Annotated in this window: 49 protein-coding genes, 7 tRNA genes and 1 other RNA gene (1 of these 57 running past the window's edge); 18 read left to right on the top strand and 39 right to left on the bottom strand. The window is 47.2% G+C overall.

Features of this window, described 5'->3' with window-relative positions; translation table 11 throughout:
- On the bottom strand, positions 1-263 hold the start of the coding sequence (locus tag MBO_RS08425; RefSeq protein ID WP_036366673.1) for an FAD-dependent oxidoreductase. Its footprint begins 1888 nt before the window's first position; only the first 263 of its 2151 coding nucleotides appear in the window; its start codon is at positions 261-263; its stop codon lies off the left edge, out of view.
- A gap of 200 nt (positions 264-463) precedes the next feature.
- Here MBO_RS08425 and MBO_RS08420 point away from each other — a divergent pair, with 200 nt between their 5' ends.
- Positions 464-814, top strand: coding sequence for a beta-lactamase hydrolase domain-containing protein (locus MBO_RS08420; protein WP_036366671.1), 351 nt, complete (start codon positions 464-466; stop codon positions 812-814).
- 87 nt (positions 815-901) lie between these two features.
- Positions 902-1693, top strand: a complete 792-nt coding sequence (gene map / locus MBO_RS08415; protein ID WP_036366669.1) for a type I methionyl aminopeptidase — start codon at positions 902-904, stop codon at positions 1691-1693.
- Between the two features lie 55 nt (positions 1694-1748).
- On the opposite strand, the gene MBO_RS08410 is transcribed toward map, so the two are convergent.
- From MBO_RS08410 to hemA, 11 genes are all read right to left on the bottom strand, one after another.
- Positions 1749-2384, bottom strand: a complete 636-nt coding sequence (locus MBO_RS08410; RefSeq protein ID WP_080702245.1) for a class I SAM-dependent methyltransferase — start codon at positions 2382-2384, stop codon at positions 1749-1751.
- Complete coding sequence (locus tag MBO_RS08405; RefSeq protein WP_036366665.1) at positions 2348-3421, bottom strand: HNH endonuclease family protein; 1074 nt, start codon at positions 3419-3421, stop codon at positions 2348-2350. The genes MBO_RS08410 and MBO_RS08405 overlap by 37 nt, the downstream gene beginning before the upstream one ends.
- 130 nt (positions 3422-3551) lie before the next feature.
- Complete coding sequence (locus MBO_RS08400) at positions 3552-3971, bottom strand: hypothetical protein (RefSeq protein WP_227712713.1); 420 nt, start codon at positions 3969-3971, stop codon at positions 3552-3554.
- A 30-nt stretch (positions 3972-4001) separates the two neighbouring features.
- Positions 4002-4148: a hypothetical protein gene (locus tag MBO_RS10105; RefSeq protein WP_227712711.1), complete on the bottom strand. Its 147-nt coding sequence runs from the start codon at positions 4146-4148 to the stop codon at positions 4002-4004.
- A 316-nt stretch (positions 4149-4464) separates the two neighbouring features.
- Positions 4465-4555, bottom strand: a tRNA-Ser gene (locus MBO_RS08395).
- A 53-nt stretch (positions 4556-4608) separates the two neighbouring features.
- Positions 4609-5229 (bottom strand): DedA family protein, encoded by a 621-nt coding sequence (locus tag MBO_RS08390; RefSeq protein ID WP_036366663.1) that lies wholly within the window; start codon positions 5227-5229, stop codon positions 4609-4611.
- A 68-nt stretch (positions 5230-5297) separates the two neighbouring features.
- Positions 5298-5656: a transfer-messenger RNA gene (gene ssrA, locus MBO_RS08385) on the bottom strand.
- An 82-nt stretch (positions 5657-5738) separates the two neighbouring features.
- Complete coding sequence (locus MBO_RS08380; RefSeq protein WP_052585405.1) at positions 5739-6512, bottom strand: WG repeat-containing protein; 774 nt, start codon at positions 6510-6512, stop codon at positions 5739-5741.
- Between the two features lie 39 nt (positions 6513-6551).
- Positions 6552-9302 carry a [protein-PII] uridylyltransferase gene (gene glnD / locus MBO_RS08375; RefSeq protein ID WP_052585404.1) on the bottom strand — a complete coding sequence of 917 codons (2751 nt, stop codon included), beginning with the start codon at positions 9300-9302 and terminating at the stop codon, positions 6552-6554.
- A 245-nt stretch (positions 9303-9547) separates the two neighbouring features.
- Positions 9548-10675 (bottom strand): aminotransferase class V-fold PLP-dependent enzyme, encoded by a 1128-nt coding sequence (locus MBO_RS08370; protein ID WP_036366693.1) that lies wholly within the window; start codon positions 10673-10675, stop codon positions 9548-9550.
- A gap of 129 nt (positions 10676-10804) precedes the next feature.
- Positions 10805-12121, bottom strand: a complete 1317-nt coding sequence (gene hemA / locus MBO_RS08365; protein ID WP_036366660.1) for a glutamyl-tRNA reductase — start codon at positions 12119-12121, stop codon at positions 10805-10807.
- A 240-nt stretch (positions 12122-12361) separates the two neighbouring features.
- On the opposite strand from hemA, the gene MBO_RS08360 reads away from it, so the two are divergent.
- The 6 genes from MBO_RS08360 to MBO_RS08335 all read left to right on the top strand — a co-directional run bounded on the left by MBO_RS08360 (position 12362) and on the right by MBO_RS08335 (position 17192).
- Positions 12362-14335, top strand: a complete 1974-nt coding sequence (locus MBO_RS08360; RefSeq protein ID WP_080702244.1) for a tetratricopeptide repeat protein — start codon at positions 12362-12364, stop codon at positions 14333-14335.
- Positions 14336-14351: 16 nt separating this feature from the next.
- Positions 14352-14915 (top strand): outer membrane lipoprotein LolB, encoded by a 564-nt coding sequence (locus MBO_RS08355; protein WP_036366658.1) that lies wholly within the window; start codon positions 14352-14354, stop codon positions 14913-14915.
- Positions 14912-15781 carry a 4-(cytidine 5'-diphospho)-2-C-methyl-D-erythritol kinase gene (gene ispE, locus MBO_RS08350; protein ID WP_036366656.1) on the top strand — a complete coding sequence of 290 codons (870 nt, stop codon included), beginning with the start codon at positions 14912-14914 and terminating at the stop codon, positions 15779-15781. The genes MBO_RS08355 and ispE overlap by 4 nt, the downstream gene beginning before the upstream one ends.
- Positions 15782-15875: 94 nt before the next feature.
- Positions 15876-15951 (top strand) — tRNA-Gln (locus tag MBO_RS08345).
- Between the two features lie 27 nt (positions 15952-15978).
- Positions 15979-16054 (top strand) — tRNA-Gln (locus tag MBO_RS08340).
- Positions 16055-16238: 184 nt separating this feature from the next.
- Positions 16239-17192: a ribose-phosphate pyrophosphokinase gene (locus MBO_RS08335; RefSeq protein WP_036366655.1), complete on the top strand. Its 954-nt coding sequence runs from the start codon at positions 16239-16241 to the stop codon at positions 17190-17192.
- Positions 17193-17306: 114 nt separating this feature from the next.
- Here MBO_RS08335 and putP read toward each other — a convergent pair whose 3' ends face one another.
- Positions 17307-18803, bottom strand: a complete 1497-nt coding sequence (putP, locus tag MBO_RS08330; protein ID WP_036366653.1) for a sodium/proline symporter PutP — start codon at positions 18801-18803, stop codon at positions 17307-17309.
- Positions 18804-19167: 364 nt separating this feature from the next.
- On the opposite strand from putP, the gene MBO_RS08325 reads away from it, so the two are divergent.
- The 4 genes from MBO_RS08325 to hemN all read left to right on the top strand — a co-directional run bounded on the left by MBO_RS08325 (position 19168) and on the right by hemN (position 23178).
- On the top strand, positions 19168-19830 hold the full coding sequence (locus MBO_RS08325) for a 50S ribosomal protein L25/general stress protein Ctc (RefSeq protein WP_152545136.1): 663 nt from the start codon (positions 19168-19170) through the stop codon (positions 19828-19830).
- Between the two features lie 119 nt (positions 19831-19949).
- Positions 19950-20528, top strand: coding sequence for an aminoacyl-tRNA hydrolase (pth, locus tag MBO_RS08320; protein ID WP_036366649.1), 579 nt, complete (start codon positions 19950-19952; stop codon positions 20526-20528).
- Between the two features lie 47 nt (positions 20529-20575).
- Positions 20576-21592, top strand: coding sequence for a calcium/sodium antiporter (locus MBO_RS08315; protein ID WP_036366647.1), 1017 nt, complete (start codon positions 20576-20578; stop codon positions 21590-21592).
- Positions 21593-21777: 185 nt separating this feature from the next.
- Complete coding sequence (gene hemN / locus MBO_RS08310; RefSeq protein WP_036366645.1) at positions 21778-23178, top strand: oxygen-independent coproporphyrinogen III oxidase; 1401 nt, start codon at positions 21778-21780, stop codon at positions 23176-23178.
- A 45-nt stretch (positions 23179-23223) separates the two neighbouring features.
- Here hemN and MBO_RS08305 read toward each other — a convergent pair whose 3' ends face one another.
- The 3 genes from MBO_RS08305 to MBO_RS08295 all read right to left on the bottom strand — a co-directional run bounded on the left by MBO_RS08305 (position 23224) and on the right by MBO_RS08295 (position 24282).
- On the bottom strand, positions 23224-23772 hold the full coding sequence (locus tag MBO_RS08305) for an RDD family protein (RefSeq protein WP_036366644.1): 549 nt from the start codon (positions 23770-23772) through the stop codon (positions 23224-23226).
- Positions 23773-23998: 226 nt separating this feature from the next.
- Positions 23999-24075 (bottom strand) — tRNA-Arg (locus MBO_RS08300).
- 117 nt (positions 24076-24192) lie between these two features.
- A tRNA-Ser gene (locus tag MBO_RS08295) sits at positions 24193-24282 on the bottom strand.
- 236 nt (positions 24283-24518) lie between these two features.
- On the opposite strand from MBO_RS08295, the gene MBO_RS08290 reads away from it, so the two are divergent.
- Positions 24519-25307, top strand: coding sequence for a hydroxymethylpyrimidine/phosphomethylpyrimidine kinase (locus tag MBO_RS08290; RefSeq protein WP_036366689.1), 789 nt, complete (start codon positions 24519-24521; stop codon positions 25305-25307).
- A 58-nt stretch (positions 25308-25365) separates the two neighbouring features.
- On the opposite strand, the gene MBO_RS08285 is transcribed toward MBO_RS08290, so the two are convergent.
- The 6 genes from MBO_RS08285 to MBO_RS08260 all read right to left on the bottom strand — a co-directional run bounded on the left by MBO_RS08285 (position 25366) and on the right by MBO_RS08260 (position 31945).
- On the bottom strand, positions 25366-25932 hold the full coding sequence (locus MBO_RS08285) for a YggT family protein (RefSeq protein WP_036366641.1): 567 nt from the start codon (positions 25930-25932) through the stop codon (positions 25366-25368).
- Between the two features lie 19 nt (positions 25933-25951).
- Positions 25952-26788: a pyrroline-5-carboxylate reductase gene (gene proC, locus MBO_RS08280; RefSeq protein WP_036366640.1), complete on the bottom strand. Its 837-nt coding sequence runs from the start codon at positions 26786-26788 to the stop codon at positions 25952-25954.
- Between the two features lie 60 nt (positions 26789-26848).
- A complete protein-coding gene (tilS, locus tag MBO_RS08275) occupies positions 26849-28177 on the bottom strand; it encodes a tRNA lysidine(34) synthetase TilS (protein ID WP_052585402.1) in 1329 nt (442 codons plus the stop codon).
- Between the two features lie 69 nt (positions 28178-28246).
- Positions 28247-29044 (bottom strand): acetyl-CoA carboxylase carboxyltransferase subunit alpha, encoded by a 798-nt coding sequence (locus tag MBO_RS08270; RefSeq protein WP_036366637.1) that lies wholly within the window; start codon positions 29042-29044, stop codon positions 28247-28249.
- Between the two features lie 118 nt (positions 29045-29162).
- Entirely contained in the window at positions 29163-30722 is a 1560-nt protein-coding gene (gene ppx, locus MBO_RS08265) for an exopolyphosphatase (RefSeq protein ID WP_080702243.1), read from the bottom strand.
- Between the two features lie 149 nt (positions 30723-30871).
- Positions 30872-31945 (bottom strand): RluA family pseudouridine synthase, encoded by a 1074-nt coding sequence (locus MBO_RS08260; protein ID WP_080702246.1) that lies wholly within the window; start codon positions 31943-31945, stop codon positions 30872-30874.
- A 705-nt stretch (positions 31946-32650) separates the two neighbouring features.
- Here MBO_RS08260 and MBO_RS08255 point away from each other — a divergent pair.
- Positions 32651-36217 (top strand): Rne/Rng family ribonuclease, encoded by a 3567-nt coding sequence (locus MBO_RS08255; protein ID WP_036366635.1) that lies wholly within the window; start codon positions 32651-32653, stop codon positions 36215-36217.
- Positions 36218-36360: 143 nt separating this feature from the next.
- On the opposite strand, the gene MBO_RS08250 is transcribed toward MBO_RS08255, so the two are convergent.
- The 9 genes from MBO_RS08250 to MBO_RS08210 all read right to left on the bottom strand — a co-directional run bounded on the left by MBO_RS08250 (position 36361) and on the right by MBO_RS08210 (position 44674).
- On the bottom strand, positions 36361-37887 hold the full coding sequence (locus MBO_RS08250; protein ID WP_036366633.1) for a fumarate hydratase: 1527 nt from the start codon (positions 37885-37887) through the stop codon (positions 36361-36363).
- Between the two features lie 122 nt (positions 37888-38009).
- Complete coding sequence (hisC, locus tag MBO_RS08245; RefSeq protein ID WP_036366630.1) at positions 38010-39095, bottom strand: histidinol-phosphate transaminase; 1086 nt, start codon at positions 39093-39095, stop codon at positions 38010-38012.
- Between the two features lie 24 nt (positions 39096-39119).
- Complete coding sequence (gene hisD / locus MBO_RS08240; RefSeq protein WP_036366628.1) at positions 39120-40439, bottom strand: histidinol dehydrogenase; 1320 nt, start codon at positions 40437-40439, stop codon at positions 39120-39122.
- A 12-nt stretch (positions 40440-40451) separates the two neighbouring features.
- On the bottom strand, positions 40452-41099 hold the full coding sequence (gene hisG / locus MBO_RS08235; RefSeq protein ID WP_118873262.1) for an ATP phosphoribosyltransferase: 648 nt from the start codon (positions 41097-41099) through the stop codon (positions 40452-40454).
- A gap of 80 nt (positions 41100-41179) precedes the next feature.
- Positions 41180-42442, bottom strand: coding sequence for a UDP-N-acetylglucosamine 1-carboxyvinyltransferase (gene murA / locus MBO_RS08230; protein WP_036366623.1), 1263 nt, complete (start codon positions 42440-42442; stop codon positions 41180-41182).
- A gap of 23 nt (positions 42443-42465) precedes the next feature.
- A complete protein-coding gene (locus MBO_RS08225) occupies positions 42466-42705 on the bottom strand; it encodes a BolA family protein (protein ID WP_036366621.1) in 240 nt (79 codons plus the stop codon).
- A gap of 153 nt (positions 42706-42858) precedes the next feature.
- Positions 42859-43677, bottom strand: a complete 819-nt coding sequence (locus tag MBO_RS08220; protein ID WP_046699591.1) for a BON domain-containing protein — start codon at positions 43675-43677, stop codon at positions 42859-42861.
- Between the two features lie 107 nt (positions 43678-43784).
- Entirely contained in the window at positions 43785-44192 is a 408-nt protein-coding gene (locus MBO_RS08215) for a YraN family protein (protein ID WP_052585399.1), read from the bottom strand.
- Positions 44193-44200: 8 nt separating this feature from the next.
- Positions 44201-44674, bottom strand: a complete 474-nt coding sequence (locus MBO_RS08210; RefSeq protein ID WP_036366618.1) for an RDD family protein — start codon at positions 44672-44674, stop codon at positions 44201-44203.
- Positions 44675-44837: 163 nt separating this feature from the next.
- Between MBO_RS08210 and rlmH the strand changes: the two genes are divergently transcribed.
- Positions 44838-45320, top strand: coding sequence for a 23S rRNA (pseudouridine(1915)-N(3))-methyltransferase RlmH (gene rlmH / locus MBO_RS08205; RefSeq protein WP_036366617.1), 483 nt, complete (start codon positions 44838-44840; stop codon positions 45318-45320).
- Between the two features lie 56 nt (positions 45321-45376).
- Here the strand turns inward: rlmH and MBO_RS08200 are convergent, their stop codons facing one another.
- From MBO_RS08200 to rsmH, 8 genes are all read right to left on the bottom strand, one after another.
- On the bottom strand, positions 45377-46603 hold the full coding sequence (locus MBO_RS08200; RefSeq protein ID WP_036366614.1) for a multidrug effflux MFS transporter: 1227 nt from the start codon (positions 46601-46603) through the stop codon (positions 45377-45379).
- Positions 46604-46788: 185 nt separating this feature from the next.
- A complete protein-coding gene (locus tag MBO_RS08195; protein WP_036366612.1) occupies positions 46789-47574 on the bottom strand; it encodes a crotonase/enoyl-CoA hydratase family protein in 786 nt (261 codons plus the stop codon).
- 35 nt (positions 47575-47609) lie between these two features.
- Complete coding sequence (gene mraY / locus MBO_RS08190; protein WP_036366610.1) at positions 47610-48707, bottom strand: phospho-N-acetylmuramoyl-pentapeptide-transferase; 1098 nt, start codon at positions 48705-48707, stop codon at positions 47610-47612.
- 56 nt (positions 48708-48763) lie between these two features.
- Positions 48764-50227 carry a UDP-N-acetylmuramoyl-tripeptide--D-alanyl-D-alanine ligase gene (locus MBO_RS08185; RefSeq protein ID WP_036366609.1) on the bottom strand — a complete coding sequence of 488 codons (1464 nt, stop codon included), beginning with the start codon at positions 50225-50227 and terminating at the stop codon, positions 48764-48766.
- A gap of 60 nt (positions 50228-50287) precedes the next feature.
- Positions 50288-51805 carry a UDP-N-acetylmuramoyl-L-alanyl-D-glutamate--2,6-diaminopimelate ligase gene (locus tag MBO_RS08180; protein WP_036366607.1) on the bottom strand — a complete coding sequence of 506 codons (1518 nt, stop codon included), beginning with the start codon at positions 51803-51805 and terminating at the stop codon, positions 50288-50290.
- Positions 51806-51844: 39 nt separating this feature from the next.
- Positions 51845-53839 (bottom strand): peptidoglycan D,D-transpeptidase FtsI family protein, encoded by a 1995-nt coding sequence (locus MBO_RS08175; protein WP_036366606.1) that lies wholly within the window; start codon positions 53837-53839, stop codon positions 51845-51847.
- On the bottom strand, positions 53839-54207 hold the full coding sequence (locus MBO_RS08170) for a cell division protein FtsL (RefSeq protein WP_052585398.1): 369 nt from the start codon (positions 54205-54207) through the stop codon (positions 53839-53841). Before MBO_RS08170 ends, MBO_RS08175 begins: the two co-directional genes overlap by 1 nt.
- Positions 54208-54255: 48 nt before the next feature.
- Positions 54256-55233 carry a 16S rRNA (cytosine(1402)-N(4))-methyltransferase RsmH gene (gene rsmH, locus MBO_RS08165; RefSeq protein WP_036366604.1) on the bottom strand — a complete coding sequence of 326 codons (978 nt, stop codon included), beginning with the start codon at positions 55231-55233 and terminating at the stop codon, positions 54256-54258.
- Positions 55234-55597: 364 nt separating this feature from the next.
- Between rsmH and gltX the strand changes: the two genes are divergently transcribed.
- The 3 genes from gltX (at position 55598) to MBO_RS08150 (ending at position 57452) form a co-directional block, all read left to right on the top strand.
- The gene (gene gltX / locus MBO_RS08160; RefSeq protein ID WP_036366602.1) at positions 55598-57112 is read left to right on the top strand and encodes a glutamate--tRNA ligase; all 1515 of its coding nucleotides are present in this window, start codon (positions 55598-55600) and stop codon (positions 57110-57112) included.
- 112 nt (positions 57113-57224) lie between these two features.
- A tRNA-Ala gene (locus MBO_RS08155) sits at positions 57225-57300 on the top strand.
- A 76-nt stretch (positions 57301-57376) separates the two neighbouring features.
- Positions 57377-57452 (top strand) — tRNA-Glu (locus tag MBO_RS08150).
- Positions 57453-57671 lie beyond the last annotated feature (219 nt).

Below are 57671 nucleotides of genomic sequence, written 5' to 3'. Positions count from 1 at the left end.
CCTGTGACCATGAGCCCCACACCACCTCGAGCGCGCGCCTCAAAGTACGCCGCCAATTTGCCATAATGATAAAATCTGTCCTCAAGACCGGTATGCATCGACCCCATGACCACGCGGTTCTTTAGACGTGTAAACCCAAGATCCAGCGGTTGAAACAGATGCGGATAAGGCGTGTCATACTCTGGTGTCTGCGGCGTTTTTTTGAATTTATCACTGACGGTTTTGACGGTCTTCGTCAAGCGCTCTTTAAAAAACGTCTTCATCCTAATTCCTTATAAGCTTGCGATGGCTTGCTGTTTTTAAATTTTATCATAAGCCTTGATATGGGGCTCAACATTTTTGACATCTTGACTGCATGGTCATTGATGCGCCAAAACCTTATATTTGACCAATTAAATTTGCCAAAAGTACAAAAACCGAGTAAGCTAGTCACACCATTATTCAATATTTTAAGGATTTATCCATGCACGACGTTGCTCCTGAATTTCGCATCACATTATCAGGTCAAATCACCCCTGCTGATGTGGCAGAGCTTGCCAAACAAGGCGTAAAAACCATCGTTAATAATCGCCCAGATGGCGAAGAGCCGGGTCAGCCGACCTCAGATGAGATCAAAGCTGCCTGCACTGAACACGGCATCATCTATAAGCAAATTGCCTTCTCATCGGGCATGCTTGACATGAATCACGTTCAAGAATTCGCTGATTTTTATAATCAAACAGAGCGCCCATTGCACATCTTTTGCCGCACTGGCAACCGCTCAAGCGTGATTTTACAAGCTGCACGCGAACAAGATCTGCTTGATGAAGAATAAAAACCGTGCGAATTTGATTGATTTTTAGTAAAATAGGTGCCATTGATTGAGCACCTATTTTTTACATAATCACAATGAAGGCATACCATGAGCAAGAATATTCCCATCCTAAACGCTAAAGACATCGAAAAAATGAAAATCGCAGGTCGCCTGGCGGCTGAAGTTCTAGAGATGCTCGATGAGCATGTTAAGGTTGGGGTTAGCACGGGCGAATTGAACGATCTGGCGCATAAATACATCACCGAAGTACAAGACGCCACGCCCGCCAGCCTAAACTATCACGGCTTTCCAAAATCCATCTGCACCTCGATCAACCATGTCGTGTGCCACGGCATTCCTGACCATGCACGCCTACTAAAAGACGGAGACATCATCAATATCGACGTAACCGTCATCAAAGACGGCTATTATGGCGACACCTCTTGCATGTGGGTCGTTGGTGAAGGTTCTGTAATGGCAAATCGCATCTGTGACGTCGCCCAAAAAGCCCTATACGCTGGCATGAAAGTCGTCAAAGACGGTGCTTATCTTGGTGACATCGGTGCCGCCATCCAAGAAGTGGTCGAGCCTGAGCGCTTTAGTATCGTGCGCGAATTCTGTGGGCACGGACTGGGCAAAGAATTCCACTGCGAACCACAGGTACTACACTACGGCAAAAAAGGCACCGGCGTTCAACTAAAAACAGGCATGGCAATCACCATCGAACCCATGATCAATCAAGGCGTCTGGCAAACCAAAATCATGAAAGACGGCTGGACTGCTATCACCAAGGATCGTAAGCTCTCCGCCCAATGGGAACACACGCTCATCGTTACTGATGATGGCTGCATCGTCACCACTCAGCGAAAAGGTGAAGATTTAAGTTTTTTAAACAGCTAACCACGATACACAAAAGGACAGATAATGACTGTCCTTTTTTATTAAATTATTGTTTTTAAATGGTTCTGCATAAAATAACATTCAGCCAAATCTCCTGCCTATCCACCCGATTATCTTTTGTCTGCCAAAGCCTAAGCATATCAAAATTATCTAGCTGATTTTCAATAATTTTCCAACGCTCTTCATTCAAGTCGCAAAAAAACCTTCCTTCTTTGATGCGCTCACTGCCTCCATATTTAAAAGATACATATAAAACCCCGCCCAACTGCAAGCATTCTATTAGCTCGTTTAATAATTTCGGCAAATCACGGAATGGCACATGAAGCAAAGAAGCACATGCCCAAATGCCTGTAAATTTATTTTGCCATGGTTGATTTTTTATATCCTTAAAATTTAACACCCGCCAATCAACCACAGCATCCACTCCCTGCGCTAAATCAATGAGTTTTTGGCTGCCATCAATGGCAGTTACATCAAACCCCAATCGCGCAAAAAACGCACTATCTCGCCCTGAGCCACAACCAACATCTAGTATTATTTGCTCTCTCTTGGGCAGATGCTCAAAAAAACATTGATAAAGATTCTGCATATCAACATCAATCGTTTGGCTGAAAAAATCCACGGCATTTGTTTGATAAAAATCCAATGTATCCATCAAAAAGCACTCAATCCTTGCTGTATAGGCTTCCATGTATGAATTAGGCGCTCTTTAGAAAATCGATAAGACTTGCTTAAAAAATATTTACGATCTTGCTCGTTTTTGCCTGTCTGCATAATCAGCGTCTCACGCAGAGGATGATGGCTGCTAATCAAATATTCATTACGTATATGCAAACGCTCCAACAAATCTAAGCTAGGTACTTTCTCAAATTTACCTTGCTCGCCGCGATTGCACTGCGCGCACGATAATACCAAATTCCAAATACCATCTACGTTTACTGAACGGCAGCAACCAGCTTCAGTCACTTGAGGCTTTAAGACATGAGGAAAAAAGTGATCAACATCTGCCAACATATCATCAAACGATGTTATGCTAATTTCTTTAAAACAATAGAAGCAACGGCTTTTTTGATAGCCGTTCAATGCACCTCGAGAACTGGTAATGCCAATTCTGCGATGTTTATCATCAAGAGTGAATAGCCGCTTAGTATCTTGATCAAATTCAACCCCGATCAGATTTCTACTAATATTTAATTCCCATGCTTTCTCAACAAGATTCCAGCGCGATTCCGTTTCTTGAGTTAAGTTTTTTGATAAATCACCCTCAGCATAAAACAAGTCAAATAAATTATCCGTTAAACGAATACCTTTATTAAATCTTCTTTCATCAATAAAAAACTCTTCATTGATAACATCAAAAAACCGCTCATTAACAGCTTTGGTATTAACAACATGAAAGGCATCAAGTACATATTTAAAGCCCTCCTTTGCTGTGATATCGATAAGTCGATCTTCGCTGATACTACCGTTATTGAACTCCAAGCAGGCGTTAATGAATTTACCACTCTTGGCAGTGGATTGTTTTGGACTGTGTTTTAAATGTTCGCACAAATGCATGGCATAAGGTAACGCCAAATCCTCAAGAGTTATCAAATCTGATTGGCGCTCTAAGCTAACATCAATCAAGCTTTTGGCAAGTGCAAATTTATAAGATGCCGTATTCTTACCAAATAAAATAATCGCACGCCAATAATTTTCCAAGGTTGGCTCAACTTCAACAAAGCTCATAATTCATAGCCTTTTGCATAATTTTAGATCTTAACTTATCGCCTTATAATTTATTGCATGCTTGCGCAAATAAATCGGTCGGATTTACTCCATCACAGGGTAGAATGGCTTTCCTAAACTATGGTTAGGATTATCCAAAATAATTTAGATAATCGGCTGGAATGATGGCCAGTAGTATCTGACAGCCATCTTGTAGTTGCTTACGGTTAACCCTGCTGTTGTACGTTGCGCCTCCGTGCACGATTTGATTTCTCAGCGTATAAAGCCTATCAAAGACAACAATAAGTATCGCGTGAGTATCGTTGTCCGCTAAGGCTTGGTAGGCTTTTTTGTTTGATTTATCAAAATCCTCAAGCCATGCCACCTCACTAATCTTACCATTATGATAATCCCAAAAAGGCTGAAAGACGTAACGGTTGTCTAGCATAACACGAATACTTTGAGGGAATTTTTGCCAGATGATATGGTAGATGCTATCCTTTAAATCCAATCTACAAATAAGGTTTAAAAATTCCAAGAAATTTGCTCTATCAGGGCTACGCTCACTCATCTTCTTAGCATAGATGGCATTAAAGCTAATCTACAGGCTGATGAATTGCATGTCTAAGTCATCTTGGGTCTCTTGTGATTTTTGCAGCCAACTTAGTGCGCGATGTAAGCGCAAATTAAGCTGATCAGGATATGTAGATTTGTTGTGAGCAAATTGGTGTTGTAGATCTTTTATCATGGATAATTCCACCTCTGTCTATTTGGCGATAGATTGCCATAAACAGCAAATCAAGCGATATAACAGTACAACCTATTAATATATAGCCAAAATACCATGAACAGCAAGCAAGTTATTAGATACAGGTGGGGATCACCACATTACGAGCGTATTTATGGCAAAATCACGCGTGATTGTCGGATTTGACGGAAATCAAGAGCCACGAAATTATGAGATTTGGAGGGGTTTTAATAATTTCTTATTAAAAATATCGGTCACTCTTAATAAATATTTGGCCAATAAAATAACCCCTTGATGATTCAAGGGGTTATTAATCTGGCGGAGACGGAGGGATTCGAACCCTCGATACGCTATTAACGTATACACACTTTCCAGGCGTGCGCTTTCGACCACTCAGCCACGTCTCCAATTTTTCTATTATAACAAAACTTTCGGATTTTGTCCTAAATTTTATTCAAAATTATTTCGCAAAAAATACCTTTTTGACGCGCATGACTATCACGATTACCGCGATCACTAGCACAACGATGACCACAATTTTACTGATGGGTTCGATGAATGTAGCCACTGCTTCATAATTGGCGCCCAGCACATAGCCAGCATACGCAAGTAGCGTCGTCCAGATTGCAGAACCTAAAGCAGTAAGCGTCAAAAATGGCAATATTGGCATGCGTGCCATGCCAGCAGGGATGGAGATGAGTGAGCGAATGCCGGGGATCATACGTCCAAAGAAAATCACAGATTTGCCATATTCATCAAACCATCGCTGTGCACTGGTAACGTCTTTGGGCTTTATCAAAAAATATTTGCCGTATTTCTCAGCAAAGTGATATAGACGTCTCTCATCCAAGATCGTGCCCAGATAATACAAAGGCAGCGCACCCAGCACCGACCCCAACGTGCCTGCGATGATGGCAGCGATGAGATGCATTTGTTCCATGGCAGCAGCAAAGCCGGCAGCAGGCATGACAAGCTCGCTAGGAATGGGTGGAAATACATTCTCCAAGAACATCATTAACGTCACACCAAACAGACCCAGCTTGTCCATCATGACGAGCACCCACTGGCTGATCGTGTCCATAATACACCCGATAAGTAAAAAACCAATCACCTAAGTGATTGGTTTTATTGAAATTTTTATAATAAAATTGGTGGAGATGGCGGGAGTTGAACCCGCGTCCGCCAGCACTACGCCCATGACTCTACACGCTTAGAGTCTGTCTTTGGCTTTAATCCGCACCGACCCGACAGTCAGGGTGGATTGGACGATTTGCTAAGAGTTTCGCACCTGTCATCGCAACGCTAACAGATGCTATCCTTTGTGCGTTCGCATCGGGGTGAGCAACCAGACCAAAGGCAATCTGTGCCGACCCAAGTAGCCCTTAGGCTGCTAGTGCGTAAGTTTCGTCGTTTGCGACTATTTTAAATGTATGTTGATTTACAAGAGGCATACGCTCTTGACGTGCATCATTAGGTTTCATCACCAGCGTCGAAGCCAGAACATCCCCTAGATGACAACATTGTAACAAATAACACCATCAACCGCAATGCATGCAATGTTATATTTTGTATCCATGTTTTGCTTGTTCATCAGTGGCGAAAGGCGACTTCTTTGCCGTTTTTGTCGATGTAATGCGCGTGGTCATCATGGATGACGTAGGCGATTCCCTCGATAAAGTTGGCAGGTGTGTCGTAGATGGCTTGGATGACCAGATCACCTCTGGGGTTGATGTAACCATATTTATAGCCGTCGTCGCCTTTGATGCCAACGGATGCTAACCCCTCAGAGAAGTCTTCAGCGACATCATAAGTTGGTCCGATGACCTGCTGACCATTCTTATCGATAAAGCCCCATTTGCCATCTACTTTTATGCGCACCAGACCACCCTCGAACCAGTCGCCTGTATCGGTATAGATGGGCTTGATGACAACTTTACCTTTTTTGTCGATGAATCCGTATTTGCCATTGCTTTCAATCTTGGCTCGACCTTCCCAAAACCCCCAAGCGCCAGTGAACTGCGGCTTAATGACGATTCTGCCCTTGGGATTGATGTAGCCGTATCGCTTGCCTTGCTTGATGAGTGCCATGCCATCATCGAAATTCTCCGCCATATCGAACGTTGGCTCGATGATGATTTTGCCGTGGGTGTTGGCATAGCCATATTTGCCATCTTTGGTGACGACGGTTAGGTTTTCGTTGTATTGACAGTCTTCGCTCTCTTTGGCGAAATGATAACCTTCTGGCAAGCTGATTCTGCTTTCACAAGAAACAAACTCTTCTGTTAGGTCGAAGGTTTTCGCGTCTTGGGCGATCGCAGCTGTGCAGCACAGCGCGATGAGACAAGGAATGTATGCTAACTTCATGATAAATTGAACAAAATAACCAAAAATCTAACTATTGTATCATGCCAAAGCTTCGATCACAGCAATTTTTAATGTATTTAATTTGTCAGCGCTTAGCGTTTGACCGTCTTTATCACTTAAATAAAACACGTCTTCGGCACGCTCTCCTAAGGTGGTGATGCGCGCGCCATGCACCTCGATGCCCAGACGGCTAAATATCAGCCCAAGGCGCGCCAATAACGCCGGTCTATCCTTGGTGATCAAGGACATCATGTGATGACCTGTGCGCGCCACCGAAGTCGCCTCGCTAAACTGCACCTGCGTGGGCACAGTGAAGTGCTTAAGCTGGCCATCTAGGGTGAAATTGCGTGCAGAGATTTGGCTCTCACCGCTCTTTAAGGCGTGCATTAGCCTGGCAGTGAGTGTCTGCCGCCTGATGTCATTGGTCAAGATGTCATCACGTTCAGCACCTTGGATGGCGTAGCGATCGATGACGACATACGAGTCTAGCGCCGCAGGCTTGCCATCGATGTCAGCGGTCAAGATGGTCGCATCCAATACGGACAGCCCCATGTGATCAAGCACGCCCACAGTCGCGGCGAACAAATCGTCTTGATCGTAGGTACAGATGAATAATTGTACAGCGTTCAGCGCAAGGTCGGAATGCGCGCGCAGAGCGATGACGGGCTTGTTATCAGCCAATGTGGACTTATTGGCGAGTATCTCAGAGGTCTGCCATGCGATGTCATGGTGTTTTTGCTTTAAGAAGAAATCATCACCAAAATCTTGCCATAACGCATCGATATCAGTAGTAGAGATAGCCGTGAGTAATTGCTTGGCTTTGTCCTTGCGATTGGCGATGACCGCATTCATTTCGGCAGCAGATGCACCCAGACTAAGAACTCGGTGCGTGCTGATGTACAGCTGCTTTAAAAGGCTGGCGCGCCACGTATTCCACAGCTGGCTGTTCGTGGCGTTCATGTCAGCGACAGTAAGCACATACAGATGGTTTAGATGTGCGATGGTGCCTGTAAATTCAGCAAAGCTTGCGATGACTTCAGGGTCATAAATATCTTGTTTTTGGGCGGTTAGCGACATGGTGAGATGTTCACGCACAAGCCACGCCACGAACTCGATATCTTCATCGCCCAACCCATGCGAACGCCCAAATTCATACACATCTTGCGCACCAAGCTGGCTATGGTCTCCACCTCGCCCTTTGGCGATGTCATGGAATAATGCCGCGATGACCAGCAAATCTTTGCGGTTGATTTTTTGATAGACTTCGCTGACCAAGTCGAATTTTTGACTGTATTCTGCATTCGTCGTATCGCCAAATCGGTGCAAAATTCGGATCAGCAGCAGCGTATGCGCATCCACCGTATAACGATGAAATAAATCGTACTGCATTAGCCCCATGATCTGCCCAAAGGCAGGTAGATAATCTCCCAATACGCCATATCTCTTCATGATGCGTAAGCGCTGATATAGGTAGTTATTTTCTTGTAAATTTGCCAAAAATAGCGCGCGATGCTTAGGGTTAGCGCGATAAGCATCATCAATCAAATGACTTGACAGATATAATGTGCGTAGAGTGCTGGCGGCAATTTTTTTGATGCCGTGCTGACCCATAATCAAGAAAATGCGTAATAAGTTTTCAGGTTTTTTGATAAAAATATCGTCGTCTTTGGCGAAGATCTGAGCATCTTGGCGAGTGATTTTACCATCTCGAATCTGAATCTCTTCTGCCACGCCGTCCACATGTAGGCTAGAATCGATGGGGGTTTCGTTTTGGGTGATTTGGAGAAAATCCTCGTCGATCTCGACCGCTTCATATTCAGGCTCAAGATAACTTTCGTTATAGTAGGCGCACAGCATCTCAGACAACGCCGCAACCTGTATCGCGTGACGATAATAGGTACGCATCATCGCCTCAAGTGCGGCGGTGAGCGTGCCTGCATCAGCATCATCTTGTATTAGGTGTAGCCGTTTGGCGATGTTTTTTTGATGGTCGAACAGTAGCCTATCCTCGCAGCGGCCTGTCAGAGCGTGCAGATGATGGCGAATACACCATAGGAATTTTTTGGCGCTTTGTAGGGCGTTAAGCTCGTCTTGACTCAAAAATCCCACACCTGATAAATCGCCTAACTCTTTGACATCATCAAAATAAAACTTCGCCAACCACACCAAAATGTGCAAGTCTCTTAATGTTCCTGGGGCGGATTTGATGTTTGGCTCTAAGTTGTATTCGGTGGCGTTATGATTAAGGTAGCGCGCCTTGGATTCTCCAGTTTTGGCGATAAAAAACGCCTTAGCACTCCATGCGTTTTTTACCGATTCGGTTGGAATATGGCGAAGTGCGTCGTTGCCTGCGATCAGGCGCGCCTCCAAAAGCGCAGTCGCAACCGTATGATCGGTCACAGCAATCGCCGTATCTGCTACATCGCGCACGCTGATGGCGGGGGTGATGCCAATGTCCCATAGAGTTGCCACGAATTGCTCAATCCCTTTGATGTGTGAATTAAGGTCATCAGCAAGAATCAGAATATCAACATCAGAGCATAGGAAAAGCTCACCACGACCATAGCCACCGATGGCAAATAGCCCAAGCTCATCAGACAACATCTCATCAAAAATACGAGCAAGCACCCGATCCATCGCCTGCGTTCTTAGTGCAACATAATCCTCAATCACATCAAGCGCGCCTAATCCCAAATCTGTGATACGACGATCAATCTGAGCATTCAATTCAGTCAGATAGCCTTTATAGGAGATGGGGTCAAAAGATGGCAAGGGAGGTAGATTTATCATAGTATTTGGCACAAGCTTGGTGATTGATGTGAAGGGTTACAATCTTCAGATTGGTATGTTTTAAATGATAGCATAATTTTTATGGTTTCACCTAACATCAAAAGAGCGGCTGTTTTAAAGGTAGTCAAATTTCCAAAACCCAAGAATAAAAAGTTGCTATATATTCAAGGTCAGCTCACTCAATTTTCCTGCAAAAAAACTCCCGCCAAATCAATAACCCCTTGAATCATCAAGGGGTTATTTTATTAGCCAAATACTTTATCAGCAGCTGCCTTAAATCGTGTAATCGCACCATCAACATCGGTTAGCTTATCTAGCCCAAACAGCCCGATTCTAAAGCTCTGATAACCCTCAGGTTCGCCAACTTGTAGCGGCGTACCAGCAGCGATTTGCAGCCCTTGCTCTGCAAATGCTGTGCCTTTATGGATCGCCTCGTTTGGCGCATGACACACCACAACACCGCGTGCTTGGTAGCCAGGATGGGCGACGCTTTGGATGCCTTTACCATTTAGAACCGCCAAGATGCCTTTACCAAGTTCAACTTGTGCAGATTTTAGCTTATCATAGCCAACAGCTTTCGCCTCAAGCAGTGCATCTCTAAGCTGCTTAAGTCCATCGGTTGGCATGGTGGCATAATAGGCATGTCCGCCATTTTCGTACGCTGTCATGATGTTTAGCCATGCTTTTAGATCCAGCGCAAAACTGCTTGGCGTGCTGGTTAGTACCGCTTCACGAGCATCTTCAGACATCATCACAAGACCAGCGCACGGGGTACTAGATAGACCCTTTTGTGGTGCGCTGATCAGCACATCGATGCCCACCGCCTTCATGTCAAGCCAGATGCAGCCTGAGGCGATGCAGTCAATCACCAAAAGTCCGCCCACCTCGTGCACCGCCTCACCTAGTGCGCGGATATACTCATCACTTAGCATCATGCCAGAGGCTGTCTCGACGTGCGGAGCAAACACCACGGCAGGTTTTTGGTTGCGGATCGCTGTTGTCACCGCCTCGATATCAGCAGGGGCAAATACGGCTTTTTCGTCATTGGTGTGGCTTGCACAGAATACTTCGCTTGACTTAGCCACGCCTGTTGCATCCAAAATCTGCGTCCAGCGGTAGCTAAACCAACCATTTCGGATGATCAGGCAGTCCTTATCCTTAGCCAAAGCACGCGCCACAGACTCCATGCCAGACGTTCCAGATCCAGGAACGATGGCGACTGCATCGGCATTATATAGTGATTTTAATTCTACGGATAAGTCACGCATGACTTCTTGGAATACCTTTGACATGTGATTCAGTGCGCGGTCGGTATAGACCACTGAATATTCCAAAAGTCCATTAGGATCGATATCATCTCTCAAAGCAGGCATCATTTTCTCCTTGGTTTCACCAAACTTTTGCATCAATGTACCAATCTTAGGCGCAAAAATCAACTGCCAAGCACACTAAATGCTTGAGCTTCGTGATAATTGGCAGAATCGAGGAGAAAGTAAAGGATGCTAGTCGCGATAAGCGTGATTTAGGGCGTGCGTCACCATCTCAAGCACATCAGCTTCGCTGTTTTGGGCAGTGTGGCGGATTAGCTTAGAGGGTGCGTGGGTCAGTGTCTGCGTCAGCGTGCGAGCAAGCTCTTTGACGACCTCGGCAGCATCATCGCCATCAGATAGGCGAGCTAAGGCGGTATTTAGTAAGCGCTCTTTATGGTTTTCGGCGGTTTGTCGATAGGCGGTAATCTGAGTGTGAGCGGTCTGCACCTGCATCTGATGCTCAATATCTAGCACCAGCTGACTGACCATCAGTTCAGCCTCGATGGCGGCTTGTTTTCGTTCTTCTAGATTGCCTGCGATGACGTGTTGCAGGTCGTCCACCGAATATAGATAAACATCATCAAACAAGCCTACACTCGGCTCAATGTCTCTTGGCACCGCCAAATCAACCATTAGCATGGGACGATGTCGGCGGGCTTTTAGCGCCGCCTTTACCATGCCATGTGTGATGAGCGCATCCATGCTACCGCTACAGCTACTGATCACGTCTGCATCAGCGATGTGCACACCCAATTCAGTCAGTGGCACAAGGTCAATCTGCACACTGCGATTGGCCGCTTTTGCCATCTCATGCAGCTCTGCTGCTAAGTTCTCAGCACGCTCTTTACTGCGGTTGGCGATGATGATGCGCCCCATGCCAAGCGCAGCGACATTATGCGCAACTAATCGATTCATCTCGCCTGCCGCCACCAATATGAAGGTTAAGCGGCTTGGCTCATCAAAAATCTGCGTAACCAGCTTGGCAGTGGCAAAGCCAAGCGTCACCGCCTGCGCACCCACTTTGGTATCTCGGCGCACCGCACGCGCTGCAGCAAATACCTGCTGAGTCAGCCAATCAAACCCGCGCCCCATGCCGCCAGATTCTCGCGACTGAGCGACCGCTTGGCGAATCTGCCCTAGAATCTGTGGTTCGCCCAGAATCATCGAATCTAGCCCAGCCGCGACACGTAACCAGTGATTCAGCGCACGATTGTCTTCATAGATGTATAGAAATGGCGCAATGTCGTCAAGATTCAGACCCTTAAACTGTGCAAGCCAAGCTCGAACTCTCTGGGCTGCATCACTAATCTCAAGCTCGTCATCATACACGGCATCATCTGGCAGCTTGACGTATATCTCACTGCGGTTACAGGTTGAGACGATGACAGAGCCGTCCGTAATCGCCTTTAACTCATCAATGGCGCACGACAAATCCTGCCCGAACGATAACTTCTCACGAAGCTCGACGGGCGCGGTTTTGTGATTGACTCCGACGACGGCTAATTTCATTACAACTCTAAAAAAGCTGGATTTTTGATGAATGTTATTGATTTAAATTATCAAAAATTAATCATAAATTGTCTATTATAACAGCTTTTGGATAATTTGTGACAAGATTACCAACAAAAGCATCCACTTAGCGAAAAAACAACGCAATAACACCTAAGGGCTTGAACTTATTAAAAATCCTTTTATAATAAGTCAGTTATTCATTATTTTTGTTGCCCATCGGGGTGAAAAACGCTGTTTATGAACCTTTTATTTTGGACTTGCAAACACCCCACCAAAAAGAGTCGCCCTGCGTCCTCTTTAGGTGTCATGCACGCCAAAAAAACCAACAAAAAACGACTGGCGTTATTTCTATGCTTTACCCTATTGATGTCGCACATGCATTCTGCGCAGGCAGGCGTATTTGACCCATTATTAAAGATAATACTCCCTTTCTATAAAAGCGAAGAAAACAATAAACACTCAACCACCCAAGACACTCACTCTGATATCGCCGAAGATGACGAGCCAGTACAGCTTGCTGACGATGGCAATGATGAGTATTACGAGCCAAATGCTGCCGATCTGCCCAGCGTTCTATTTGATGACACACTACTGGCTGACGACAGCGAGCCGATGCTTGGTGCGCCTGATTTATATGCGCTGTTATCCGCTGAATTCTCAGCTGATCGTGGTGATGTCGAGACGGCACTTGCCATCTATAAGGCAGAATCTTTTAAGGAGAATGCGACGGCTGTCTTTGAACGTGCGCTTAGCCTATCTATCGAATACGACACGCCTGCTGAGTCACTTGCTTTTGCTACCGCATGGCAAGCCAAAAACCCAGATCACACCCCTGCATGGTTCTACGTCACACATCTGGCATTAAAAGCGCGCGACTACAATCAAGCGGTGCAGATGCTCGCGATGATATTGGAATATGATTCCAAGGCCGATCTGTCACTGATTTTTGGCAGTATTTTCCCGAACAATCCTGCCGATCAGCGCGAATTATTCTACGCACTACAGAACATCGACAGCATCAATGCATCGGTTGCGGTACTGCGCGCAGGTCTGCTCATGCGCTTAGATGAATATGATGCATCACTACTGTACATCAACGATGCGCTAAAAGCCGAACCCAAGAATCTTGCATTCATCAACCTAAAGCTAGACATTCTAAGCGCCGCGAATCGCATGGATGAGCTGTGGAAATTCTTACACGCCAAGCGCCGCCTACTACCCAAAGAGACTTCCTTATATCTCTATGAAATTCGCCATTTAATCAATATGGGTAACCTAAAAGACGCATGGCAACTTCTATTGACTGCGCACAAAAACACCCAAGACCCCGACGTGATACTATTGTCGGGCTTGGTTGGGATTGATATTGGCGAATATCAAAAGGCGGTAGAATTATTAACCCCGCTCACCAAAAATACTGACTTTGCCAGTCAGGCGCATTATTATCTAGGCATTGCTAATGAGAGATTGGGCGATTTGGCGCGCGCCAGATACCATTATGAACGTGTAAAAAATGACGACTTTGTGCTGGACGCACGCACCAAGGTCGTAGGATTCTACCTGCTTGATAATAATGTCTCAGCCGCGATGTCCACCTTGGTGCGCCTGCGCGACGAATACGAAATCTATGCTGCCGACAGTTATATTCTGCAAGCCGAAATTCACCTGCGCCAAGGCGATATTCAGTCCGCCAGAGACATACTTATGACCGCCAATCGTCAATACCCTGACGATGACAGGCTGCTGTTTACCAGTTATCAGTTGTTAGAAAATGATCTGGATGATACCGAGAAACGCCTCATCATCAATCATCTGCTAAGCCTAGATGAGCATAACCCAAATTATCAGCTCGCCTCAGCAAAGTTAGCACTCATACAGAACCCTAATGATGAGCAGGCGCTGGCCACCGCGCAGAGCATCAGTACTATTCGCGCTGATGACCCACTGTATGACAAGGATCTACAGCTAGAGGCGTTGATCGTACTAAGCGAGAACGCACTTGTCAAAGGGGATTACAAAACCATCATCAACTTACTACAAGCACCCTATGAAGTCTCACTTGACTTAGATGCGGGCATCTTACTGCTTCGCGCTTATCAAGGCTTAGGTGATGATGACACAGTACAGCGACTACTCACAGAGCTTCAGAACAAGTATGATTTGAATCAAGACAGTGAAGCGCCAACCAGTACCGACACTCAAAGCTATTAACCCCACAAGGATTGCCATGAATACCAAAATTCTTCTTGCCGCCGCTGCAGTTGCTGCATTAGCCGGCTGTCAAACACTGCCAAAGACACAACCTACACCGACTCAGACCGTCAGTGCACCGATTAAATTTAGCATTAGCGGTAAGATTGGCATCACTAGCGTATCTACTGAAGGTAATCAATCCGGTACCGCATTTTATGCTTGGGCGCAGGATGCTGAACGTTTCGCCATTGACCTGACAGGCGCGCTTGGTATTGGTGCTACATCGATCAGTTTTGATGGCAGAACTGCCACGCTGACCAGTGAACGCACAGGCGAGATCAGTGCATCAACCCCAGAAGAGCTGCTGCTGCGCGCCACAGGTTGGCAAGCGCCGATCAGTCAGCTGCCTTATTGGATCGTTGGGCGCGCTGCTCCTAGCGACAGTGATCACAGCCGCGATGGTGCAGGACGTCTGCTTAGCGCGACCAATGGCGACTGGACAGCGAATTTTGAATATAAAGGCAGCACGCCAAACCGTCTACGCATCACTCACACCGATGGTCATCGCGTGGTGATGGCGATGGCTCATATGCAATGATGCGCATTTTTTCACCTGCTAAAATTAATCTTTTCTTGCACATCACAGGCGTGCGCACAGATGGTTATCATGACTTACAAAGTGTGTTTCGCGCGCTTGATTTTGGCGATTATCTTGAGATTAAACCCACAGATGGCGATCAGCTGGTTACGCTCTTAGGCGCTGATCACCTAACCTCAAGTCTTGATGACAACCTCATCGTTAAGGCAGCTCATGCCCTCGCCAAGCTACATCCTGAGCGCACAACACCCATAACAATCACCCTAGATAAACACATCCCCACAGGCGCAGGGCTCGGCGGTGGCTCATCGAACTGCGCCGCCACACTCATCGCTTTAAATGAACTTTGGCAGCTGGGCCTATCCACCAAAGAACTGATTGATGTCGGTGCCAGCCTAGGCGCAGACGTGCCATTTTTTATTTTTGCGCATGCACATCGCTCGGATGCCATCGCCACAGGCATTGGCGAGATATTATCGTCCATCACCCTGCCATCACGGGCTTATCTTTTGCTCATGCCTGATGCGCACCTTGCCACCGCGCATTTTTTTAAGCATGCTAAGCTTAGCAAAGACTCACCCTTGATGGATGGGCTTGAGTCCAAACAAGCAAGTTTTGAAAGATCATTAATCGCACCTTTTCATAATTGCTTTGAAGTCATCGCTGCCGAAGATAGCCCATCTGTCAAAGACGCGCTAGATTATCTACACAGTCTACCCAGCCAATCAACGCCGCGCATGACAGGCACGGGCAGTGCTGTTTTTTTACCACTCAGCGCAGAAGATTTGGATCACGCCACCAGATGGCAACAGGGCGCACCTTGTCGTGCCATTATTTGCCATAGTCTATATGGCACAAAGGGCTGACTGCGGGTGTTTTTTAAAAGATTGAAAATTTTTAAATTTTTTATAAAAAACGCTTGCATCTTCCAAAAAATTCGGTATAATTATCCGCCTATATAGGGGCGTCGCCAAGTTGGTAAGGCATCAGGTTTTGATCCTGACATTCGTTGGTTCGAGTCCAGCCGCCTCTGCCATTTTTTAAAGTTTTTTAAAAACTTTCTAGGGGTATCGCCAAGTTGGTAAGGCATCAGGTTTTGATCCTGACATTCGTTGGTTCGAGTCCAGCTACCTCTGCCATATTCAGTTAGCTTGCTAACATGAGCAATCAAGCCAGTTCTTCGGAATTGGCTTTTTTGTTATATAATTCCGTCCGAACCTCCAAAGCAGTTACAAGAAAAATCGCCAAAAACCTGCAAAATTTCCGCAAAAAATGCTAAAATATGCGCGTTCTATTCTTTTAGCCATTTTATAGGAACCACATATGTCATATATGGCCATCTTCTCAGGTAGTGCTAATCCACAGCTTGCCCAGACTGTCGCCGACCATCTACATATCCCACTAAGCAAAGCCGACATCACGCGCTTTTCTGATGGGGAAATCGCCATTGAAATCAAAGAAAATGTGCGCGGCAAGGACGTATTCATCCTACAGCCTACTTGCGTACCGACCAATGATAACTTGATGGAAGTGGTACTGCTTGCTGATGCGCTTCGTCGCTCTAGTGCAGGTCGTATCACAGCAGTGATTCCATATTTTGGCTATGCTCGCCAAGACCGTCGCCCACGTTCAGCTCGTGTGCCAATCTCTGCCAAAGTCGTGGCAGACATGCTATCAATCTCAGGCATCGACCGCGTGATGGTCGTGGATCTGCACGCCGACCAAATCCAAGGCTTCTTCGACGTACCTGTCGATAACCTATACGGCACCCCTGTTCTACTAAGCGACCTAAAACAACAAAACTACGACAACCTAATGGTCGTCTCACCTGACGTAGGTGGCGTGGTGCGTGCACGCGCAATGGCAAAGCTACTTGGCGATGCCGACCTTGCCATCATCGACAAGCGTCGCGCTCGTGCGAACGAATCTCAAGTGATGCACATCATCGGCGATGTCGATGGTCGTGATTGTGTCATCATTGATGACATCGTGGATACTGCAGGCACGCTGTGCAAAGCCGCTCAAGCCCTAAAAGACAACGGCGCACGTCGCGTGGTGGGCTACATCACCCACCCTGTCCTATCAGGCAAGGCAATCGACAACATCAGCAATTCTGCCCTAGATGAGATCGTGGTGACTGACACCATTCCATTGTCAGAAAATGCCAAGACTTGCCCAAAAATTCGCCAAGTAAGCATTGCTTCGCTACTGGCAGAAAGTCTGCGTCGTATCAATAACGAAGAATCTATCAGCGCCCTGTTCGACTACGATGTATGATTAGATAACGTTTGACCATTAAAGCCCGCCTATGGTGGGCTTTATTATGTGCGCTTAATGCACAGCAATAAAAAAACACCGCCTATTGACGGTGTTTTTTGACGGTAGCAGGTTTTATTTTAAACCTTGTTCCATCTTTTCAAAGCGCTCTACAATAAAGCCTTTTGGTGGTGCGGTCATCAGACTCACCACGACAGTTGTAATCGCACTTAATAGGAAGCCCGGCATGATCGAGTAGATCGCATCATTAGCAGGCTGACCATTGATCTCAAAGCCACCATATACCCATACGATGACCGTTAACGCACCAACGATCATACCCGCCAAAGCACCGTTACGGTTCATGCGCTTCCACATTAGGCTAAGCAGTACCAACGGACCAAATGCAGCACCGAAACCTGCCCACGCGTGCGAGACCAGTTTTAGTACAGAGCTGTCTTTGTTGCCTGCGATGAAGATGGCAAGTAGCGCAACCGCCACAACACAGATACGACCCACCAGAACTTGACGAGCTTCTGATGCATCTTTATCCAAGAACAGCTTATAGATGTCACGCGTCAATGAACTTGATGCTACCAATAGCTGACTTGAGATGGTACTCATGATCGCCGCCAAAATCGCCGCAAGCAAGAAACCTGAGATCAAAGGATGGAATAGTAGCTGTGAGAACACCAAGAAAATCGTCTCTGGATCAGCCAGCTCCATGTTGTGATTATGAATGTAAGCAACGCCAGACAGACCAACCATCAAGGCGCCGATCAAGCTGACTATCATCCAGCTCATGCCGATATTACGAGCAGTTGGTACGTCTTTTACCGAGCGGATTGCCATGAAGCGCACGATGATGTGCGGCTGACCGAAGTAACCTAGACCCCATGCCGCCAGCGAAATCGCACCCATGACAGTCACGCCACTCATGATATTAAATAGCTCTGGATTCACAGAGCGTGCCACTTCGATGCCTGCTGACAGACCGCCAATATCACTAAATGCTACGATCGGCACAAGCAGCATCGCAACCAGCATGATCACACCTTGCACGAAGTCGGTCAAAGACACCGCCAAGAAGCCACCGAACAGCGTATAAGCCACAACCACACCTGCTGTTAGCCAGATGCCCAGATCGTATGACACCCCCAGCGAGCTTTCAAACAACTTACCACCGCCGACCAGACTTGCTGCAGTATAGACGGTAAAGAACACAATGATTACCACTGCTGACATGATGCGCAGCAGATGAGACGTGTCATTAAAGCGGTTTGAGAAATAGTCAGGCAGAGTCAATGCATTATCTGCAATCTCAGTAAATACACGCAGACGCGGCGCCACCAGTAAATAGTTCACGAACGCACCCAGTGTCAGACCGACAGCGATCCACAGACTTACAATGCCCGAAGCATACATATAACCAGGCAGACCCAAGATCAGCCAACCTGACATGTCAGATGCGCCTGCTGACAATGCTGCTACCGCAGGGCTTAATTGACGACCGCCAAGCATGTAGCCCTCGACGTTGTTTTGTTGTTTAAAATAGGCGTACACCCCGATGGCAATCATCAACATAAAATAAATCGCCAAAGAAATCCATACACCAGTCGCCACAGAACTCATGGGACTCTCCTTCAAAAAATAAAAATTATCAGTGCCATCTTAAATCATTCCAATGATTTATTAAATAATCCAATGATGGCATAACGTTTTGTAACAAACGTGTCTATTATATAACAAAATGCTACTAAAGTTATAGTATTAATTGAGAACTCATCTCAATTAATAAAAAAATAAGCCTAAAATATGCAAAATTTTGTGTATTTGAACAATTTTTAAGCACCTATTGACTTAAACACACCAAAATCCTTTGCTACTTTGGTGAATTTTTAGTATAATTATCCGCTAATTTTCTAATGCTAAGCAATAGGAAATGATAGACTGGTCGCAAGTCTGGATTTATTTTTACTTTCCACTTTAAGGAATCATCATGAGCTATACTCTAAATGCTGTAGCACGTTCTGCAGAAGAGCAGGGCAAAGGTGCGAGCCGCCGCCTGCGTAAAGAAAACCTAATCCCTGCCATCATCTATGGCGGTGAAGGTGAAGCAGTTTCTATCTGTGTCAAGACCAACGAGTTGGTTAAAGCCATTTCAGAAGATGCGTTTTTTTCTAGCATCATCGACATTGAGCTAGATGGTACAAAACAAGAAGTCATCATCAAAGCACTACAACGCCACCCATCAAAAGGCTTCCCACTACACGCCGATTTCCAACGCATCGTTCGTGGTCAAGAAATGAACTTTAGCGTGCCTGTGCGTGTCATCAATGAAGAAGAATCAGCTGGCAAGAAAACTGGCGGTGTTCTTACTCAGCTTGTCAATGACATTCAAGTGACTTGCTTACCACGCAATTTGCCTGAATTCATCGAGATTGATGTTGCCAAACTAGAAGTGGGTGATAACATCCGCTTGGGCGATGTGACACTACCTCAAGGTCTAAGCTTGGTATTGCAAGACGACAGCGAACTGGAAAATGCGATTGTCAGCATGCAAGCACCAACCGTTGAAGAAGTTAAAGAGTCAACTGAAGAAGCTGACGCAGAAGAAGCAACTAAAGAGAGTGGTGCTGACGCAGAAGATCAAGAATAATGTTTTTTATGATCACCTCTCAAAAGCCAGTAAACCGTTACTGGCTTTTTTGTCCTTTTCTTTCTATTTGAATAAAAATTGACTATAATAACCATCAATTTTCACCAGTATCAATCAACATGACCATCAAACTCATTGTAGGACTTGGCAATCCCGGTAACGAATATAAAGACACGCGCCATAATACTGGCTTTTGGTTTGTTGATAAAATCAGCGAGCAATTCGGCATCAGCCTAAGCCACGACAAGAAATTCCATGGCGAGGTGGGTCGCGGTACGATCTTTGGTCAAGACGTTCGCCTACTAAAGCCTGATACGTTCATGAACCGCTCAGGGCTTGCGGTTGTTCCTTTGGCGAAGTTTTATAACATCGCGCCCACCGAGATTCTCATCGCGCATGATGAACTTGATATCGCGCCTGGCAGTATTCGCCTAAAGACAGGTGGCGGGCATGGCGGACATAATGGTCTAAGAGACATCTTGCCCCACATCGGTGCAGATTTTCATCGCCTGCGTATCGGCATCGGGCACCCTGGTCACGCCAGCAAAGTCAGCGGCTGGGTGCTGTCTAAGCCAAGCAGCGATGATGGTATCAACATTGATAAGGCACTAGACTGCGCCTTGGATAATCTTAATCTCATCATGGCAGGCGACTTCGACAAGGCAAGAAACGCCATCAACGGATTTAAACTTAGCTAATCCCACTGCGGCATCAGCTGATATTTTGATTGATTTTTGGAATTTTTATGATACTTTCTTTATTGGCGGTCGCTCTGGGCTTAGTACTGCTTATCTTTAGCGCCGATGCATTCATTGATGGCGCGGTTGGCATCGCCACCAAATACCACATGCCTAAAATGCTCATCGGTGCGCTCATCATCGGCGTGGGCACGTCAGCACCCGAGATGGTTGTCTCAGCACTGTCAGCATTGTCAGGCAGCCCTGGCATCGCATTGGGCAATGCCTATGGCTCAAACATCGTGAACATCACGCTTGTGCTTGGTGTGACAGCACTCATCGCACCCATCGCCATTCAAAAAGACGCTCTAAAACTTGACTTCCCTTGGCTAATCGGTGCAACCATTCTCAGCGTCGTGCTGATGCTGGACGGGCAGTTTAGCAGATTGGACGCGATTATCTTATTGGCGGTCATGTTCGTTAATATTGCTACTCAGATCTACGTCGCCAAGACATACGCCAAAGCCGCCAAAGAAAGCTCGATACTCGCCGCCTACGAGGAAGCAGAGGAAGAGGCGGAAGAAGATAATGAACTGCCTGATCCTGATGAAGTGCATGTCGGTAAGTCGCTATTTAGATTGGTCGTTGGGCTGTTCGTCATGATTGGTAGCTCACGTCTGATCGTGTGGGGCGCAGTTGAACTTGCCACACTGTGGGGTCTGTCGGACTTAATCATTGGGCTTACCATCGTTGCCATCGGTACCAGCCTGCCTGAGTTAGTCTCTTCCATCATCGCCGCTCATCGTGGTGAATTTGATCTGGCTTTGGGCAACGTGCTTGGCTCGAACCTATTTAACACGTTGGCTGTCGTAGGTATCGCTGCCGCCATTGAACCCGTGGTGGTCGCAGCTGAAGTACTTAACCGCGATGTCATGGTGATGTGTGCCATTACCGCTGCACTTCTCCTTCTGTGCGCATTCGCCCTAAAAGGCAATGGCAAACTAGGGCGCGGGGTTGGTGTCGGCTTCATCACTTGCTTTATCGGTTATAGCGCTTGGCTTGCCATGAGCGCCTTGGGTGCATAAACCAATGACCGACCCATAAATGAACCGCTCATTTGGGCGGTTCATTTGTTTTGGGATGACATGCAAAAGTCATCATCACATGATAAATTTAGCAAACATCCTAGATACACCAAGTGGCTGATTGGCAAATTTTACACACAACAGGTATAATATCCCAAACCTGTTAGCCGTCGCCAAGGTGCATTATGAATCCTTATGCCAATCCAGAGCCGCTACATTTTAGTGGTGTTCGCTTCGATGAACAACTTATCCACAAATACAACCGCCAAGGCCCTCGCTACACCTCATATCCCACCGCGCTTGAATTTACGCCCATCGCCGAGGGCATGGAGCACACCATCTTAAATCAAAGGGATGAGAGCACGCCTCTGTCGCTGTATTTTCATGTGCCGTTCTGTCGTCATCTTTGCTACTACTGTGGCTGCAATAAGATCATCACTAAGAAAAATAGCGATGCTGGTGACTATCTAGATTACCTCATTTGTGAAGTTAAACACAAAAAATCCCTGCTTCGTGGCACACCCATCGTTAAACAGCTTCATCTGGGCGGTGGCACGCCAACTTTTTTTAGCGATGACGAATTAGCACAGCTATGGAATTTTTTACAATCAGAATTCCAATTTGCCGCCGATGGTGATTATTCTATAGAAATTGACCCGCGCGAACTGAGACCAAACACCTTAGCCGTTCTGCGCAAGCTTGGCTTTAATCGTCTTAGCTTTGGCGTGCAGGATTTAGAAGAGAAAGTTCAGATCGCTGTAAACCGCGTACAGCCTGAAGCGATGACCAGACAGGTGATGATAGATGCGCGCAAGCTGGGCTTTAGATCTATTAATATTGACTTAATCTATGGCCTACCACATCAGACGGTGGCGAGCATGGCGGACACGGTGGCGCGTATCATCGACATTGCGCCTGACAGATTGTCAGTGTTTAATTATGCTCATCTACCAGAGCGCTTCACCGCGCAGCGTCGCATCAAGGCAGAAGACCTGCCCAGCCCCGCTGACAAACTAACCATGTTCGGCAACACCATCAATGCACTCACCCAAGCAGGCTATCAATACATCGGCATCGATCATTTCGCGCGTCCTGATGACGAGATGGCGATTGCTCAGCGCAGCGGTAAATTACACCGCAATTTTCAGGGTTATGCGACGCTTGGCGAATGTGATTTGCTTGGGGTTGGGGTGTCGTCCATCAGTCAGATTGGCCGCCACATCTTACAAAATCACACCGACCTGAACGAATATAAGCGCATGATTGATGATGGCGCCCTGCCTGCGGTTAAGCACATTGAATCTGATCCTAAGGATGAGCTGCGCCGCTATGTCATCATGAATCTGTTGTGCCACGACCGATTGGACTTCAAGGACGTTAGCGACAGATTTGACATCGATGCCAAAGCTTATTTTAAAGATGAGCTGACGAAGCTAGATGACATGCAAGCAGACGGACTGGTGAGCATCAACGACACAGGCGTACAGATTCTACCCAAGGGTCGTATCTTGGGGCGTAGCGTTGCCATGGTATTTGATGAATACCTTGCCAAAAAACACACCAACCGCTTCTCGAAGGTAATTTAGTGCTTAACATCAAAAAGGGCAAAACACCCTTTTTTATGTGTTAGATTAATTTTTAGTTTTCTTTTTTAGCGATGAGAAAATGCCTTCATGTTCGTATTTTGGCACTTTTAGGGTCATGGTATTCGACAGAATATCGTGCGCGGCCAAACCACGACGGTTGAACCAGCAAAACGCATAATTGAATAACAAACCGACAAACGCACTAAACAATACCGCCAAGCGCGAACCATGAATGAGTGCACCAACCAAAGCACAAAGCAACGGCAACAGGCACGCGCCAATGATGCGCTTAAAACTATCACCCCAAGTCAGAAGATGCCCATCTGCATTGACGGTTTTTAGTCGCCATGTCTGCATGCCCAGAGTCTGACCCGATTTTCGCCAAAATATGCCATAAAATCCCACAAGCGTCAGCACAAATGCAGGCGTCATCACACCATTTTGATACCATTTGGGCAGCTCTTTGGCATCTTGGGCAGTGGTGCCGACATCCACGAACATCATCGTGCCCACCACCGATAAAATCGACCCAACCAAAAAAAGCATCGCCAAAATCAGCATCCCGTCATACAGCATGGTCATCAATCGCGCCATTGACGATGCAATGACAACAGGCTCATCACGTTGTGTGGCGATTTTTGGAGCTTTGGTGGGCTTTATAGACTTGGTCATGGCGTTATCATCAAAATTTTTTGCCTATTTTATCATGATTTGATAGGTTTACCTAGTGACAAAACCGCCCAAAGAACCACCCAAACATCATGCAAAAAATAGGCAAAAAAAATCATCAAAACCTTAAGATTTTGATGATTCTTTAATATGGCGCACCCGGAGAGATTCGAACTCCCGACCCCTTAGTTCGTAGCCAAGTGCTCTATCCAACTGAGCTACGGGTGCATGTGTTATCAAGATTATTTGCTGTTGTCTTGATGGTCGGCTATTATACTAGATAATTTTAGTATGTCAAGCGATTTTTTATTTATTTTTTAAATTTTTAATGGCTTAAAAAATAAATGGCGGTGACGGAGGGATTCGAACCCTCGATACAGTTTCCCGTATGCATCCTTAGCAGGGATGTGGTTTCAGCCACTCACCCACGTCACCGTCTACAATTATCAGTGATAAATCACCGAACGTTGTGGGCGATAATTATAACAAAGTTTTGGGCTTTTGCAAGTAGTTTTTTATTAAAATTTCCAAAAATCTTATAAAAAACGATCGTGACGTGGACATTTTGATATTTGGATATAGATTTTGGGACAATTCTGTCACAGGCTTATTAAAATTTGCTATGATATATCTCATACTAATCATATAAGGAATCTCAAATGACACATCAGATGCGTCCGACGGTGCTTTGTTTCTCGGGGCTTGATCCTTCTGGTGGTGCAGGACTGCAAGCCGACATTGAATCGATCGGTGCAGCAGGTGCGCACGCTGCCGTGGCATGCACTGCCATCACCGTTCAAAGCTCTCAAGCGGTGTTTGGCTTTGAACCGACATCCAGCGAATTATTAACCACGCAGGCAGCTGCGGTACTCGACGACTTACCTGTTGCCGCCATCAAATCAGGCATGCTAGGCACAGTAGATAACATCAAGGCGCTCGCCAATCTGTTCGCCGCAGGCAAGATCGCAGCTGGCATGCCATTTGTGCTCGATCCTGTGCTGGTTGCCAACTCTGGTGGCAGTCTTGGCAATAAAGAGACTCTGGTAGCAGCGTTTGAGCAGCTTTTACCTTATGCCACGCTCATCACACCCAACACGCATGAGCTGCGAGCCTTAGCTGGGCTGGATGATCTGCATGACTGCGCCAAAAAACTCAACGATAAAGGCGTAAAGGCGGTCCTTGTCAAGACATCGCACGACTTTGAGAGCGGCGACATCGAACAGTTTCTATATGTCGATGGTGCAATCGCTCACACCAGCATCATTACCCGCCTCGAGGGTGAATTTCACGGCTCTGGCTGTTCACTCGCCAGCCACATCGCAGGTCGATTGGCTATGGGTGACACACTCATCGAAGCTGTTACCAATGCCGACGCATGGATCATCAAAACCCTGCAACACGCTGATGTTCCACACCCGAACAACCCAAAGGCTCAGCTCATTCCCAATCGGTTCATTTAAGCTGTTAAATAAAAAAGCGCATGGTTATCGCCATGCGCTTTTTTTTATTTATTATAAATTACAATTTCATGAGAATGTTCGCACCGATGATGGCAATAAATTTCTCCGCGAGCAGCAAAGAGAACAGAGCCAAAATCGGCGATAAATCAAGCATGCCAAGATTTGGCATAATGCGACGAAATGGCGCAATGATCGGCTCAGACAGCTGCACGACTAATAGGACCGCAGGATGCGACACATTGAACAACATGATAGCCCAGCTGACCACAACCGACCCAAGAATGATATAACGAAGCATCGCCAGGAACTGAATGATCGCCTTTAAAGTGCCTGCAAAGAACAGCGTCAGTGCATCGATTGACTCTTGCAAGATAAAGGCATTAGCTGCCGTATTGATCCAGTATAACAGCAGCATAAGCACGACGGCTGCCACACTGATACGCCCTGCGCCCACATTCGGGAAGATGCGTGAGAATACATCAACCACACCAGTCATCCGCTTAGTCGCTTTCATATAAGGACTGCTTGAATCTACTTCTGCCAACTGCATCATAAAACGCACAAATAGCACAATCAGCGCAAAGTTAATCACCATGTTGGTGATAATAAAAATAGGATTATTCATAAAAATAAAGCATCATCAATCAGTTGGATTTACTTAGCATCTCACCAAGTTCGCGGCTGCGATTAACGCACGCTGCCATGCCATCTTGGATGGTCTGCCCCATGTTCTGCTCATTAAATACAGCCAATGCGGCAGCGGTTGTGCCGCCTTTTGAGGTGATTTGTTCGCGTAGAGTGGATGGATCGCCTGTCTTGGCAAGCTCACCTGCGCCGATTATCGTCTGAATGGCGAGCGCCTTGGCATCATGCGCATCCAGACCCATCTTAGAAGCCTGCGCAATCATGTGCTCAAGCATGTAGAAGAAATAAGCCGGTGCAGAGCCTGCCACTGCCGTCACCGCATGCATGAGCTCTTCATCATCCACCCAGGTCGTGATTCCCGAAACGCGCATGATGGCATCCGCCAACTTTCTGTCTTCAGCGCTGACACCTGCCGCATATAGCCCTGTCGCCCCAAGCCCGATCGCCAATGGTAGATTTGGCATACTGCGCACGATACGCCGATAGCCACCAAGTATGTCGCTAAGCGTTCGTACAGACAGCCCTGCTGCCACCGACAGAACCAATTGATCAGATAAATGCGGCACCACATCCTGACAGACCTCAGCCATCACCTGCGGCTTGACCGACAGCACAACCACGTCAGCACGGCTGATAATCTCATGCGCCTGCTCCGGAGATACTGCCGTTACGCCTTTGGCGGTAAAAGCATCACACTTGGGTGGGTTACGGTCAGACACGCAAATCTCAAAATCAACACCGACGTCTTCTTTTAGTTTTAATAGACCATCAACAATCGCTGATGTCATATTGCCACCACCAATAAAGCTGATGGTCTTTCCTGACAAAATGCTCATAACCCCCCTTTTATATCTCAACAATCATAAAATAAACGCATTGTACACCATGCGCGCGCATCACGCAAAGTATGCGCCGATATTTTCTATGTCAGTATCAGCACCAACAAGCCGCCAAGCCCGCCCTACTGTGATCAGCAGCACTGGTCGATTATCAGACTTAATGATCCATAGGTTTGAGCGAAGCCATGTTGGGATGCCAAGCGTCTGCGCCAGTTTTTTGCCATGCAGCTGCTTGTGATTGATATTAACTTTGGTCTGTCTAAGCACGCGTTCAGCGCTGACATTGGCAAACTGCCGCGAAATCTGCCAAACGATGGAGAGCCCCTTATGGCTCTTTAGGATAATTTTATCATCATGATAAATCACATTTGGATAATTCTGCGCCATTAGGCATGCCCATGCATCTTCTTGATGGCGATACAGCTTAGATTGATAACGACAGATGACATAATTTAGCCTGCCCTGCCACAGAAGCTGCGTCTGATGATCGCCATCGGTGCGATGCGCCAAATAAAGAACATCATCCACCAACCTCTTGGGCGGCGGTATAGGCTCTGACAACCCCAGCCATCGATGGGTAAGCGCTGACTGCACAGCTAATGAGAGTGCTAAGAGCTGATTAATATCCAGCACTTGGTAATACGCAGATTGTGTTAGACAGTCTGTCACATCCGCCAACTTCTCATCGATCAGCTCATCAATAATGTCGCTCGCCTGTGCCAACAATAGCGCTGTGCGAGTGATGTTTTGTACAGCTTTTGGGTTTAGCTCGCCAAGTCTTGGTAATATGTGATTGCGAAGTTTACCGCGCGCATGATCATCATCGATATTCGTCGGATCATCCACATAAGGCAGATGATGTTCATCAGCAAAGCGACTGATATCATCACGCGACACGCCCAACAGTGGTCGCCACAGCTGAATGCGCTTATCGCCCATCTGCTGCCATTGTCGCATCGCAGCCAGCCCTGACACGCCTGAGCCATTCACCAGTCGCATGAGCATGGTTTCTGCTTGATCGTGCTGATGATGTCCAAGCATCAGCACATCACCATCGTTCATGACTGACATCAGGGCAGTATAGCGCGCTTCTCTGGCGTGGGTTTCGCTATTTTTGGGTAATTTAATGGGCAGAATCCGACAATCAAACCCAAACTGATCCGCCCACGTCGCCACAGCTTGCGCCCAATCATCATTAACCTTCTGCCAACCGTGATGGACATGCAGCAATATCGGAAGCTGCTCAATCCTGCCCGCCTGATGCAGCAGATAACAGCCGTATGCCAACGACAAAGAATCACGCCCACCACTACACGCCAGATACAGCGTACGATTGGCAAGCTTCTGCGCTTGGTGGTTAAAGGCTTGGGTTAGCGTGTTCAGCATGGTTGTTAGGTAAATAAAAAAGCCAGAATGTGTATTCTAGCTTTTTTGGCAGGATTTTAACAGCATTGCTTATAGCGATACGGTCGAATTAAACGCCATCAGACGCTGATAACGCTGCTCTAGCAGCTCATCGATAGGCAGCTGATTGAGCTCATCCAGCTGACGAGTTAGCAGCTGCTTGAGTGACTTCATCACAAGCTCAGAATCCTCATGCGCACCCGCCCCTTCTTCGATCACTTCGTCGATCAGGCCCAGCTGATGCAGGTTATTGGCGTTTAATTTTAATGCCTCTGAAGCGTCAGGGGCTTTTTCGGCGGTCTTCCAGAGGATAGACGCACATCCTTCTGGCGAGATGACAGAGTAGATGCTATTTTCAAGCATATTAACCTTATCAGCCACACCAATGGCAAGCGCGCCACCCGAACCACCTTCGCCAATCACCGTGGCGATGACTGGCGTCTGTAAACTACTAAATACAGCGATAGACTTAGCGATGGCCTCAGCTTGACCGCGCTCTTCTGCACCCACGCCAGGATAGGCGCCTTGAGTATCAATAAAAGTAAATACAGGCAAGCCAAAACGTTCAGCAAGCTGCACCAGACGGATGATTTTACGATAACCTTCTGGGTTCGCCATGCCGAAGTTATGGGCGATACGCTCTCTGGTTGAACGTCCACGATGCTGACCCACCACAAGCACAGGCTCACCATTAAAACGCGCCAAGCCACCCAAGATCGCTCGGTCATCCGCAAAGGCACGATCGCCATGCAATTCATCAAATTCTGTGAATAAGGCCGACACATAATCCAAAAATAATGGACGCTTCGCGTGACGAGCAAGCTGAACGCTTTCCCAAACTGTACTCATGTTATTATCCTAATGAACAAATGTAAACTTAGTCAGTTTAACATATTTTTTGATTTTGCTAAATATTTTTAATCAAAAATATTTATGGCGATGTCACACAAGACATCCAACGAATCACTTAACCTTGAGCGCCCAGCACAGATAAGTGAATACCCCACTTGGCAAACTGAGCCACATCGGAATTTAGCTGCGAGCGGATCAGCTCATCATGTAGACCATCACCCACCGAGACTTGCCAACGATCAGCCTCTGCCACCTCCAGATGGATGGGCGCAGCCTTGGTGGTACGGCTTTGATTGGCCTGTACAGCCAGACGTAAAATCAAGCACAGACAAACCAGCTTTCGCCCGCCCAAACTCTCTGCAACATCCAGCGCGTCAGATTTTAGTTTGCGACGATGGTTGCGAGCGATCTGCGCCATCATCGCTTGACCAATCTGCGAAAACCCTGCAATGTCCGAGAACTCAAGCAAATAAGCGCTGTGTTTTTGGTAATGACTGTGTCCAACCGCAAGACCAATCTCATGCAGATTCGCCGCACGGCGTAGCAGGTCACGATCTTCGTCGCTAAACCCTAAGCTGTCTTTGACCGCATCGAAGAGTCGTGCGCACGTGGTCGTTACGCGACCGGCTTGTTTGATGTCCACAGAATAACGTTCTGCCATCGCCATCACACTACGGTCGCGAACATCTTCATTGCTGATGCGACCCAGCATGTCATACATTACGCCTTCGCGCAGCGCACCATCTGAATAGCCAAGCTGATCAATCCCAAAGGTCTGCATGATCGCAAACAGCTCGGCAACGCCTGCAGGGAATACCGCCTGACGGTGCGCCTTAACACCCTCAAAGTCAATCTTATCAATGGCGCCAAGCTTAATCAGATGGCGTTTTAGCTTCTCCATGCCTTTTAGAGTGATGAACTCATCCGCCAATCCCAGCTCTTGGAGCACGAGCAATGCTGCTTTGGCGGTGCCGCTTGAGGCGATGGCATTATCCCAGCCTACTTTTTTGTAGCGTTTTTCGATGGAGAGCAGCTCGGTCTTGGTAGCTCTCATGGCTTGATCAAAGGCTTCTTCGTCAATCTTACCATCAAAAAAGAACTTCTTGGTGAATGCCACACAGCCCATCTGCAGGCTCTCCATCTCAAGCGGCTCAAAGCCCTGACCGATGATAAACTCAGTCGAGCCGCCACCGATGTCAATCACCAATCGCTTGTCCGTACTGGCGTTCGAGTGCGACACACCCAGATAAATCAGACGCGCCTCTTCACGCCCCGAGATGATCTCGATGGGTTTTGGCAGTAGCTGATTGGCGCGCTTAATGAACTCTTGTGCATTGACCGCCTTACGCAGCGCATTGGTCGCGACCACACGCAGCAGGTTAGGATTTACCTCGGTCAAATGTTGGGCAAAGCGGTGCAGACAGTCCAATCCACGCTGCATTGCTTCTTCTGACAGGACATTATTCTCATCCAAACCTGCCGCCAGCTGAACCTTCTCAGAGATCGAAGCGACTTTTCGCACTTCGCCATGATCCAAGCGTGCGATCGCCAAATGAAAACTGTTCGAACCTAAGTCAATCGAGCCGATCAGCTCATCGCGTGACAATCCTGTCTCGTGGATGGATTTGGCGATTTGTTCGTGACGGGCGGCGGTATCGACCTGAACTGTTTTCATAAGGATTCCTAACTTTTTTCAATAAAATCGTCGTGTAGATGTGTGAATTTGCCAAATAAAAAGACATCGACAAACAAAACTTTAATGTACGGTAAATTTAACCAACTGACAAGATATTTTTACAAATCGGCTCAAAACTTAATCAACGCTTAAGATTTTTTATGCGTGATTAAAAATTCGCATTCTTTTGGGAATAGATTTGCCATGTCGGACGGCACATCCGCCACGAACTGCTTGGGTGCATCGCTGTCACCCGCCAGATTCAGTTGCCATGCATGTAGGCATAAGCGTGGCACACTGGGTGCTGGCTGTCTTAGGTATTTATCATCGCCAAGCAATGCGTGCCCAATGCTCGCCATGTGCACACGAATCTGATGCGTGCGCCCTGTCAAAGGCGATGCGCGCACCAAACTTACCGCCCTGCCATCAATCTCAAAGCGCGCCAACACCTCAATCTTGGTCTGGCTTGGCTTGCCTTGTTTGTTGATTTTGACACGGCGTTCGCCACTTGGCAGCGTGTATTTTAGCATAGGCTGATTGATGGTTTGCTTGTCTGACTTGACATGACCCACCACTAGGCACAGATAGCTTTTTTGGATGGTTTTTTCTCGAAATTGCTCTTGTAAATCTTTTAAGGTGCTGCGTTTTTTTGCGATGAGCAGCAAGCCCGACGTGTCTTTATCGATGCGATGAATCAGCTCTAGGTATTTTTTGCCCGTCGCCACGCGCATGGCTTCAATCACCCCAAAGCTCTCGCCGCTGCCGCCATGTACCGCCAGTCCATGCGGCTTATTTAGCACGATCAGCCCTTCATTCTCGAACACCACTCTACCAAGTAATCCTTTGGCAAAATCATCAGACACCACGGGCTCATCACGCACCGACAGGCGCACGGGAGCAATGCGCACCACATCGCCGGTATTGACGCGGTCATGCGGTTTGCAACGTTTTTTATTGATGCGAACCTCATCGTCTCTGATAAGCTTATATAGATGTGAGCGCGGCAGACCCTTTAGGCGCGCCAGCAAGAAGTTGTCAATACGCTGACCGTCTTGGTTCGGCGTGACCGTGATGTAATTGACACGACTAAAATCATCAACAACATCATCAGCGCTCAGCGGCTTAGGTGTACGCTTGGCGTCTATATTTTTGCTTGTCGGTTTTTGGGCGGAGTTTTTGATGGGATTTGTAGATTTTTTGGGGAAATTTTGGGTTTTTTTCATGATTTTATTAAAAATGACTAATTTTTTTGTAGGAAAATTGATAAATATTTGGTATAGTTTATCACGTTGCACACAAAAAGGCGAAATTCTTACAACCGCCCTTTGTAAATCCCTAAACCTTTATAAAATATCGGTCAATGATGCCTGATTTTATAACTGCCACAGCAGCAAAAACGGTCTGACACACCGACTTAGGTTTATATTTAGCAGCCCCTCAATGCATTTTTTGGCACATGCCACGCAACATCCGTTTGAGATAAAAAAAGGTTATCGACGGTCGCAGTTCATTTGAATCTAGAATTCCATGCGGCTACATTGTTAAGTTTTTATAAATTGTTTTGAGATGTTAAGCGAATTTTTGGCTCAGTTGGCACAAGACAAACACTGCCTCTGACAAGACAATCCCCAATCATCGCTAACACACACCCAAGACAGATCATTGGTGCAAGCAGTGAATCGTTAAATATGGTTGCTTTTTATGGCTAAGCTCTGTTTAACCCAAAATTCTTTATATCGTGCTCATATATCTGAGCATTGAAATTTGGCTAGTTATTTGATAATCAAGGCATTCATAAATGCCAGATATTAGCAAATATGACACAATAATCTTTATTAATATTGTTTAGATTATCTACATAATGTAAACTACACACTCAAACGATGTTGCTTAAATCGGGAGCAATCCCATATTTTTTAAGGAACATCATGAAACGCATCCTAATCAACGCCACGCACAACGAAGAGATTCGTGTGGCGCTATGTAAAGACAATCACCTTTACGATTTTGACTTAGAAAATCGCACCCGCGAACAAAAGAAAGCCAACATCTACAAAGGTCACATCACTCGAGTTGAGCCATCACTAGAAGCGGCTTTTGTCGAATATGGCTCAGCGCGTCAAGGCTTTTTGCCACTGCGTGAAATCGCACCTGAATATCTACACGGCAATCTACGCGAAGACAACATCAAACAACTTCTAAAAGAAGGTGATGAGGTCATCGTCCAAGTCGAAAAAGAGGAACGCGGCAACAAAGGCGCGGCACTATCAACTTACATCTCGCTGGCTGGTCGTTATTTGGTATTAATGCCAAATAACAGCAAGGCAGGTGGCATCAGCCGCCAAATCTCAGGCAAAGTCCGCGAAGAGATGAAACAGATCATCGCAAGCCTGTCCATCCCAAAAGGCATGAGCGTCATCGTGCGCACTGCAGGACTTGGTAAGGGTTTTGAAGACCTACAAAACGATCTGAATCACCTATTAGACATCTGGACATCCATCCTAGACCAAAACAAAAAACGCCCAAGTCCTTGCTTGGTTCACCAAGAGGCAGGGGTCGTCACTCGTGCCGTGCGTGATTACTTGCGTGATGACATCAGCGAAGTGTGGATCGACAGCGAGAACGCTTATAATGAAGCCGCCAATTTCATAGCCGCCGTGATGCCAGCCCAACTTGACAAGCTGCGCAAATACACCGAATACGAGCCGATGTTTGCACGTTTTGGCATCGAACGCCAGATCGAAACCGCCTATCAGCGCGAAGTTCGCCTGCCATCTGGCGGATCGATTGTCATCGATCAGACCGAAGCCTTGGTGTCCATCGACATCAACTCATCAAAATCCACCAAAGGCTCTGACGTCTCTGAGACTGCCTATCACACTAACTTAGAAGCAGCGGACGAAATCGCACGCCAGCTTCGACTAAGAGACATGGGCGGACTGATTGTCATCGACTTCATCGACATGGCTGATGCCCGTCATCAAAAAGACGTCGAAAAACGCCTGATCGAAGCCACGCGCCACGACCGTGCTCGTGTACAGTTCGCTGAGATCAGTAAATTTGGTCTGATGGAGATGAGCCGTCAGCGCCTACGCCCAAGCCTAGAAGAAGCCACCGGCTACATCTGCCCACGCTGTCATGGCAATGGCATGATTCGCGATTTGCGCTCTTTGGCATTATCAATCATGCGTCAGATCGAACAGATCGCCCTAAAAGAGCGCATGGGCGAGATCCAAGCAGAAGTTCCAACTGAGATCGCCGCTTTCTTATTGAACGAAAAGCGCGAAAGCTTGGTATACCTAGAACAAGACTCTGGCACACGCATCACTGTCTTGCCACATGCACACCTAGAAAGCCCTAACTTTAGCCTACACTTCAACCCGGACGGCTTTGCACCGTCAAGCTATGAGCGCATCGTAAATGCCGAAGAAGAAGAAATGGGCGATCGCGGTTATGATGTCAACTGGCAAACCCAAAATGAGCACGCAGAGCAGGACAGCAACAGCCGCTGGCAAAAAGCAAGCTCAAGCGATAAGCAGGATAAACCTGTCGCCAAGCCTGCAGCCAAACAAGCCACTCCTGAAGCGAAGCCTGAACCACAAGTCGCTGCTTGGCTATCCAACCTGTTCGCGCCAAAACCACAAGCGCAATTGGCAGGCAACCTAAACAACAATAACGCTGCCGCTGCCATCGAATCAATCGTCAATGCAGGCGGCATTAGCCTTGGCGCGAGCGGCATTGCCAACCTAGTCATCCCTAGCGAAGACAAAAAAGATGTGAATAAAGAGCATCGTCCAGCACGCGAAAGAAGCGAACGCGAACCACGCGAAGAAGTTCAAGAACGTCGCCAAAGAAATAGAAAGTCTGCTAAGAAAGACGCAACCGTCACCGAAGAAATCAAAAACGACAAAACGGATAAAAAGGCTAAAAAGGAAGAACCTATTTATCCAAAACGTGAAAGCGGTTCACGTCGCGAGCCTCGCGGTGAAGTGGTACGCGGTGAGACACTAACCCCAAGCAACACCGCCGATAAAGCGGACAAAAAAGACGAGCGCCCCGCCAAAAAAGCAGACAAACAGCGCACTCGTCCAAGCAATCCAAATGAAGTGGTGGTGAGTGTCGCACCGATCGCCAAAGAAACCAAACAAAGCGAGACCATTCATTTGTCACTTGATGGCAGTAAACCTCTTTCGACCAAGCAGCCGAATAACCAGCTTGCCAAGATCGAAGAAGCGCCAATAGCTGACACATCAGTAGAGACGAATATCGCCGCCGATGTTATTGAACCTGCCGCTACCGATAATAGCATCAAAATAACGGAACAAACCAAAGAGCAAATCGCCGAAACTCAAGTGGCAGCCGAGCAAAACGACGTTAGGGATAATGATACGCCTATCATTGACAATACACGCCTAACCGAGCTTGCACGTCAAATGAATAAGGCTGTCAACGATCCACGCGTGGTCATCGCTGCCAACAGCGCACCAAGCGCCATCTTTGGCACGGCAGGTGATTTTATTGCCAATGTCCTAGGCGATAGTAAAGGTGATAACTTCGTACAAAACTTCATCCAAGCCGTTGCCAAATATCGCGCGCCTGTGGCTGAGTTTAGCTTTGCCAATTATGGCTATGCGCCGCTGAACGACTCTTATCTTGCTGAATTTGATAAGCAGACCAGCGTCGCATCACGCATCAGCTCACCACAAGGCAAATCAGAAGCACCAGCGCCACGAATCGCACGTCGCGCAGCCAACGATCCACGCGGTCAGCACCCTGACTTCAAAGACGAAGCAGATGAGGAGGCGTCTGCAACCGATGGCCAAGCATCATCTCAGGATGAGGCTTTGGATTTGGTTGATATCTCCATCGCTCAAGAGCAAGAAGCAGCAATCACGCAACCAGCTGATGTCGATCAACAGATTGATACATCTACTGATGTCGATACAAGTGTCGAGGCACAGGACATCGCACCAAGCGATACAGTGCCTAATAATACTGACAACAGTGATGAGATCGCCGAGCAGGACAAGGCATCACCAAAGGCAGGTCCTGCTGAGACTGTCAAAGCCGAGCCAGTCGATGACTCAGTGAAAACAGAAGGTGCAGAAACTTCAAAGTCAGCAGATTCTGAAACTCTGCTTGAGCAAGTCAAGGAGAATGTGGAAGTTGCCGTGCAGACCATAAGTGATAAGGTTGCAGAACTGCTAGAGACCGAAGATGAATCATCATCAGAAGATGAAGTAGAAGCACCTAGCAAGAATGAACCTACCAAGAAGTCAAAAACCAGTGCAAACAGCTACAAAGACATGATCGAAAACGTCGCAGGTCAGCTATTGCCACAGGTAGGCATTCTAAACCTTGCACAGCCGAAGCCTGCAAAAACACGCATCAGAAAGACCGCCACCAAAGGCGATAACAAACCAAAATCTGAAGTGCGTAAAGCAGGCTCAAAGGTCGCAGCCGCCAAGTCTGATAGTGACCAAAAAACTGAGTAAGTCAGATTCATGAAAAAGAGAGCAGATGCTCTCTTTTTTATGTCCAACCCAAATTCGCTGATTTGAGTTGCCAGATTGATACACTTACATTTGTATCAATCAACGAAAACCCAGCACTAGGCTGGGTTTTTATGAGCTCAATATCAGGCTTCTACCACAGGGATTTTACCGATTTTGGCTTGCCAGATTTTCGGGGCGGTGGCGTGTACCGATACGCCATTGCTATCTACCGCCACCGTTACAGGCATGTCCTTGACTTCAAATTCATAAATCGCTTCCATGCCAAGCTCAGGGAAAGCGACCACTTTGGCATTTTTAATGGCTTTTGACACCAAATATGCCGAACCGCCCACCGCCATGAGATAGACTGCTTTGTTATCAGCAATGGCTTCACAGGCGATTTTACCACGCTCGGATTTACCAATCATGCCTAAAAGACCTGTTTGTTCTAGCATTTGACGGGTAAATTTATCCATACGAGTGGCGGTTGTCGGTCCTGCTGGCCCTACCACTTCATCACGCACAGGATCAACAGGTCCAACGTAGTAGATGAGCTTGTTAGTGAAGTCCACAGGCAAGGTTTCGCCATTATTTAGCATATCGGTCATGCGTTTGTGAGCGGCGTCTCGCCCTGTGTAGATTTTACCGTTTAACAGTAGCACATCGCCTGTTTGCCATGTCGCCACTTCTTCTTTGGTTAGGGTGTCCACATTGACACGCTTACCGCTGTCAGGGCTATAAGTGATGTCAGGATACACGTCCATGCTTGGCGGTTCTAGGTTTACCGCCCCTGTGCCGTCAAGCTCAAATTCCACATGGCGAGTGGCAGCACAGTTGGGAATCATCGCCACAGGCTTAGAGGCAGCGTGCGTTGGGTAATCTAGGATTTTGACATCAAGTACAGTAGTTAATCCGCCCAAGCCCTGAGCTCCGATACCTAGTGCGTTTACCTTTTCAAAGAGTTTAAGGCGTAGGCTCTCGGTGGTGGATAGCTCTGCTCCGCTTTCGGCTTTGGCTTTTAGCTCGTGAATGTCAATGTGACTCATCAATGATTCTTTTGCCAAAAGCGTTGCTTTTTCGGGCGTGCCACCGATACCAATGCCTAAAATACCAGGGGGGCACCACCCTGCACCCATCTCAGGAACGCTCTTTAACACCCAATCCACGATACTGTCAGACGGGTTTAGCATGGCAAGTTTGGATTTGTTCTCGCTACCGCCCCCTTTGGCAGCACAGGTAACTTCCACCTTGTCGCCTGCCACGATTTCCATGTGAATGACAGCAGGGGTGTTGTCTTTGGTGTTCACTCGTTTGCCTGCAGGGTCGGCAAGTACAGACGCACGCAGGGTATTATCAGGGTGATTGTAGGCACGGCGAACGCCTTCGTTAACCATGTCCGCCACGCTCATGTCGGACTCCCACGTTACGTTCATGCCAACTTTTAAAAATACAGTCGCAATCCCTGTGTCTTGGCAGATTGGGCGTTTGCCCTCGGCACACATACGGCTGTTTACCAAAATTTGAGTCATGGCATCTTTGGCGGCAGGGTTTTCTTCACGCTCTAAGGCTTCGGTCAGGGCTTCGATATAATCGGTTGGGTGATAGTAGCTGATGTACTGAAATGCGTCTGCAATAGACTGGATAAAGTCGTCTTTTTTGATGATGGTCATAAGTTTCCTTATTGGCTGGTAAATCGCGAAGCGATAACTGGCTATAAAATGGGCAATCTACATTTGCCCAAGTGGGTGCATTGTAGCACTATTTTTGGGTATTTTTAAGCAAAAACCTAAATCTACGCCAAAATCTCTTTTAGAGTCTGGATAAGCCTTGTGTTCTGCTCATACGTGCCAACCGTGATGCGCAAATGATCACTGATGCGTGGCTTATTCCAGTGGCGTACGATCACCCCTTGCGATCTTAGTTTCTCAAAGATCTCTTGGGTGGAGAGCACGCTGTGATTAGGCTTGGCAAACACAAAATTCGCCGCCGATGGCAATACGTCAAAACCAAGATCAGCCAAATCATCCGTCAGGCGATCACGCAGTGCTATTACTGCTTGGCGCTTTTGTTCAAAGTACTCTTCATCCAAAATACTGGCAACTGCGCCTGCCTGTGCCACGCGATCGATGGGATAGCTGTTAAAACTGTTCTTATAAGTGTTAAGCGCGCTGATAAGATTGGCGTGGCCGAACGCCATGCCCACGCGCAAGCCCGCCAGAGCGCGCGATTTTGAGAACGTCTGAACGACCAGAATATTATCAAACTCATTAATCAACGAGATGGCAGAGGCTGATTTATCCGCATAATCGATGTACGCTTCATCAATAACGATCACCGCATTCGGATGCTGATTGGCAAGTTTTTTGATGTCATCAAGTGCCAATAGCACACCAGTTGGCGCATTTGGATTTGGGATGATGATGCCGCCACACGACTTATTATAATCTGATGTATCAACACTAAAGTCATCCTTCAAGGAAATGATTTTAGTATCCACATCAAAGGTCTGCGCATAGACAGGGTAGAAACTATAGCTGATGTCAGGGGTTAATAGTGGGCGATCTTTAACAAAAAAACATGCAAAAATAAACGCCAGCACTTCATCCGAGCCATTACCCACGAATACCTGAGAGCGGTCAAGTTTATAATAATCTGCCAATGTCTGGCATAGATCCTCTGATTCAGGATCAGGATACAGGCGCAGATCCGCCCCACGCACCAAAACTTGCTGCATGGCATCAATCGCCTTGGGGCTTGGTGGAAATGGATTCTCGTTGGTGTTTAGCTTGCACAGATTATCCGCCTTAGGCTGCTCACCTGCCACATAAGGGGTGAGATTGCGGATTTTATCACTCCATAAGCGTGTATCAACAGTCATGATAATCTCGGTTTATTCTTTAAGTTAATCTAAATTCACAACGCCATGACGATAGCGCGCTGACAAGGCATGAGCGTCTAGGTTCTCCTGCACCGCCAGAACATCTGCCGTCTTCGCCAGTAACCGACTGCCTTCTGGTGTGCAGTAGATGAGCGATGTTTTTTTGGTAAAATCATACACTCCCAAAGGTGAGCTAAACCGTGCTGTGCCTGATGTGGGTAGAACGTGGTTTGAGCCTGCGCAGTAGTCGCCGATGGCTTCGGGGGTGTGTCTGCCCAAAAATATTGCCCCTGCATGGCGGACGTGTTGCTCTACGTATTCGGGGTCATCAAGCGACAGCTCCAAATGCTCGGGGGCGACTTGGTTGATGACTTCAATGCCTTCGGTGCGGTCTTTGACCAAAATCAACGCCCCACGGCTTGTTAATGCTTGTTTTGCGATGTCCGCTTTTGGCAAAATGGCAAGGGCTTTGTCTAGGGCGTTTTTGACATCCTCAAGCTGTTTTGGGCAAGTCGTCACAAAAATCGCCTGTGCCACGGTGTCATGCTCGGCTTGGGAGAGCAAATCCATGGCAAGCCAGTCGGCATTGTCGCATGTCTCACCTTCGGCATACACCAACACCTCAGACGGCCCTGCGATCATGTCAATGCCTACCTGCCCAAAGACGGCTCGCTTGGCAGCGGCGACATATTTATTACCTGGGCCTGTGATTTTATCGACGGGCTGAATGCTCGCCGTGCCGTATGCCAAGGCGGCGATCGCCTGCGCTCCGCCAATGGTAATGACGCTATCCACGCCTGATAGATGCGCCGCTGCCAGCACCAGAGGATTTAGCTCGCCATTAGGTGCAGGGACGACCATCGTGATGTATCCCACTCCTGCAACCTTGGCGGGGATGGCGTTCATAAGCACGCTAGAAGGATAACTCGCCAAACCACCTGGCACATAGATACCCACACGATCAAGTGGCGCAACTTTTTGCCCTAAGGTGTTACCCAAGCCATCTACAAAGCGAAAGCCGTCTTCTTTTTGGTGTTGATGAAAATCAAAGATACGCTTGGCGGACAGCTCCAACGCTTCTTTAACTTCATCATTAAGTTGGTCGAATGCTGATTTTAATTGTTCTGATGAGATGAATAGTTCATCAATCGTGGTCGCTGGATGCTTGTCAAACTTTTGGGTTAAAGTTAAAACCGCCGCATCGCCATCTGCTCGCACTTGGGCAATGATGTCGTCCACCGTCTGAATAAGACTGGCATCGGTTACGGTTTCAAAGGCAAGTAATTGGGCTAATTTATCCTTAAATCCAGCATCTTGGCTGTTTAATACGGTTAGATTTGGCATGATTCACCTGTTTTATTGATTATCTTTAACGGCTTTTTCTAGAATATCCAAAATCGGCTGCAACTGATCAAGTTTGCGCTTATAACTGACTGGATTGGCGATGAGGCGTGATGACACTTTGCAGATTTCATCGATCGGCTCTAAGCCATTAGCGCGCAAAGTGTTGCCCGTATCGACCACGTCCACGATCAGATCACCCAGCCCCACCAATGGCGCAAGCTCCATAGAGCCATACAGCTTAATGATGTCCACCTGCTCGCCACGAGAAGCGAAGTATTCGCGTGCAACGTTGGCGTATTTGGTCGCAATGCGCAGACGACGATTTGGTAGGCTCGCCCCTTTCACGCCTGCGGTCATCAGACGGCATTTGGCGATGTTTAGGTCAATGAGCTCATAGACGTGCGCATTATATTCTAGCAGCGTATCTTTGCCCGAGACGCCGATGTCCGCCGCACCATGCTCAACATAGGTCGGCACGTCAGAGGCACGAAGCAATAAGAAACGCACATTAGGGTCGGTCGTTGGGAAAATCAGCTTACGTGATTTGTTCATGTCATCGGTTGGACGGATGCCTGCTTTATCAAAAAGCGGTAGTGTCTCATCCAAAATTCGCCCCTTAGATAAGGCAATCGTCAAGCCATTAAAATTATCAGTCATCATCATTTTCTTTATCGGTGAAATTATCGTCACTAAAAAGTCCAACAAAGTAAAAACGCACCACAAACTGCGGTGCGTCACAACTAGCCCTTAATCCGCTCGATGTTCACACCAAGCGATTTAAGTTTATTTTCGACATCATCATAACCACGGTCAATGTGATAAATGCGATCAATGATGCTCTCACCCTCAGCGCATGCCGCCGCCATCACCAATGACATAGATGCGCGAAGGTCTGTCGCCATGACCGGCGCAGGCGTGAACGTATCCACACCAACCACAATCGCTGTATGCCCATCAACCTTGATGTTCGCGCCCAGACGCTGCAGCTCTGGCACATGCATGAAGCGATTCTCAAAGATATTCTCAATGATCGTACTCGTGCCCTCAGCCAGACAGCAGACGGCCATCAGCTGCGCCTGCATGTCGGTAGGAAAGCCAGGGTGCACTTGAGTGCGGATATCTACCGCCTTTGGTCTGCCCTTCATCACTGCGCGAATCCAGTCATCGCCTGTGGTGATGGTTGCGCCCATCGCTTCGAATTTCTTTAATACAGGATGTAAAAACTCTGCTGAGGTATTCTTGGTTAAGACATCACCCTTACTCATGAGTGCGCCTGCCAGATATGAACCTGTCTCAATGCGGTCAGCAATCACGCTATACTCACAGCCATGCAGACTGTCCACACCTTCGATGACCATCGTTGGCGTGCCAATACCTTCAATCTTGGCACCCATGGCGACCAGCATATTCGCCAGATCGACAACTTCAGGTTCACACGCACAATTCTCCAAGCGTGTTACACCCTTGGCTAGAGACGCTGCCATAATGACATTCTCAGTACCACCTACGGTCACCATATCAAACGTAAAATCACAACCGATCAGCTTACCGCCAGCAGGCGCTTTCGCCTTGATATAGCCATTCTCTACACTGATGATTGCACCTAGTGCTTCCATCGCCTTTAGGTGCTGATCCACAGGACGTGAGCCAATCGCACAGCCACCTGGAAGCGAGACTTCCGCCTCACCAAAACGAGCGAGCAATGGACCTAGCACCAAGATGGATGCACGCATGGTACGTACCAAATCATAAGGCGCGTAATAATCGGTCACAGTACGAGAATCGGCGATGACGGTATTGCCTTCTTTTTTGATATTAACGCCAGTGCCCGCGATGAGCTTAATAAGCGTCTCAGTATCCTTTAATGTTGGTACATTGTGCAGGATGGTTTCATCATTTGGCAGTAGCATGGCCGCTAATAATGGCAAGGCTGCGTTCTTTGAGCCAGAGATGGTTACTTCACCTGCGATACGGCTTTTACCGATGATTTTAAATTTATCCATGGTGTGTCCTTACGCGATTAGCCTTAGGTTTTGCTTTGATATTCTGCAGGCGTTAGCGCATGTATGGTTAATGCGTGCATCGCACCGCTTTGGATATGCGGATTGGCGATGGCATAGACGGCCTGCTGGCGCGCAACCAAGCGCTTACCTTCAAAAGCATCATCAACAATCAACACTTCGAACTTGTTGCCTTGGTTGGCCGCTTGAATCTCGGCATTAGGGAAATGGGGACGTAATAATTCGATTAAATCATCAGCATTCATGGGTTTGTCCAAATAAACTTAATAGCAATAAAAAATAATCCATTATACCAAAAATCTTGGCCGTTTATGGTGAAAATTTTGCGTTTTATATAAAATAACATACCGCCATCAATCCATTTTGATATAGATGGCGGCGACTGTCAATGAGACAGATTATGGGCTATTGGTGCCTTGATACAGCTGCACATAGCCGCTGGTGCCTGAACCGCGCGGTTTATAGACTGGCGAGGTGTTGTTTGGCGCATTGACATTGGCGTCTGGCGTGTAGATCTCTTGTAATGCGTATGGGTCGTTTGGTGCTTCTGTTGTCACCACGCCGCCATAGATCACACCCTCGGTATCGGTCGTCGCATCATTTGCGCTGTCGGCTGTATTGATCATGCTGGTGTCGCCATTGACTAGGGTGGTCAAGGTTACCGCAGATGCCATGCCAGAGGTGTTCTGAATCGCATCTAGTACATAGCTTTGCTGTTCTGGCGTCATATATCCCAGTACATAAGCGGTGCGGTCACGTACGACGATCTTATACTGCGATGACTTGATGGCCGTATTGGTAATCAGGCGTGCGTTGATTTTAGACTTTAGGTAGCCTTCATGTACGGTGTGACTTTGGCTCTTTGGCGTATCAGCGACGGTCAGATAGTTATAGACCACTGTCACGTCTTTCATGGATTTTAACATGGATTCGATGTTGGTTTTGATGGCTTGGTTTGGCACCTCGCCAGTCACGAGCACCTCGCGGCGAAAGCTGTCAATTGCGATGCGTACAGAGTTCTCATTCACCCCATCGATGCGCGTCAGATTCTTACGCGCGGTCAGCTCAATGCTCTCATCGCTGATGCGCTCAGGGATGCTGCGCCCCATCTCATAAGCACCAAAATTATGGTTCGCATCATTACTAGCATCCAGCGTGCTGCATGCACTAAGCACCATCGCTGCAGCGACTAGCGCCACTAAAGATAGTTTTTTCATATTAAGCCACCTTATTGAATCCTAAAAACTAAATCCTAAAATATGAAAATAAGATCAATCGTCGTGTCCAATCTTATCATCTTCGATTCATCAATTCATTCGCGTGTCTAACACGCAAGAAATGCCGCCTTAATCCATTCGCCTCTGGCATCCTCACCATCCGCATAATCAAATACAATCACATCAAACCGGCAATCATACTCATTAAATTCATCAAATTCCTGCAAAAAATGCATCGCTGCATGGATGATTTTATACTGCTTGGCGGTCGTGATACTCTCTGCACTGCTTGCAAATTGCCCACGCTTGCGGGCTCGCACCTCAATAAACACCAAAGTCTTACGAATTCTACCGCTCGCCAGAGCATCAATGCACTTAGCAACGATGTCAATCTCACCCACCTTAGGCACATTGTAGTTGCGCGCGATGACAGTTAGGTGCTCTGACTCAATCCAATCAACCGCGCGATTTTCATAAAAATCACCAATTGATTTGGTTGTCGCTTTGGTATTCACAACAGATATTAGCGTGCTTCACGTACAACGACGGTCTTGGCCATCTTATCGTGCCAGCCTTGTTTTTTCTTATCAAAGCCCACCCAAATGTAGCCAAGACAGAATATCAATGATGATAAAATATAGCCCACGTAACGCAGCAGTGCCTGACCAAGAGTAAGTAAATTACCCGTCTTGGCATCTAACACCTTAAGGCCTAGCAGCATCTTGCCAGGGGTTGCGCCTTTTTGCATCCAGAACCATAAACAAGCCACCAAAGGAAACACCAAAGAAACCAGCACATCTGCCGTCCCATAAAATAGCAATCCCATCGCAGGTTCAGTGGTGAAATAAGCCTCACCATAAATCAAATACAATACCGGCAGCGTGATTAACAAAAACAGAATCCCGTCAATAATTTGCGCAAAAAAACGAACCCAAAACCCTGCATACGCATAAACGGTATCGTTATGTGCAGGGTGTTGCGTCAGCGATTGTGTCATGGTAATTACCTTATAGCTATGACTATTTTGACAAATAATCAAGATGATTAAAATTGCCTTAGCATAGCAAAGTTTTTGAATTTACGCTATTTTTTGGGATAAATAAACGAGATTTTTTTGCTGTTTTTCTTTAAAATATACAAAAATATTAAGGAATACTTACATGAAATTAAGAATTTTAAGCGTTGGGCATAAGATGCCCGCTTGGGTACAGACGGGTGTTGATGAATATTTTAAGCGCATTCAGCCCATGATGACGACCGAGATCATCGACATCGCCCCCGCTAAGCGCGCCAAGAACCCTTCTGCTGCTGAGATTGATAAATACAAACACCAAGAAGGTCAAGCTATCTTGGCAGCGCGCCACCCAAAAGAACGCCTATGGGTGCTTGAAGTCAAAGGCAAAATGCTCTCCACCGAGCGCCTTGCTGATAAGCTTAGCGATGCCATGCAAGATGGCGCGGATGTCGCGTTGGTGATTGGTGGCGCGGATGGTCTGTCGCCAGAAGTGCTGTCAGTGGCAGATTTTAAGTGGTCTTTGTCAGACTTGACCTTGCCACATCCGTTGGTGCGAGTGATCTTAATCGAGCAGCTTTATCGCGCGATGAGCATCATTAACAACCATCCCTACCATCGTGGCGGCTAAGCTAAGGCTAATACAAAAAAAGCAAGCCTTTACGACTTGCTTTTTTTGATTATCAATCAATCCATCTTGGACAGATCAAGTCTAGGATTTAATCGGTATATCAAATACGTTCCAATAGCGGTCAGCACACTCATCGTGATGCCAAGCTTTAGCACAGGGCTGACATCGAACAGACTTAGTAAAAGCCCGCCAAATATCCCCACCGAGAATTGAAGTGCGCCTTGCATCGCTGCTGCCATGCCTGCACGTTTCTTTTGAAAGGCGAGCGCAATGGCGGCTGCGTTCGGCTGAGTAAAACCAAGTCCTGCAATGCAGCAAAATATCGCCAAAAATACCGCCGCAAAATAAGCTTCTCCACCAAATACCACCCCTAAAACAAGCAAGCAAAGCGCCGATATCACCTGCATGAGCGCACCAAAGCGCAGTAGCCGCACCAATCTAAATCGCTTGGTTAAGAATTGATTCGCCTGTGTCAAAGCGATAAAGCCAAACGCATTCGCCCCAAATGCGATGGCGAACTGTTTCTCTGACAGCCCATAATTCTCCATGAACAAGATGCTTGAGATGGACAGATAAATAAAGAACGAACCCTGTAGTAGCCCCGCTGCCACAGCAGGCACGGTAAAGGTCTTATCCTTCATAAGATCAACATAACCCAAAAAAGTCTCGCTCATCGGTCGAGTGTTGCGATTCTCTGGTGCTAGGGTTTCTTTTAAGAACAGTTTCGTCAGGATTATGTTTAAAACGCCATAGCCTGCCAAGAACCAAAATAGCATGTGCCAATTAGCCACCTGGAGGATCGCTGCGCCCAAGGTCGGTGCTAGGATTGGCGCAACACCCATGACCAGCACCATCAAGCTAAATGCGCGCGCTGACTGCACTGGGTTTAATGTGTCACGAATCGCAGCACGCGTTACCACAGCCGTCACACACGCACCCAGAGCCTGTAAGGTACGAGCAGCGAACAAGACATATTCGTGATTCGTGGTGGCACAGATGATTGATGCGATCACAAAAATCGTCATGCCGATATACATGGGCTTGACTCGCCCTACCCGATCAGAAAAAGGCCCATAGAACAGCTGACCGAACACCAACCCGACAAAGTACGCAGGCACCGAACGTGCTACATTCGTCGTACTCACCCCAAACTCATCCGCCATGCTCGGCAGTGCAGGCAGATACATGTCAATCGCCAAAGGACCGATGGCGATCATCATACCTAGGATTAAGATCCAAACGGTGGGAAATGGTTTTTCGTGCGCGGACTGATTCTGATTCATTCTATTCTCTAATTTCGTCGTTTATTCATTTTGTTATTAGTTTTTAGGGAGATATTTTAACACAAAGCGCCTACTTTATTCTGACGAATTTTTGGCAGCAAAAACAACAAAACCCATGATAATACTAGGGTTTTTTTGATAATAAGTGGAGTTTTAAAGTCTTAGGATGGGCTTAATATCAAAGACTATTTAAACTGTCGCTTTAGGAATTCGACACCGTCGTCTTTGGTCTTTTTGATGGCAAGCTTACGATTAGCACCTAGGATGAGCTTGATTTGCCACAGTTTTTCTTGATAGAGCTTACGATGAGACTTAGGCATCATACCATTGATAAGCGCTTTGGCGGCATAGACAGCATCGGGTGATCGGGTAGTGATTTCTTTAGCGATTGATTGGGCTTTTACCATGGGTTCGTCATCGATGTGTGTGATAAGCTTATAGTCTCCAGCCTCTGCCGCGCCAATCACACGCGCCGTCATCGCCAGCTCCTTTAGGTGATCTGCGCGCATCAGCTTGGCGGTGTGGGTCAGTCCCATGTCAGCGACCAAACCCCATTTCACCTCTAGGATGGCAAACTTAGCGCGCGATGTGCTGATGCGTATGTCCGCACCCAGAGCAAGCTGCAATCCTGCGCCCAAGCACACACCATCAATGACCGCAATCACTGGCACAGGTAGACTCTGCCAAATTAGACAAACTTCTTGAAATAAACTAGGCGCAGGCTTAATCAGCTGTGTCATCGCCCAGACCATCTGCCTAGGCGCACCAAATACCGACAAATCAAGTCCACTACAAAAGTCCGCACCACCCGTGATGATCACCGCACGCACCGTCTTATCCTTGCGAATGTCCTTTGCAATCTCGATGAGTTCACGCATCATCTCAAAGCTCATGGCATTTTTCTTGTCGGGGCGATTTAAGGTGATGGTGACAACGCCGTCTTGCTTGGTGATTAAAATCGGTGAGGTCATAAATCATCCTTGATTTTATGAATGATGAATAAGTATTAGCGAAGCTTTAGGGTCATCAGACCCAGCACGACCAAGATGATGCACACGATATAAAAACGCGCGACCACCTTGGTTTCTTTTAGACCCATTTCCTCAAAATGATGGTGTAACGGCGCCATCAAGAAGATGCGTTTTTTGCGCAGCTTATAAGAGCCGACCTGTAGGATGACCGACACCGCTTCCGCCACAAAGATACCACCCATGATCACAAAGGCAAGCTCTTGACGCGTCATGACCGCCATCGTACCAAGCATACCACCAAGGCTTAGCGCACCCACGTCACCCATAAAGACATCGGCAGGCGCCGCGTTATACCATAAGAAGCCAAGTCCTGCACCAATGATCGATGCACAGACGATGATGACCTCAGCATTATAGGCGATATAAGGCACGTGCATGTAAGCAGCATAATTCATCGAACCTGAAATATATGCGAACACGCCAAGCCCTGCCGCAACCAACACCACAGGCAAAATTACCAAGCCATCCAAGCCGTCTGTCAAGTTCACCGCGTTCGATGAACCATTGATAGTAAAATAAGTCAGAATAATAAAGCCAATACCAAAAGGAATCGCTGACAGGGGAATGATCCAGTCTTTGAACAATGGTACCAATACATCCTGCATGGCGGCAGCTGTGGCGGCATCTTGTTGTAGTGCGATGTAGTACAATGAGCCGCCTGCGAACAGCGAACCTACTGACAGCCAGAAGTATTTTTTACGGGCGATCAGGCCTTGTGGGTTTTTATGCTTGATTTTTAGCCAGTCATCAGCCCAGCCAACCGCGCCAAAGATGACCATTACCACCATCAAGATCCAAACATAAGGATTGGACAAGTCTGACCATGCCAATGTTGAGATCGCGATCGCAACCAGAATCAGCACACCGCCCATCGTAGGCGTCCCCTGCTTGACAAGGTGCGTCTTTGGACCATCGTCACGCACCGCTTGACCATATTTAAGCGTGCGCAGATACTTAATGACAGGCTTACCCGCAAAAATCACAATAAGCAGCGCCGTAATAACCGCAAATAACGCACGCAATGTCAGCGATGAGATAGCAATGTCGCTGTGCTGAAATAACCAATAAAGCATTATTAAAACCCTTGCGGCACTCTCGTACCGTTAATTTTTTAAATTATCTGATAATTTTAGGCATTCATCAAGTCATCAATCAGACTTTCCATCTTCATGCCACGCGAGCCTTTGAATAGCACGGTCGATACGCCATTATTAAGATGAGCTTTAAGAGCGGCCAGTAGCGCTTGTTTGTCATCAAAATGAACTGCGATGTCACGAACCTCATTCACCGCGCGAGCAGTGTGCACCATGTGATCGCCTACTGTTAAGACCACATCAATCTCAAAAGCCGCCAAGTCCTGACCAAGCTGATAATGCTCATCATCTGCCGCACTGCCCAATTCAAACACATCGCCCAACACCAATATCTTGGCATTCGATTCTTGCTCTAGCACCTTAGCCGCTGCAATCATGGAGGTCGGATTGGCATTATAGGTATCATCGATCAAGGTGTGCTCACCAAAGGCAATGCGGGTTAGGCGACCTTTTGGTACGACGGCATTCTGTAAGCCTTGCACGATCACCTCAAGCGGTACGCCAAGCGCATAAGCGCAAGCGGCGGCGGCCAATGCGTTAGCAACATTATGCTCACCGATGAATGGCAGTGTTACAGGCAAACTTTCGATTTCATCAATCTCAAGATTGGTATTTAGGCTAAATGTGCTATGTGTTGGCATGGCTTCGATGTCATCGGCAAACAGGTCGCCCATCATCAGCACAGACGTGACGCCTTGCGCAGACAACTCTGCCACATTCTCATCCGACAGACCTGCCTGTGATAATGGCACACTCTGCTCGCCAAAGCTTAAAATCTTATCCGTAAACTGGCAGGCGCTTTCGCCCAAAAATTCAAAAAACTCATCGCCAAACGGAACAACTGCCACACCCTCAGCCGTCAGCGATGAATAAATCTCCGCCTTGGCTCGAGCAATGTTGGCACGTCCACCAAACTCGCCCAGATGTGCTGTACCGATATTTAACACGCACGCCACATCAGGACGCACCAAATTGCTCGTATATGCAATCTCTCCCACATGGTTTGCCCCAAGCTCCATCACGCCAAATCGATGCTCATCTGTCAATTCCAGCAGCATCATTGGCACACCCAGATCGTTATTTAGGTTGCCACGAGTGATGAGCGTTGGCGCAATCTGACCCAGAATACTACCAATCATCTCTTTGGTGGTGGTCTTGCCAGACGAACCTGTCAAAGCCACCACGGTCAAATCAGAATGCACATCGCGGCGATATTTGCCCAATAGTCCTAAGGCTTTCTTAGTGTCGCCTACGATCAGCTGCGGCAGATTGCTTACCACAGGCTCGTTCACGATGGCAGCGACCGCGCCCAACTCCTTGGCGGTCTCAACATAATCATGACCGTCAAAGTTATCGCCTTTGATGGCAAGGAAAATATCACCCTGCTCAATCTTACGCGTGTCAGTTGTGATGCGCGTGCTTTGGGTGCTAAATTCGCCCTGCCAGACGCCTTGAGTGGCGGCTTGTAGATTGTCTTTTTGCCAAATATAGGAGGTCATAATGCTCTTTGTGTTATTCTTAAATATTCTATTGTTACGCTGGTAATGATGAATTAATCATCACTCATTTAGCAATTCTGCAAGCACTGCCGCATCATCAAAATCATGACGAACACCGTTAATCTCTTGGTAGGTCTCATGCCCCTTGCCGAGTATCACAACAATGTCATTCTCGCCTGCCATCTGTACTGCTTGGCGAATGGCGCTCTTGCGATCAGGCTCGATGATGACCTTATAATGCTCTTGGCAGGTAAGATTGATCTGCATATCTTTTAAGATGGCATTAGGGTCTTCTGAGCGAGGATTATCCGCGGTAAATATCGACACATCGGCATGGGTGACGCCTGCTTTTGCCATGATGGGGCGCTTTGTTCTGTCTCTATCGCCACCGCATCCGAACACCGCGATTAGCTTGCCCGTGCAATGCTTGCGCAAACTGACTAGCACCTGCTCCAGTGCATCTGGCGTGTGCGCATAATCCACAATAAAAGACCCTGCCTTAGAAGGGATGCGCTGCATGCGACCGCGCGCACCTTGTAATTGGGCGACCAGTTCAGGCAGCTCGGCTCGCTTGTCAGGAAACAGCGCCAAAAATGCCGCAACTGCCGCCATCAGATTATCGACGTTGAATAAGCCTAAGAGCGGGCTCTTTAGGGTAATGTGCTCGCCTTGAGCGACAAGCTCCATACCTACACCATCAAGGCTGGGCGCAATCTCTTTGGCAAAATAATTTGCACCATTATCCTGCTGACTGTACGTAAGCAGCTGATAATTGCCGGTGTGATTCTTGGTCAATAAAGGATAGTTAGCATCTTGATTAATGATGCCACAGGTTAATGTACTAAAATACCCCTCATCGAACAGTCTTGCCTTGGCAGCGCGGTACTCCTCCATGTCGGCATGATAATCCAGATGGTCATGCGACAGGTTGGTATAGATCGCCACTTGTACAGGCACACCCTGTAGTCGATGCTGATGCAGGCCATGACTGCTCGCCTCAAGCGCTACCACTTCTACACCATCGAGCGCCATTTGATATAAGAATTCATGCACCGCCAAGACATCGCCTGTCGTGTTCGCCGACTGCACAAGTGCGTGCAGGCGTCCATTGCCTGCTGTTCCCATGATGGCAGAAGGCGCGCCTGACAGCTCGCACAGCTGCGCGACCAACTGGCTGACTGTTGTCTTGCCATTGGTTCCTGTCACCGCGACCACCGTCGGCAGCTTGGCGGGCTTATCCGCCTGAAAGCGCGCCGCGATCAAATCTCCCAAATAATGTCGAATCGTTGGCAGATAGACGATTGGCTTACTAAATCTCACATCAAGCAGCTTAGGGTCAATCTGCGACAACACAAACGCAGCTTTATCCTCTACAGATGTTAGGTATTGATTGGCTCGCTCTAGCGCATCATCTTGATGGCTAAAGCTGGACAAAAGCACGAACGCATCACCCTCAGACACCTTGCGACTATCCAAGCAAAAACGATGAAAAGGCACATGCGCGACACTCTGAGCGACCTCATCAAGCATCTGCAACTGCAAATCATCGAACAGCTGGGCTAAGGTAATTGGTTTCATGACTCATTCCTTATGATGCTTTTGTATTCATCAAGTTAATCAATTTAGCTGTAACGGCTTATCAAACGGTACATTATACAGACGCAGCGCCTCTTTCATGACATTATGAAATACTGGTGCTGAGACTTGACCTGCGTAGAATTGACGACGTGGATCCTCGACCAATATCGCAATGGCAAAACGTGGATTCGACGCAGGTGCAATGCCTGCAAAAGTCGTACGATGCTGATCGGTATAATAACCACCATTTGGGTTAGTCCGGCGTGACGTACCTGACTTGCCCGCCACACGATAGCCATTAATCGCTGCCGCGCGCGCTGTACCGCCCTGTTCGGTGACCAGCTCCATCATCTTCACGATGGCTTGGGCGTTCTTAGGCTCAATGACTTGGGTGGGCTCTGGCAGCTCGTCCTCTTTTACCAAGCGCAGCGGTCTTAGCATGCCGTTATTTGCCAAGGCAGCATAAGCTTGGACAACTTGAGCAAGTGTCACCGTCTGACCATAACCATAACTTAGGGTTGCACGGCGAGAATATTCTTTTTCGCTAGGGTCGCTAACACCACCTGAGGCTTCGGCTGGGAAATTTAAAGCTGTTTTTTGACCAAAACCAAAGCGTCTTTGCATGTCAGAGATGGCATTGGCAGGTAAGCTAAGTGCGATCTTGGCAGAAGCGACGTTACTGGATTTTTGGATCAGCTTGGCAAGCGTAATGGCGCCATAATCACCGCTGTCCCGAATGGTGTATCCGCCCACATATAGGCTGCCTGGCGAGGTATTAATTAAAGAGCTGGTAGAATATTTGCCCGACTCTAATGCTGCCGCCACCGTGAATGGCTTCATCACAGAACCCGGCTCAAAGGTATCTAGCATAGGGCGATTACGCTCATTAGCACCGGTACGCTCTGACAGATTATTTGAGTTAAATGATGGCCAAGAACCCAATGCCAACACATCTCCGGTCAAGACATCCACCACGATGCCCGAGCTTGAACGTGCCGACTGAGTGCGCCCTACTTGCTCAAGTTCCTTATAAAGGACATACTGCAAGCGCGAATCGATGGTCAGATGAATGTCTTGACCTTCAACGGTCGGTTTGATTTCTTTGATTTCTTTGATGGCAGACTGACGGGCGTCCTTTAGGATGAGAACTTGTCCGCGCTCACCTGCCAGCTGTTTTTCATACTTAGCTTCGATACCTGCACGACCCACATAACCGCCATTCTTTTCATCGCTAGATTGCGCCATGTAGCCTAGAATCTGCGCATATGGCTCGGCTTGTAGATAATATCTTTGGAAAAACTTCTCTTCACTAATCCCAACAAAATCAAGCGCCATCAACGGCTTAACGATCTCAGGCGGTGCTTTTGGTAGTATGACCAGACGGCGTGAACCTGCACCTTTTGGCAGTGCTGCATTTACCGCCTCTTCATCGCTCAGATCAAGGTCGTGTTTGATTGCGACGGCATTTTGAAGTTTTTCTAGTGGGAAATTCGCTGTTGCTGCCAATTTCACCAAATCCATCTGCTTAAGGTCTTCGCTGGCCTTAGCGATGGTTTTGGCGTTTTGGCTGGTTTTGATGATTTTATCAAGTCTGTAGTACTCCACCGCGTAATCATATGGGCTAAATACTACAGTCGATAGAGGCGCATTCGCCGCCAGTGGTGCGCCCGTCGTGTCTGTAATCATGCCACGATATACAGGCACCGAGCGCTTCGATGTGATGAGCTTTTCGCCTTGCTCAATCAAAAATGATGAGTTAATAACTTGCAAATAAAACGCCCGAGCAAATAAAATGGCAAAACAGACAGCCGCAATAGCCCAAGCGAATTTATAACGCCCAACGTCTTGTAACCCGCCCAACATGGTGGCGGCTTTTTGGTGGCGTTTCTTGGCAGATCCACCGAACAATGACTCTAATCTTGATGGGCCTTCTTGGTAGTTTTGGGCAGGATTGGCTTTGCTTTTGGTGGTTTTTTTGCGCAGTGGTGGCGTAACTTTAGATGATGCGCCTTGTTTTTGATCAGTTTTTTTCATCACCGAGCCGCCTTATTCGATTGGGTGGCAGCCGTGGTTGGTGCAATAACTCGGCGTGAATCACCGGCAGGGAAGAACATGCCCAATTCACTCACCGCTCGGCGAGCAACCTGAGGCGTGGCACTAAAGGTCTGCTGTTCAATGAGTAGGCGCTGCTCTTCTACTTGCATGGCGGTCAGTTCTTTTTTGAGTTTTTGAAGGTTGCGATAAGCTTCATGATGCGCCTGAGTCTGTACAGAAATGTTCACGCCCGTCCATATGATGGCAGCGACAAGCAGCCCCAAAATCAGGCGACACAGCCCAATCATGCCGACACTGCTGTCGGATTGGGTTTTTGGCGGGATAAGATGGGCGTGTTTATCGTTCATGATGTGATTGCAATAACCTAAACTTAAAAAACCTAAAATAATCTAAAATCAAACATACATAGCGTCGGTGCGCTCTGCCCCACGCAACCATGCACTTCGGGCACGCGGATTGACCTTAACTTCTGCATCGCTTGGGGAGACTCTAAGCGCCTTGCCAAAATACTTCGTACGCACAGGCGGCATGAGTAGCTTGTCATCACCTTCCCAGCGACCACGACTGTGATTATTCAAAAACTGCTTAATACGTCTGTCTTCTAATGAATGAAAGCTAATCACCGCCAAACGACCGCCAGCTTTGAGTGCGCTCAAGCTCTGCACCAAAAACTCATCCACATCGCCAAGCTCGTTATTAATATAAATACGCATCGCCTGAAAGCTCTGAGTAGCAGGATGTTTGCCTTTTTGCCATGCTGGATGAGCCTGTTTAATGACTTCTGCCAATGCCAGCGTCGAATCATAACTTTCCATCGACTTGATGGCGCGTGCAATCTTACGGCTATGGCGCTCCTCGCCATATTCATACAGCACATCTGCCAAAGTATCAGCATCTACCCGCATCAGCCATTCGCTAACAGGTTCGCCACGCGTGGTGTCCATGCGCATATCAACCGCACCATCTCGCATGAAGCTAAATCCGCGCGCACCGTCATCAAGCTGTGGGCTAGACACGCCAAGATCTGCCATGATGCCATCGACGTGGTCAATGCCAAGTGTCTTTAATTGCTCATTCAGGCTAGCAAAGCTGTCATGGATCACGGTCACCCGAGCATCAGCATTGGCAAGTTCGTTCGCCACAGCGATCGCCTCGACGTCCTTATCAAACACCAACAAGCAGGCATCATCACTTAGATATTCTAATAATAGCCGACTGTGACCACCCCGCCCAAAGGTTGCATCCACATAGATGCCATCAAATGTTCCTTTTTTGACATCATCTAAGTTTTTTACGCCCAATAGCATCGCCACCGTCTCTTTTAATAGGACGGTTTCGTGGGTGAAAGCTTGGAGTGCGTCGGGCTGGCTCATGATGATTTCCAAAAGGTGGCAAAAGCTAGATTTTGCGCAAGATTTTTTCAGCGTGTATTATCTCAATCCTTGCTGTATAGTCAAGTGATTTCAATCATTTGCGCTAATTTTTTGTAAAAAAAATCACAACAAGTTAATAGAAAAAACAAAATAACATCATAAAAAATATTTAACTCATCATTCTATCAAGGATTTTTTGATAATCCAATCCGTTTTTGTGTGGTAATTGTTGCCAAAATCTTAAAGCCCTGCGCACTTTCCACTACAAAAATCAAGCACATTTTGGTATCATAGCCACAGATTTATGCTTTTATATCATTCACTTTACATTTAACTTGACACAATATTCAATAACGAGCAATTCATGAGCACTCAAACCACCAAACCCATTCGCACCCGTATCGCCCCGTCCCCAACAGGCTTTCCGCACGTTGGTACGGCTTATATCGCCTTGTTTAATATGGTTTTTGCCAAATCGCAAGGGGGCGAGTTTATCCTACGCATTGAAGACACCGACCAAATCCGCTCTACCGCTCAGAGTGAGCAGATGATTTTAAACGCCCTAAAATGGGCAGGTTTGACATGGAGCGAAGGTCCTGACGTGGGCGGACAGTTCGCCCCGTATCGCCAGTCCGAGCGTTCCGAGATTTACAAAAAATACGCCCAAGAACTACTGGACAAAGGTCATGCCTTTCGCTGTTTTTGCACGACAGACGAGCTAGACCAAATGCGTAAAGAGCAAGAAGCCCAAGGCTTGCCCGTGCGTTATGACGGACGTTATGCCAATCTGAGCCGTGAAGAGAGCGATAAACTTGCCGAGAGTGGTAAGCCCTTTGTCATTCGTATGCGTGTGCCAACCGACGGCGAGTGCGTGATTCATGACATGCTTCGTGGCGAGATTAGCATTCCGTGGGAAACAGTCGATATGCAGGTTCTACTAAAAACAGACGGCTTGCCGACCTATCATCTTGCCAATGTTGTGGACGACCATTTAATGCAAATCAGCCATGTCATTCGTGGCGAAGAGTGGATCAACTCCGCCCCCAAGCACAAACTTTTGTATGAATATTTTGGCTGGGAAATGCCTGTATTGTGCCATATGCCCCTACTGCGTAACCCCGACAAATCCAAACTCTCAAAACGCAAAAATCCCACGTCAATCACCTATTATAAGGACGCAGGCGTGTTGCCCGAAGCCTTGATTAACTATTTGGGGCGTATGGGGTATAGCTTGCCAAATGAAGCGGAGAAATTTAGCTTGGATGAGATGATCGCAAGCTTTGACATTAAGCGTGTCTCTCTGGGTGGACCTGTGTTTGACATTGAAAAACTCTACTGGCTCAATGGCGAATACCTGCGTGCGATGAGTGCGGACGAGTTGAAGGCGAAGATTTTGGCGTGGGCAAGCGATGATGATAAGCTGACCGCCATTGCCAAAGCCATTCAGCCACGCATTAATGTGTTGTCTGATGCGGTAAATTGGGCAGGGTTTTATTTTCAAAATTTGCCAAACGTTACACCAGACGATTTTGCCCATAAAACGCTGGATAACGACAAATTACTTGAAATTCTCTATCTTGCCACATGGCAACTAGAAGCCTTGCCCGAGTGGAGCGAGAATAACATTTATCAGACCCTAAAAGGCTTGGCAGGACATTTTGAGATTAAGTTAAAAGACTTTATGCAACCGTTTTTTGTGGCGATTGCAGGCTCGACATCTAGCACGCCTGTGATGAACTCCATGTACGTCATCGGGGCGGACATGACCTTATCACGACTACGCCATGCTTGTGAAGTCTTGGGCGGACTTGGTAAAAAGAAATTGAAAAAATTGGAAGAAGTGAATAAAGCTTTGCCAAACTTTTTAAATCAAGAATAAGTTAACTAAAAACCGATAATTTTCAATAAGTTATCGGTTTTTTTAAATCTTATTTTAAAAAAGTATTTGACAAGGCTTAGGGTCTTTTATATAATACGCCCACCTTAACAAAGGGGCTATAGCTCAGTTGGTAGAGCACTTGCATGGCATGCAAGGGGTCAGCGGTTCGACTCCGCTTAGCTCCACCAAAGATTGATTAAGGTTTGAATGTAAGCACCTAGGCATTTATCTTACATTCTTGAAGTTGCAAAACTTTCTACTTGCGCTCCATTCGTCTAGAGGCCTAGGACACCGCCCTTTCACGGCGGTAACAGGGGTTCGAATCCCCTATGGAGTGCCAATATTCTAAAAAAGCCAGTCTATCATGACTGGCTTTTTCTTTTTGATTTTACATCTAATTCGCATAAAAATATTTGCCTTCTTGGTGAATTTTCGCCGACCAACCTCTGTTTTTTGCTATAATAACGGCTCTATTTTTATTGATTTTAATGTTGAGCAACCATGAATATCACGCCATTTGTAGAACAGCTACGCCAAGATGCGATTCTTGACAACACTC

It is taken from the genome of Moraxella bovoculi 237 (assembly GCF_000696305.2).
In the GTDB taxonomy this organism is placed as follows: Bacteria; Pseudomonadota; Gammaproteobacteria; order Pseudomonadales; family Moraxellaceae; genus Moraxella; species Moraxella bovoculi.
This window is presented reverse-complemented; position numbering and strand designations above follow the sequence as displayed.

Excerpts from the sequence above, each read along its gene's own strand:
- MBO_RS08175 (WP_036366606.1), bottom strand. The coding sequence starts at position 53,839 with ATGAAAAAAACTGATCAAAAACAAGGCGCATCATCTAAAGTTACGCCA.
- MBO_RS08360 (WP_080702244.1), top strand. The coding sequence starts at position 12,362 with ATGAACCTTTTATTTTGGACTTGCAAACACCCCACCAAAAAGAGTCGC.
- hisD (WP_036366628.1), bottom strand. The coding sequence starts at position 40,439 with ATGCCAAATCTAACCGTATTAAACAGCCAAGATGCTGGATTTAAGGAT.
- MBO_RS08315 (WP_036366647.1), top strand. The coding sequence starts at position 20,576 with ATGATACTTTCTTTATTGGCGGTCGCTCTGGGCTTAGTACTGCTTATC.
- gltX (WP_036366602.1), top strand. The coding sequence starts at position 55,598 with ATGAGCACTCAAACCACCAAACCCATTCGCACCCGTATCGCCCCGTCC.
- MBO_RS08210 (WP_036366618.1), bottom strand. The coding sequence starts at position 44,674 with ATGACACAATCGCTGACGCAACACCCTGCACATAACGATACCGTTTAT.
- mraY (WP_036366610.1), bottom strand. The coding sequence starts at position 48,707 with ATGCTTTATTGGTTATTTCAGCACAGCGACATTGCTATCTCATCGCTG.
- MBO_RS08250 (WP_036366633.1), bottom strand. The coding sequence starts at position 37,887 with ATGACCATCATCAAAAAAGACGACTTTATCCAGTCTATTGCAGACGCA.
- MBO_RS08260 (WP_080702246.1), bottom strand. The coding sequence starts at position 31,945 with ATGAAAAAAACCCAAAATTTCCCCAAAAAATCTACAAATCCCATCAAA.
- MBO_RS08200 (WP_036366614.1), bottom strand. The coding sequence starts at position 46,603 with ATGAATCAGAATCAGTCCGCGCACGAAAAACCATTTCCCACCGTTTGG.
- MBO_RS08420 (WP_036366671.1), top strand. The coding sequence starts at position 464 with ATGCACGACGTTGCTCCTGAATTTCGCATCACATTATCAGGTCAAATC.
- MBO_RS08285 (WP_036366641.1), bottom strand. The coding sequence starts at position 25,932 with ATGAATAATCCTATTTTTATTATCACCAACATGGTGATTAACTTTGCG.
- MBO_RS08270 (WP_036366637.1), bottom strand. The coding sequence starts at position 29,044 with ATGAGTACAGTTTGGGAAAGCGTTCAGCTTGCTCGTCACGCGAAGCGT.
- murA (WP_036366623.1), bottom strand. The coding sequence starts at position 42,442 with ATGGATAAATTTAAAATCATCGGTAAAAGCCGTATCGCAGGTGAAGTA.
- MBO_RS08390 (WP_036366663.1), bottom strand. The coding sequence starts at position 5,229 with ATGGACACGATCAGCCAGTGGGTGCTCGTCATGATGGACAAGCTGGGT.
- map (WP_036366669.1), top strand. The coding sequence starts at position 902 with ATGAGCAAGAATATTCCCATCCTAAACGCTAAAGACATCGAAAAAATG.
- MBO_RS08220 (WP_046699591.1), bottom strand. The coding sequence starts at position 43,677 with ATGAAAAAACTATCTTTAGTGGCGCTAGTCGCTGCAGCGATGGTGCTT.
- MBO_RS08225 (WP_036366621.1), bottom strand. The coding sequence starts at position 42,705 with ATGAATGCTGATGATTTAATCGAATTATTACGTCCCCATTTCCCTAAT.
- ppx (WP_080702243.1), bottom strand. The coding sequence starts at position 30,722 with ATGAAAACAGTTCAGGTCGATACCGCCGCCCGTCACGAACAAATCGCC.
- hisG (WP_118873262.1), bottom strand. The coding sequence starts at position 41,099 with ATGATGACTGATAATTTTAATGGCTTGACGATTGCCTTATCTAAGGGG.
- MBO_RS08195 (WP_036366612.1), bottom strand. The coding sequence starts at position 47,574 with ATGACCTCACCGATTTTAATCACCAAGCAAGACGGCGTTGTCACCATC.
- MBO_RS08335 (WP_036366655.1), top strand. The coding sequence starts at position 16,239 with ATGTCATATATGGCCATCTTCTCAGGTAGTGCTAATCCACAGCTTGCC.
- MBO_RS08405 (WP_036366665.1), bottom strand. The coding sequence starts at position 3,421 with ATGAGCTTTGTTGAAGTTGAGCCAACCTTGGAAAATTATTGGCGTGCG.
- MBO_RS08400 (WP_227712713.1), bottom strand. The coding sequence starts at position 3,971 with ATGAGTGAGCGTAGCCCTGATAGAGCAAATTTCTTGGAATTTTTAAAC.
- MBO_RS08380 (WP_052585405.1), bottom strand. The coding sequence starts at position 6,512 with ATGAAGTTAGCATACATTCCTTGTCTCATCGCGCTGTGCTGCACAGCT.
- MBO_RS08290 (WP_036366689.1), top strand. The coding sequence starts at position 24,519 with ATGCGTCCGACGGTGCTTTGTTTCTCGGGGCTTGATCCTTCTGGTGGT.
- MBO_RS08410 (WP_080702245.1), bottom strand. The coding sequence starts at position 2,384 with ATGGAAGCCTATACAGCAAGGATTGAGTGCTTTTTGATGGATACATTG.
- putP (WP_036366653.1), bottom strand. The coding sequence starts at position 18,803 with ATGAGTTCTGTGGCGACTGGTGTATGGATTTCTTTGGCGATTTATTTT.
- hemN (WP_036366645.1), top strand. The coding sequence starts at position 21,778 with ATGAATCCTTATGCCAATCCAGAGCCGCTACATTTTAGTGGTGTTCGC.
- MBO_RS08370 (WP_036366693.1), bottom strand. The coding sequence starts at position 10,675 with ATGCCTGCTTTGAGAGATGATATCGATCCTAATGGACTTTTGGAATAT.
- hisC (WP_036366630.1), bottom strand. The coding sequence starts at position 39,095 with ATGACTGTTGATACACGCTTATGGAGTGATAAAATCCGCAATCTCACC.
- tilS (WP_052585402.1), bottom strand. The coding sequence starts at position 28,177 with ATGCTGAACACGCTAACCCAAGCCTTTAACCACCAAGCGCAGAAGCTT.
- proC (WP_036366640.1), bottom strand. The coding sequence starts at position 26,788 with ATGAGCATTTTGTCAGGAAAGACCATCAGCTTTATTGGTGGTGGCAAT.
- MBO_RS08255 (WP_036366635.1), top strand. The coding sequence starts at position 32,651 with ATGAAACGCATCCTAATCAACGCCACGCACAACGAAGAGATTCGTGTG.
- MBO_RS08170 (WP_052585398.1), bottom strand. The coding sequence starts at position 54,207 with ATGAACGATAAACACGCCCATCTTATCCCGCCAAAAACCCAATCCGAC.
- MBO_RS08305 (WP_036366644.1), bottom strand. The coding sequence starts at position 23,772 with ATGGCGCGATTGATGACCATGCTGTATGACGGGATGCTGATTTTGGCG.
- MBO_RS10105 (WP_227712711.1), bottom strand. The coding sequence starts at position 4,148 with ATGATAAAAGATCTACAACACCAATTTGCTCACAACAAATCTACATAT.
- glnD (WP_052585404.1), bottom strand. The coding sequence starts at position 9,302 with ATGATAAATCTACCTCCCTTGCCATCTTTTGACCCCATCTCCTATAAA.
- MBO_RS08185 (WP_036366609.1), bottom strand. The coding sequence starts at position 50,227 with ATGACCTCCTATATTTGGCAAAAAGACAATCTACAAGCCGCCACTCAA.
- pth (WP_036366649.1), top strand. The coding sequence starts at position 19,950 with ATGACCATCAAACTCATTGTAGGACTTGGCAATCCCGGTAACGAATAT.
- MBO_RS08355 (WP_036366658.1), top strand. The coding sequence starts at position 14,352 with ATGAATACCAAAATTCTTCTTGCCGCCGCTGCAGTTGCTGCATTAGCC.
- MBO_RS08180 (WP_036366607.1), bottom strand. The coding sequence starts at position 51,805 with ATGAAACCAATTACCTTAGCCCAGCTGTTCGATGATTTGCAGTTGCAG.
- ispE (WP_036366656.1), top strand. The coding sequence starts at position 14,912 with ATGATGCGCATTTTTTCACCTGCTAAAATTAATCTTTTCTTGCACATC.
- rlmH (WP_036366617.1), top strand. The coding sequence starts at position 44,838 with ATGAAATTAAGAATTTTAAGCGTTGGGCATAAGATGCCCGCTTGGGTA.
- hemA (WP_036366660.1), bottom strand. The coding sequence starts at position 12,121 with ATGAAATTAGCCGTCGTCGGAGTCAATCACAAAACCGCGCCCGTCGAG.
- rsmH (WP_036366604.1), bottom strand. The coding sequence starts at position 55,233 with ATGAGCCAGCCCGACGCACTCCAAGCTTTCACCCACGAAACCGTCCTA.